General features: G+C 36.2%; 24 protein-coding genes. 4 read left to right on the top strand and 20 right to left on the bottom strand.

Features of this window, described 5'->3' with window-relative positions; translation table 11 throughout:
• The 9 genes from BM088_RS18295 to BM088_RS18335 form a co-directional block, all read right to left on the bottom strand.
• Positions 1 to 6,587 (bottom strand): non-ribosomal peptide synthetase (locus BM088_RS18295; RefSeq protein WP_091987978.1); only part of this gene is annotated, 6,587 nt, incomplete at its 3' end.
• A gap of 664 nt (positions 6,588 to 7,251) precedes the next feature.
• A complete protein-coding gene (locus BM088_RS18300; RefSeq protein ID WP_177208098.1) occupies positions 7,252 to 8,070 on the bottom strand; it encodes a phytanoyl-CoA dioxygenase family protein in 819 nt (272 codons plus the stop codon).
• Positions 8,070 to 20,669: a non-ribosomal peptide synthetase gene (locus BM088_RS18305; protein ID WP_091987984.1), complete on the bottom strand. Its 12,600-nt coding sequence runs from the start codon at positions 20,667 to 20,669 to the stop codon at positions 8,070 to 8,072. The genes BM088_RS18300 and BM088_RS18305 overlap by 1 nt, the downstream gene beginning before the upstream one ends.
• The gene (locus tag BM088_RS18310) at positions 20,666 to 27,082 is read right to left on the bottom strand and encodes a non-ribosomal peptide synthetase (RefSeq protein WP_177208099.1); all 6,417 of its coding nucleotides are present in this window, start codon (positions 27,080 to 27,082) and stop codon (positions 20,666 to 20,668) included. Before BM088_RS18310 ends, BM088_RS18305 begins: the two co-directional genes overlap by 4 nt.
• A gap of 149 nt (positions 27,083 to 27,231) precedes the next feature.
• Positions 27,232 to 28,959, bottom strand: coding sequence for a cyclic peptide export ABC transporter (locus BM088_RS18315; protein WP_091987992.1), 1,728 nt, complete (start codon positions 28,957 to 28,959; stop codon positions 27,232 to 27,234).
• Between the two features lie 158 nt (positions 28,960 to 29,117).
• On the bottom strand, positions 29,118 to 30,059 hold the full coding sequence (locus tag BM088_RS18320; protein ID WP_091987996.1) for a TauD/TfdA family dioxygenase: 942 nt from the start codon (positions 30,057 to 30,059) through the stop codon (positions 29,118 to 29,120).
• 154 nt (positions 30,060 to 30,213) lie between these two features.
• Positions 30,214 to 31,500 carry a diaminobutyrate--2-oxoglutarate transaminase gene (gene ectB / locus BM088_RS18325; RefSeq protein WP_245763863.1) on the bottom strand — a complete coding sequence of 429 codons (1,287 nt, stop codon included), beginning with the start codon at positions 31,498 to 31,500 and terminating at the stop codon, positions 30,214 to 30,216.
• Positions 31,501 to 31,901: 401 nt separating this feature from the next.
• A complete protein-coding gene (locus BM088_RS18330) occupies positions 31,902 to 33,161 on the bottom strand; it encodes an amino acid kinase family protein (protein WP_177208100.1) in 1,260 nt (419 codons plus the stop codon).
• A gap of 605 nt (positions 33,162 to 33,766) precedes the next feature.
• Positions 33,767 to 33,964 (bottom strand): hypothetical protein, encoded by a 198-nt coding sequence (locus BM088_RS18335; protein WP_091988006.1) that lies wholly within the window; start codon positions 33,962 to 33,964, stop codon positions 33,767 to 33,769.
• Between the two features lie 243 nt (positions 33,965 to 34,207).
• Here BM088_RS18335 and BM088_RS18340 point away from each other — a divergent pair, with 243 nt between their 5' ends.
• From BM088_RS18340 to BM088_RS18350, 3 genes are all read left to right on the top strand, one after another.
• Positions 34,208 to 35,284, top strand: coding sequence for a hypothetical protein (locus BM088_RS18340; RefSeq protein WP_091988011.1), 1,077 nt, complete (start codon positions 34,208 to 34,210; stop codon positions 35,282 to 35,284).
• Between the two features lie 124 nt (positions 35,285 to 35,408).
• Positions 35,409 to 36,167, top strand: a complete 759-nt coding sequence (locus BM088_RS18345; RefSeq protein ID WP_091988014.1) for a thioesterase II family protein — start codon at positions 35,409 to 35,411, stop codon at positions 36,165 to 36,167.
• 13 nt (positions 36,168 to 36,180) lie between these two features.
• Entirely contained in the window at positions 36,181 to 36,912 is a 732-nt protein-coding gene (locus BM088_RS18350) for a 4'-phosphopantetheinyl transferase family protein (RefSeq protein WP_091988017.1), read from the top strand.
• A 364-nt stretch (positions 36,913 to 37,276) separates the two neighbouring features.
• On the opposite strand, the gene BM088_RS18355 is transcribed toward BM088_RS18350, so the two are convergent.
• The 11 genes from BM088_RS18355 to BM088_RS18405 all read right to left on the bottom strand — a co-directional run bounded on the left by BM088_RS18355 (position 37,277) and on the right by BM088_RS18405 (position 55,353).
• Positions 37,277 to 37,636, bottom strand: coding sequence for a DUF2306 domain-containing protein (locus tag BM088_RS18355; protein WP_091988020.1), 360 nt, complete (start codon positions 37,634 to 37,636; stop codon positions 37,277 to 37,279).
• 31 nt (positions 37,637 to 37,667) lie between these two features.
• Positions 37,668 to 38,870, bottom strand: coding sequence for an ABC transporter permease (locus BM088_RS18360; protein ID WP_091988023.1), 1,203 nt, complete (start codon positions 38,868 to 38,870; stop codon positions 37,668 to 37,670).
• Positions 38,867 to 40,027: an ABC transporter permease gene (locus BM088_RS18365; RefSeq protein WP_091988030.1), complete on the bottom strand. Its 1,161-nt coding sequence runs from the start codon at positions 40,025 to 40,027 to the stop codon at positions 38,867 to 38,869. The genes BM088_RS18360 and BM088_RS18365 overlap by 4 nt, the downstream gene beginning before the upstream one ends.
• Complete coding sequence (locus BM088_RS18370; protein WP_218156540.1) at positions 40,024 to 40,743, bottom strand: ABC transporter ATP-binding protein; 720 nt, start codon at positions 40,741 to 40,743, stop codon at positions 40,024 to 40,026. Before BM088_RS18370 ends, BM088_RS18365 begins: the two co-directional genes overlap by 4 nt.
• Positions 40,744 to 40,751: 8 nt before the next feature.
• Positions 40,752 to 41,801 (bottom strand): efflux RND transporter periplasmic adaptor subunit, encoded by a 1,050-nt coding sequence (locus tag BM088_RS18375; protein WP_091988036.1) that lies wholly within the window; start codon positions 41,799 to 41,801, stop codon positions 40,752 to 40,754.
• A 149-nt stretch (positions 41,802 to 41,950) separates the two neighbouring features.
• Complete coding sequence (locus tag BM088_RS18380) at positions 41,951 to 51,112, bottom strand: Ig-like domain-containing protein (protein ID WP_091988038.1); 9,162 nt, start codon at positions 51,110 to 51,112, stop codon at positions 41,951 to 41,953.
• A gap of 72 nt (positions 51,113 to 51,184) precedes the next feature.
• Positions 51,185 to 52,480, bottom strand: coding sequence for a TIGR03032 family protein (locus BM088_RS18385; RefSeq protein WP_091988041.1), 1,296 nt, complete (start codon positions 52,478 to 52,480; stop codon positions 51,185 to 51,187).
• Positions 52,480 to 53,667, bottom strand: coding sequence for a S8 family peptidase (locus BM088_RS18390; protein ID WP_091988046.1), 1,188 nt, complete (start codon positions 53,665 to 53,667; stop codon positions 52,480 to 52,482). Before BM088_RS18390 ends, BM088_RS18385 begins: the two co-directional genes overlap by 1 nt.
• A 141-nt stretch (positions 53,668 to 53,808) precedes the next feature.
• Positions 53,809 to 54,330, bottom strand: a complete 522-nt coding sequence (locus BM088_RS18395) for a methylated-DNA--[protein]-cysteine S-methyltransferase (protein ID WP_091988049.1) — start codon at positions 54,328 to 54,330, stop codon at positions 53,809 to 53,811.
• 37 nt (positions 54,331 to 54,367) lie between these two features.
• Positions 54,368 to 54,865, bottom strand: coding sequence for a DUF4124 domain-containing protein (locus BM088_RS18400; protein ID WP_091988052.1), 498 nt, complete (start codon positions 54,863 to 54,865; stop codon positions 54,368 to 54,370).
• 35 nt (positions 54,866 to 54,900) lie between these two features.
• Positions 54,901 to 55,353, bottom strand: a complete 453-nt coding sequence (locus BM088_RS18405; protein ID WP_091988055.1) for a hypothetical protein — start codon at positions 55,351 to 55,353, stop codon at positions 54,901 to 54,903.
• A gap of 151 nt (positions 55,354 to 55,504) precedes the next feature.
• On the opposite strand from BM088_RS18405, the gene BM088_RS18410 reads away from it, so the two are divergent.
• Positions 55,505 to 55,766, top strand: a 262-nt coding sequence (locus BM088_RS18410; RefSeq protein ID WP_177208070.1) for a transposase, incomplete at its 3' end; no start/stop codon positions are given.

Consider the following 55,766-nt stretch of genomic DNA (forward strand, 5'->3'; position numbering starts at 1 on the left):
CCCAATTCAAAAAAGTTAGCTGTCGTGCTGATTTTATCCGCTTCAAGATTCAGTAACCCTGACCAAATATTGACTAATGCTTTTTCCGTATCCGTTTGTGGCCCTACATACTCTCCTTGTAATAAACTGTCATCTGCTTGCGGTAATGATTTCCTATCTACTTTTCCATTTGCCGTTAATGGCCATTCTTCTATTTTTACAAATGCACTCGGCACCATATAATCTGGCATACGAGTAAGCAAACTCCCTTTTATTTCTGCCAACTGTGCTAACACTGCCTTTTCAACATCCGCTGTCTCATGCATGAGTGATAATTTAACATAGCCAATCAGCTGCTTGCCTCCTGAACTTGTCTCTTTTGCTACAACTAAAGCCGAATCAACCCGCTCATCTTGGTTTATCTGATATTCTATTTCACCCAGCTCAACCCTGAACCCTCTGATTTTTATTTGTGCATCAATACGCCCTATAAACTCTATATTGCTATCCTTAAGGTATCTTACTAAATCTCCTGTTTTATATAAGCGTCTACTACTATTTGGTTTACTCTCATCATAATATGGATTATCAATAAACCGCTCTGCCGTTAATTCTGGGCTATTTAAATACCCTCTTGCCAGCCCATCGCCACCAACACATAACTCGCCAGTCGCGCCCATTGGTAACAAATTACCCTCATCTGACATGATAACAACTTGGTCTCCTGATAACGGACGACCTATTGCGATTGGACTGTCTCCTTCTAAGACTTTTGGTATTTGATAACAACATGTAAACGTTGTATTTTCTGTTGGACCATAACCATTTATCAAAGTAACCTGTGGCAACATCTTTTGCACTCGCATCACAGCATCAGGATTCAGAACATCACCCCCTGCTAATACCCATTTTAATGTCGTCGCTTTATCGCTTACTCGGCTCCACTCACTAAATAATCCCGCCGTTAACCAAAGTGCATTTACCTGTTCACTTACAATAATCTCATTTAATCTATTAATATCGAGATATCTTTCTGGATAAAGGATACATTTACCGCCATTGAGTAACCCCCCCCAAATCTCAAGCGTTGCTGCATCAAAAGCAATATTCGCACTTTGTAAGAAGACCGTATCCTGATCCAATGGCATAAAGTTCGGATTAATTACCAATCTACTCACTGCAATATGAGGTGTTAATACACCTTTAGGGTTTCCTGTCGAGCCTGACGTGTAAATCACATACGCCAAATGACTTGAATTAAGCCCAAGCTCCCTCGTCTCTAGGTTATCTATCGCAAAATCATCAAATACGCTCTGTATGTGTGGCGCTTTTTGCCCTAAACCATCGAGACATAACGCGTGTGCATTTCCAAAAGACACTTCCTTTTGTACATGCGACAAAGTTAATACAACATTTAACCCTGCATCTTCCAACATATAATCTAAACGCGCTTTAGGATAATCAGGGTCCATTGGTACATAAGCACCCCCTGCTTTGAGTATCCCTAGCATACCTATCATCATTTCTATTGAGCGCGTAATGCACAAACCAATAAGCGTATCCGCTTTTACTTGATGATGTGCAACTAAATAATGTGCTAGTTGGTTTGCTTTTTCATTCAGCTCTTTATAGGTCAATTTTTTATCTTTAAAGACAACTGCAGTCGCATTAGGTGTATTTTTTGCCTGCTGCTCAAAAAGTTCATGAATACATTTATTTTTAGGGTGATCCTCCTGAGTTTCATTTAACGTATTTAAAAGGTAGTTTTCCTCTCCCTGTGACAACATAGGTAAGCGATGAAGGACTGACTGCCCTTTCATTTGACTTAACCCTTCCAATAAACAGCACAAATGCGTGTTCAACTGACTGATATACTGCTCAGAGAATAAATGAGTATCATAGGTCCAATTTAAACCCACACCTTGCTCACTGATACTTAAGTCAATGTTCAAATCAAATTTTGCCTGGATAAAATCGGACTGATACGGCTGAATGCCGACACCGGGCAATTGCAATGACGCAATATTATGGTTGTCATTAACGCCATAATCCGTGGTGGTGGTCATCATAATTTGGAACAACGGCGTATGCGCAGTGCTTCTGGGCGTCTTTAATCGCTCTACCAGCTGCTCAAAGGGCACATCCTGATTTGACTGAGCATCTAAATGAACTTGTCTTATATGTGTAAAATAATCAGATAAAGTTTCTTTTTTGGTATCAACTCGTAATACTAAGGTATTAACAAAGAAACCAATTAAAGACTCAAGTTCAGGTTTTAACCTATTTGCCATAGGTGTACCAATAACAATGTCAGAGCGGTTACTGTGGCGAGATAAAAGTAATGACAACGCACCATGTAATAACATAAATGGTGTTATCTCATGTTCTTTAGTTAACACATCTAACTGCTTAGAAATGATGGCTGGCAACTGCCCTGTGATAATTGCACCTGTATTTTTTTTAACTTGTGGGCGAATTTTACATAAAGGTAGAGAGTGTATCGCAGGTAATTCATCTAATTGCTTTTCCCAGAAACTTAATTGCGACTCTAATACCTCACCTTCTAAAAACTCTCTTTGCCAATGGGCATAATCGACATATTGAATATCAAGTTCAGGTAATGGGCTTTGGAGACCTTCACTATAAGCATGATATAAAGCAATAAATTCTTTAGTTAATATTTCCATTGACCAGCCATCGGAGGCAATGTGGTGAATATTAAAAATCAACACCCCTGCATCGGCTGTTTTTTTAACATAGCTAACTCTTAGCATTAAATCTGTACTTAAATCAAATACCGCTGTGATATTTGACTCAACAATATTCTTAACTGCTGATATTAACGTCTCACCCGTGAGATGAGTTAAATCTTCGACTGTAATATCAAAATCAACATCTGACATGTTGCGAATATACTGAAGCGTTTCCCCTGATTTCTCTTTATATAAGGTACGTAAGACCTCATGTCGTTCAATAATGGTATTAAATACTTTGGTGACCAAAGTAATATTCAGCTCACCTGACACATTAAATGCTATGGGCATATTATACTCAGATGAACCTCCTTGTAGGCTATCAATAAACCATAATCGCTGTTGAGCAAATGAAACTTGTGCTTTATCACTATTTCTAACTTGCGCAATAATTGGGGGGCGGGCTAGGTGATCTGAACTTTGTTTTATGATATTTGCCAGTGCCTTCAATTGGGCATTCTCAAAAATATTCATGATCGATACTTCAACTTCAAAACGTTTACTAATTTCAGATATTAAGCGGATGGTCAATAATGAATGCCCACCTAAATGAAAGAAATTTGCTGTAATGCCAATGGACCCCACATTAATATTTAATAACTGCGCCCAAATATCTGCAAGAATTAACTCTATTTCAGTACTTGGTGCTATATATTCACTTTGTAAAGCACTGCCATCGGGCGCGGGTAACGCATTTCTGTCAATTTTACCATTTGGTGTTAATGGCCACTCGCTAACAACCATAAGAATATTCGGTATCATGTACTCTGGTAGTTGTTGTTCTAAAGACACTTTAGTCTGAGCAACATAACTTGTTAGTTCTTTTTCACCGAAGGAAGTGACTGGTTTTATATAACCTACCAATTGCTGACTACCAGCAAGTTCTTTAGTTATTACTAAGGCCGAATCTACTAACTCAAGTTGTGACAACTGAGCTTCAAGTTCACCTAACTCAATTCTAAAACCGCGTATTTTTACTTGATTATCTGCTCTCCCTATAAATTCAAGATCACCCTCAGGTAAATAGCGAACTAGGTCCCCTGTGCAATACAAATATTTTGAGCTGTTTGGTATTACTTCATCATAAAAAGGGTTCTCTATAAAACGTTCTTCTGTGAGCTCTGAACGATTTAAATATCCTCGAGTTAAGCCATCACCACCTAAATATAATTCACCTGATGAACCCAAAGGCACCAGTTTCTGGTTGTCATCCAATATCAAACCTTGGCTATTTGAAATCACTTTACCAATATGTGGCGGTGTCTCTACAATATCTTCGTAACGTGCATATGTTGAATATGTTGTATCTTCTGAAGGACCATATAAATTGCAAACCACCACATCAGGATAACTTGCCAAGATGCCATTGACCAAAGCACCTCTAAGCGCCTCACCAGCTAAATTAATGACCTTAACATTACTTGGAACCGCCTTCATTTTAAGAAGCGCATCCATTGCCGACGGAACTGTATTTAATAATGTTATATCGCTTACAAAATTTCCAGTAGCAACATCTAATATATTCTTTACTATTCGTAGTTTAGTGCCTGCGCTTAAGGGTAAAAACAATTCATATATTGATAAATCAAAGTTCAATGACGTTGATGCCAATACAACATTAAGCTCTTCCTTAGAGTAAGTATCTAACGCCCAATATAACATAGAAACAGTGTTACGATGTTCAACCATGACCCCTTTAGGCTGACCCGTAGAACCAGACGTATAAATAACATAAGCTAAGCTAGAAACTGTTGTCTCGATCTGTGAGAGGGCTAGATTTTCAGCAGAGAATTGCGTATATGAATAGGTTACATTATCTGCTTTAACTGCATCCAATCCATCTAGAGCTAAAATAAAGCCATTAAAGTCAACTAAAACATCTTGCACTTGAGTTTGACTTATCACCACATTCAGCGATGCATCTTTAAGCATATAATTAATACGCTCTTGCGGATAACTTGGATCAAGTGGGACATAAGCCCCACCAGACTTCAAGATCCCAAGAATACCTATCACCATTTCCAATGAACGTTCAACACACAAACCCACGAGTGTATCAGGTGTAATATGATGATTTTCCCTTAAGTAATGTGCTAATTGATTTGATTTTTCATTCAGTTCTTTATAAGTCAGTTGTTTATCTTCAAAGACAACAGCAATATCATTTGGTTTATCTTTTGCTTGTTGCTCAAAAAGTTCATGAATACATTTATCCTTAGGATAGTCTATTGTTCGATCATTTAATTTATGCACTAAATAATCGACTTCCTTTTCTGAAAGCATAGATAAATCATCAAGGAAAGGCCTTGATGATTTTTGCATTTTGCTTAATCCTTCAAGTAAACGACAAAGATGATCATTCAACTGTTTTATATGTTGCTCTTTGAATAAATTGACATCATAAATCCAGCGAGTTATAAGGCCTTCATCACTGATTTTCATATCAATATTTAAATCAAAAGCAGCAGTTACTGATTCTGATTGTAATGGACTCAAACTGATCCCTGGTAAGTTGAATGACTCACTTTCTTGTAAATTATTAAGGCCATAATCAGTATTGGTTGTTAGCATAATTTGAAATAATGGGTTGTGAGCAGATGTTCTAGGTATATTTAACCGCTCAACCAATTTTTCAAATGGCACTTCTTGATTTGACTGTGCATCTAGGTGCACCTGACGTACATGTGCTAAATAGTCATCTAAATATAAATGTTGGGTATCAAGCCTTAATACTAAGGTATTTACAAAAAAACCAATCAAGGGCTTAAGTTCTGCCTGCATCCGATTTGCAACAGGTGTACCAATCACAATATCACAGCTATTGCTATGGCGAGACAAAACTAAAGCAAGTGCGCTATGCAATAACATAAATGGCGTTAAGTGATACTGCTTTGCAAGTGTCAATAGATTTACCGCAATCTCTTTTGGCAACTGAGTTGAAATCATGCCCCCTTCATCATTTTTTGTTTCAGATCTTGGATTATCTAATGGTATAGAATGCAGTAGCGGCAACTCTGCCAATTGTTTTTCCCAATAGCGAATTTGTGCTTTCTGCGCTTCTCCTTTGAATAATTTATTTTGCCATTGTGCATAATCTGCATACTGTATTTCAAGCACCGGTAATGGATTTTCTATGCCTGTTGCAAAAGCCTGGTACAAAGTAAAAAACTCTTTACTTAATACTTCCATCGACCAGCCATCAGAGGCTATATGATGCATGTTAAATAATAAAACACCTTGCTGTATCTGCTCAAGCTTTTCGTTTTCATTCGTAAGTAAAATATAGCTTACTCTGATCATCAAATCTGATTGCAAGTTAAATGGCGTTTGTACATCTGAATCAATCAGAGATTTTAGCGTAACCTTACGTGCTTCGTCTGTAAGCCCTGTTAAATCATGATGTGATAAACTAAAATTAAAATTACTTTTAATATGTTGTAAGCCTGCATTATCACCTTTTATATATACCGTACGTAGTATTTCATGACGTTGTATTATTTCACTGATCACAGACTCTACCAGTTGAGTATCAAGTTTCCCCTCAACTTTAAAAGCCACAGGTATATTATATTCAGGTGAACCAGATTGTAATTTATCGATAAACCACAATCGCTGCTGAGCAAAAGAAAGTTCGCTTTTGTTATTTAAGTGAGAAACGCTTGTGATTTGATTATTAGAAAGGTTTTCAACATTTTTTCTATCTTTAATAAATTCGATTACAGCTATTTTATTTTGTTTTAAAAAAGTCTTATCTGCTGCTTCAAGTGACTTTAAATTTCCTTTTACCTGTAGTTTATTATCTGCAAGGCTAAGCGTAACCCCTTTCTTAAGTAAAGAAAGAATGTAATTTTTCATATTAATTTCTACTCAATTATAAAAATAATTTTCCTATTAATTCCATCTAACATTTCAAAAAACGGAACTAAACTCATTATTTACCTATCACAAGTGCACCTGAGATACGATAAAACCCCAATGGGAATATAAAACTGTTTTCAAAAAAATAACCTAGAGGCAGTAACTTTGATGATTAAAGTTACAAACAAAGATAGTATCCTTCACCTTTTATTTTTTCATCAGCTACGACACCGATAAAACCTTTTAACCGCAAAAAACTTTTAGTAGGAGCGCTATAAAACTATGCTTTCACGAAATTTATCTTGATATTAAAGCCTTTTTATTAAATAAATATGAAATAAAAATAGACTTCAATCATTTCTAACCCAGATTAGTTTTATATTCAGAAGCACATTATAACTACGTCTTTAAAAAGACCTAGAAATCACACAAATACATTTTTGTCGCTAAAAAGAAAAAACTTACGAATTGGGAACAGTATAGCCTAAGCTCTTCACTTATAGCAAGATCTCAAAAATTCAGAGCGAACTCTCATTTCCTTAAATAATAAAACTGCTAATTTATTTACATATTAATTAGCAGTTTTATATAAAGCTTTTAACTCTTAAATTAACTCAATCTAATACTTTCATCGATAAATTAAGAATGTTTGAATAAATGGTTACACCTGATCAACTTCCTTTTCTTTCAAATATTCTGCAGATTTAGATGCCATTAAAGGCTCACTATTCCGATTACATAAAAAATCAGGTCGAATATTGTGATAGCCTGTTGGAGGTGCATTACTAACTGCATTAAAAGTAATAATCAAAAAGGTTCTATTACTAGAAGATAAATTATCAGACGAACTATGTACTATCATAGGATCAAACATTAACACATCACCCGACTTTCCAGTCATATATTCTAAGCCATGCTCTTCAACCAAAACATTCACTGTTTCGGGACTGACCTGATAAGTTAAATCTTTTGACAAGGAATCAAGCCAGCTATTAGTTTCATGTGTAAGATCAGTCAATTCACCTTTTAGATGGCTTCCTGGGAGCATTTTCAACGGCCCATTTTCCATTGTCACATCATCAATAAGCAAACCAATATTAACTAATTTATGCTCTGTTATTCCATCATCTTGCTGCCAGTAAATAAAATCCTGGTGCCAAGGCCAAGCTTGACCATTTGTGTTTCGCTTAACATTTACCTTAAATTGATGCACATAGCATGGCTCTTTAAGAAAATCAAAAGCGAGATCTCTAAACCTTGGATCCGAAGATAATTCATGAAAAAAATCATCAAACAAGTGTAGTCCATGCAGCCCTCTTGCCGTTTGATTATCATGTTCCATAACGGTTCCCGGATGCTTTTGTTTACTGTAACTTGCAAGTCGATTTTTTATTATCGCCATTTCCTTTGATGAAAATACATTTTTTATCAATGAAAATCCTTGATTTTTCAGCTCTGATATTACCTTATTTTTATCCATTATATTTCCCATACCTCATCACAAGTTTCGTCATCTTCTTGTATCAGCCCTTGATTCAGAGCCACTTCGTCATCAATTAACAAACAAATATCTGAGATATTTGTTTGTTCAAATAAAGTTTTTACCGCAATATCAACTGACCATTCAGCACGGATTTCTGCAATTAATCGCATCACCAATAATGAGTGACCACCAATATCAAAAAAGTTATCTTTAATACCAACCTTTTCTCGATTAACTAATCCTTGAACAATGTCACACATGCGCTGTTCTGTATCATTTGATGGTGCAATGTAAACACCAGACAGCTGAGCATGTTCGTTAACCTCTGGCAGAGATTTTTTATTTATTTTGCCATTGGCTGTTAATGGCAGCGATTCTAATCGGATAAATGCTGAAGGTACCATATAATCAGGCAATTTAGATTTAAGCTCATCTTTTACTTTATAAATCAAATCACCATCATTTGTATTCTCTTGTGCAACTAAATAAGCAACTATCTGTTTGTGACCATAAGCATCATCTTTCACAACAACCACAGAAGAAGAAATCCCTTCTAATGCAGAAAGTTGCTGCTCAATTTCACCCAATTCAATTCGGAACCCTCTGATTTTCACTTGCTCATCTGAACGTCCTAAATATTCCAATTCACGACCAAAACGTAAGCGAGCAAGATCACCTGTTTTATAAAGACGTTGTGATTGTTCAAAAGGACTCATGATAAAACGTTCCGCTGTCAGTTGTGGTTGATTGAGATATCCTCGCGAGACACCACCGCCACCAACATAAATTTCACCTACAGCGCCTTCAGGAACAGGCCTTAAACCTTCGTCCAGCAAATATAGCGATAAATCAGATAACGCCCAGCCAATTAAGCTACCAGAACCTTCATATATATTTTCTTTAAACAGACGTTTGTAAGTCACATGGACCGTAGTTTCTGTAATACCATACATATTAATCAATTGGGGTTTAGCATCACCATGACGATCAACCCAGCCTTTTAATTCTGCTAAATTCAAAGCCTCACCACCAAAAATAACTAAACGTAACGCCAGATCAGCATCTGGTTCATCGACCATGCACAACTGAGAGAAGGCAGAAGGCGTTTGATTCAGTACTGTTACACGCTGAGAGGTTAAAAGCTGATAAAAATCTCGGCTTGAACGTGCTACCTCATGTGGTACTACAACAAGTTTACCGCCATGAGCTAATGCCCCCCAAATCTCCCAAACAGAAAAATCAAACGCATAAGAATGAAATAGGGTCCAAACATCTTTCTCATTAAAATTAAAGTCTGTTTTATTCGCATCAAAAAGGCGACAAACATTTTTGTGTTCGACCATCACACCTTTTGGCCGTCCTGTTGAACCTGAGGTGTAGATGATATAAGCCAGATCCGATGATGATTGCATCTGTATTTTAGGTAAGTTGCTGTTGGGGTAAGTATTGAGTAAATCAGACAAATCAGGTGCATCTAATTCAATCACTGTCAACGACATATCCACAAAACGTTCACTCAGAGATGACTCAGTCAACAATAATGATACCTTACTATCACTAATCATATAGTCTAATCTATCTTGTGGATAATTAGGATCAAGGGGAACATAAGCACCACCGGCTTTAAGTATCGCCAGTAAAGCAATTATCATATCAAGAGAGCGATTAACACTAAGTCCAACCAATACGTCAGAAGTCACTCCTTTATTACGTAAATGATTTGCCAATCGGTTTGCCCGAATATTTAACTCATGGTAGCTCAGCACCTCATCATTATATACCAGCGCTTCAGCGTCAGGAAAACGCTGTACCTGCAGCTCAAATAATTCATGGATCCTACCTTCATCTGAGTAATAGTCCTGCGCAGCGTTTAATTCATTTACTAGATGATGATGTTCACTCTCAGTTAACATGGGTAGCTGACCTACCTGAGTAATTTTTGCATCCACAAACCCATTAATAATGGTACCTAGATGAGTCAACATTATATTTATAATGCTTTCTCCAAAACGGCTAGCACAATAACGTAACTTCAGACCTAAAGTATCACCTGTTTCAACAACCAGCGTTAGTCCGTAATTCGTTTGTTCATCCGAGATAACGTCATCTATAATCAAATCATTTTCACTACGAGCTTCATTAGCAAGTGCTTCACCAACAGGTAGGTTCTCAAATACGATAAGCGTATCAAACAGATCTGTTCCAGCCGGAAAACCCGCCAATTGCTGGATTTCGGCAAGTGACAAGAAACCATTCTCTGTTCTATCTATTGAAGCTTGGTGCAACTCCTGTAAAAAATCATAAATTTCTTGCTCAGGCATAACATTGATACAAACCGGTAAACTGTTAATAAACAATCCGATCATTTGTTCAACACCTGGCAGTTCAGCTGGTCGGCCAGAAACAGTCTCACCAAATACAACGTTTGCTTCACCGCTGTAACGTTGTAATAAACAAGCCCATGCGCCTTGTATCACAGTATTTAAAGTCGTTTGTGTACGCTGAGCTAACCTGCGTAATTTATCAGTCAGAGCAATATCCAAAACTAACTCTTGTTCGCACGGTTTTTCATCAGCAATGCCATCAGGCGACAACTCAAGTTGCATTGGAGCTATTACATCGGCAAGCGTCTCAGTCCAGTATCGTCTTGCTGACTCATGATCTTGTTCTTGTATCCACTGAATATAACCTGAGTACGGTGGTAATGATGCAAGTTGAGCAGTTCTACCAGCCATTATTGCATAGTAACAGCTGAGTACTTCATCAAAAATCACAGGCATTGACCAACCATCAAGTAATGCATGATGATTTGTCCAGACAAATTGGTGATGCTCTGCATCATTTTTAATCAAAGCTAAGCGCATAAGTGGCGCCTGATTTATGCTGAACCCTAATTGTTTGTCTTCTTGGCGAAGTTTACTCATATGCTCAACTTGCTGTTGTTCAGATAAGTCACTCCAATCTTCAAACAAATAAGGGATAGCTACATGTGATAAAACTAATTGCTGTAATAACTTACCAGTAAAGGCTGTTCTAAATATCGCATGTCGAGCACATACTTGCTGCCAGGCAGTTTCAAACGCTTTTTCTTGCATAGGCCCTTTTATTGACATAACCAATTGTGAACAGTAAGCAGATCTATCTAATTGGCTGTGGAATAACATACCTTGTTGCATAGGTGTAGAAGGATATAAATCTTGTAATGCAGGGTAGTCATCTTGTAACTGCTCTAACTCTGCCTTGCTAACAGACGCCAACGGAAAATCACTCACAGTATAGTGTCTATTTTCATTATATTGGCAATGACTTATGATCTCATTTATTGCCTGCTCGATTAATCCAGTAAATGCCTTTATATTGTCTTCTTCATATCTCAGTCCGTTATAATGTATAGATAGCTCCAAACTATCATTTTTTACCATGCCACTAATACTAAAAGGATATTCACGTTGACGATTAAGGCTAACATCATTACCGGTAAATTCTGATGCCAGATAAAAATCACTTTGCTCACTAAAGGACTGATCTACTTGTCCCAAATAATTATATGAAAAATCACTTTTCGTATTTTTAGCTACTGCAGCTAGCTCAGGATCTTGAATCATATCCACTAACAAACCATAACCTACACCTTTGCCAGGTATTGCCCTAAGCTGTTCTTTTATATCTCTTATAATTTGTGATATGGATGCCTCTGGCTCTATTGACATGGCTACCGGATATACACTGGTAAACCAACCTAAAGTCTCACTTATATCCAGCTCATCTGACAACATTTCACGACCATGACCTTCCATGTCTATGCGTAAATTATTATTACCACTCCAAGCGTGCAAGCCAATCATAACCGCACTCAGCAACAAGTCATCGATGCGAGTATTATAAACACTATGACACTTGTTCAGCAGAGCCTGAGTTTGTTCAGCTGGAATTGTCAATGAAACTAATTTATTAGAAGTTAAACGATTATCCATTACATCTGGATAGTCAACAGGCAACGGACTGATCGGAAGCGTTAGTTGTGATAACCAATAATCTCTTTCACCACGGATAGCATCACTGGTCGCATACGTTCGCAAGAAATTAGCCCATTCTTTAAAAGATGATGTTTTATCTGATAATTTCACAGGTTGATTACCAGATAGCTGCCCAAAGCCTTGCTGTAAGTCCTCAAGCAAAATACGCCATGATACACCATCAACGACCAGGTGATGTATTACTAACAATAACCTGCATTTGTGTGGCTCATCACTGCTAAATAAAACCGCTTTAAATAATTTCCCCTCAGACAAAGATAAACTAGCTTGGATCTCCTCACTTTGTTTTGCCAGTGTTTGCTGATAGTCCAGATCATTCAAACCGCTAACATCTATTTGGGTTACAGCCTGATTGGTCAAATTACCATTGAACTGTTGATAATTAGCATTCAGCTCATCAAAAGCTAAACGTAATACGTCATGGCGTTGATACAAAGCACCAACTAATGTTGTTAGTTTTTCCAAATCTAAAGCTGCTGGTACTTGCAGTAAAATACTTTGATTATAGTGATGCTTATCAACACCTTCATCATCCAAAAACATTTTCTGAATAGGTAATAATTGCTGTACACCCTCCACTGCATCTTGTGGTGCGCTGATCTGCCCACCTGTTCCAACCTGTAATGCCAGCGCCCTTATCGTGGGATATTCGAATAATTGCCTAGCCGTGATCTTGATCCCTGCTTTATTAGCCCTAGAAACAAGTTGAATAGAAAGAATCGAATCACCACCACAAGTAAAAAAGTTATCAGTGACACCCACTCGCTCTAGGTTTAATAAATTTTGCCAGATATTACATAAAGACTGTTCAATATCATTTGACGCTGCTTCATAATCCGTTTCGGACTGAAAGCTTGGCTCAGGTAATGCCTTACGATCTATTTTATCTGCAGCGTTAAGCGGCATTTTATCCATTATAGTAAAACTTGTCGGGATCATATGCTCAGGCAGTTTAACTTTAAGTGCTTCACGCAGCTCTTGTGTTACAAGGTTTTGATCTGCTTTTGCGACACAATAGGCTGCCAACGCATTATTATCATTATGATCTTTATGTACCAGTACCGCCACATCACTCATTTCAGGCAAACTAGCCAAAGCTGCTTCAACCTCACCAAGTTCAATACGAAAACCACGTACTTTAACCTGATTATCTAGCCGTCCCATAAATTCCAAATTTCCGTCAGGTAACCAACGTCCAAGATCACCTGTACGATAAATTCGATCTCCTTGAACTAACTTGTATCCTTCATCTATAAATGGATTAGCAACAAAACTTTCGTCTGTTTTCTCGGCATTTTTCCAATAACCAGGCCCAACAGCAACGCCAGATATACACAATTCTCCAGGTACCCCCGGCGGTGTCAATCGCAACTCTTTATCTAATACATACATGGTCAAGTTAGGTAAAGGTTTTCCGATAGGAACTGAGCTAATCTCACCAGATAATGGCTCACGCATGATATACCAAGTTATATCATCAGATGCCTCTGTAGGGCCATAGCCATTCATGATAGGAATATTAGGGTACAGATCCAGCCAGGTATTGATCAAGGATACAGGGGCCGCTTCAGCTATGGTCATCATCCATTTTAAATCAAGCAAGGCTCGCGATTCATCATCCAATGACTGTAAATAAGTCACTAATACTTGCAATACCACAGGCGCTGCCTGCATAAGATGAACTTTATGCTGCTGCAATAAACCTACCAAGCCAGGAATATCCAACATATCATCTAAAATAACTGTTTTACCACCACACACTACCGGAGCCAAAAATTGCCAAACTGAAACATCTGATGATGATGCTGCACTTTGCAGGAAGTTATGAGGCTCCAACTCTCTCTGTGAAGACATGAAACCTAAGACATCAAATTCTGCGTCTATATGATTCATAGCACCACTATGATGCACCAAGGCTCCTTTAGGTGTCCCGGTAGAGCCTGAAGTATACAACATATAAGCAAAGTCATTACCATCAGACTGAAAGCCAGGATTATCAAAACGATAGTTCGCCAGATCTTCAGAAATTAAATCCAGACAGCATACAGTACGTTCATTGTCATCATTGAAATCCTCTACATGTGCACTTTCAGTCAGAATGACAGAAATTTCTGAATCAGCCAACATAGCGTCAATACGCTGCTTAGGATTATTAGGATCTAGCGGCACATAAGCCCCTCCGGCTTTCATAATCGCCAGTATCGCTATCAAGAACCTTGGAGATCTGCGAGCGTAAATACCCACAAGAGAATTACGCTCAATACCTTTTTCAATCAGATAATGCGCCAATTTATTCGACTGGCAGTTTAATTGATCATAGGTTAACTCCTGATCATGATGAACAACCGCAATATGATCAGGTCTACGTACAACTTGCTCTTCAAATCTATGGTGTATACAAGGTGAACCCGCATATTCGACAATAGGACTATTGAAATCAGACAATAATAATGACTTTTCTTGGGTCGTTAATAAAGGAAGTTGATGAACCTGATGACAATCAACATCAGCTAATCCTTCAATAATAACTCCTAAATGAGATATCAAACGTTCAATAATTTCTTTTGGATAATTTTGTGCTAAATACTCTAAACGCAGCGACAATTTTTCACCTGGCGTAACACACAGTGTTAAGTCATAATTAGTTTGTTCATCGGCTACCACTTGTGCGACATTTAGCAAACTATTAGATTCGGCTTCATTCTTGCTGTCTGCAGAGTTATTTTCAAAAACAATTAAAGTAGAGAATAACGCAGAACCACTGGCTACCCCACTGAGCTCCTGAATTTCTCCTAATGGATGGAAACCGTATTCATGGCGCTCCACACTCGTTTTGTGCAGACTCTGTAACCAGTTTTCTATGTTAAGGTCTTGTTCAAAGTTCACCACAACAGGTAGGCTATTAATAAACAATCCTATAATATCTTCAACTCCCGGCAAAGTTGCTGGACGTCCAGATATGGTTTCACCAAAAACAACCCTATTTTCACCACTATAACGGTGTAATAAATAAGCCCATGCACCTTGGATCACAGTACTTAAAGTGGTATTTGTACGTCGAACTAACTGCTCTAATTGAGCCAATTTCAACCCACTAAATGTCAAACTTTCTACCTGAGGTCCACTTAGTTCAGGGTCTACCGGTAGGTTTTCGATACCCATACGTGTTGATGATTCAATTGAACTCAACATATTTTGCCAGTAATCTTTTGCTGCTTGATGATCTTGTTCTTGCAACCAAGTAATATAATCACGATATTTTTTTGGTGCAGGCAGATTAACGTCACTCCCAAGTATACGACTGTGATAAGCTTGGATCACTTCATTAAAAATCAAAGGAGAAGACCAGCCATCGCTTAACGCATGGTGGTGACTCCAAAGTAACTGATAACGCCCATTGCCCAGTGTCCATAAACGAATTCGCATTAATGGCGCATTGATCAAAGAAAAGCCATCCTGCTTATCATCTTGTCGGTATGATTCAATCGTATTTAATTGTTCGGCTTCATCAAGATGACTGAGATCACTGTGCGACCAAGGCAGTTCGGCACAAGGCAGAACCAACTGTTGCATAGCACCGTTATCTTCACCGACAAAAATAGTACGGAAAATATCATGACGATTTACCACACTTTGCCAAGCTTCTTTTAATATAACTTGGTCCAAATCTGCTTCCAGAGTCAACTGTAACTGCGAAACATAAGCACTGGTGTCAAGCAAACTATGAAAGATTAAACCTTGTTGCATTGCGGTCGCAGGATAAATGTCTATGATGTTGTAATTTTTCTGCCATAAAGATAATTGTGTTTGAGTCAGCTCAGACAAAGGAAAATCTGACGGTGTCAGACGGGCAGAATCAGGTTCAAGACAATGATTAATCACTGTATGCAAAGCATCTTTAATATGCTGCGATAGTGACAATATGGAATCAGCTTTATGTTTATTCACATCATATTGTAGCGTAAATGTCAGTGCACCATTATTAACCATGCCACTGAGGTTAAGTTCATATGCAGGACGACGGTTAGGACTTATCATATTACCTGATGCTTCACTAGCCTGACTGAAGACATTATCATCCTGTAGTTGCTGATCAAACTGTCCAAGGTAATTAAAACAAATCTGAGACTTAGGGGCTTGACGTAAAATTTCATCCTGTTGTAATTCGCTCAACAAACCATAGCCAATCCCATTTCCTGGTATGGCTCGACATTGTTCTTTAACTGTACAAATCAGATCTGAGATACAGGTTTCATCTGTTCCAATAATTAACGGGAAAACACTGGTAAACCACCCTACAGTCTGACTAAGATCTAAATCCGCAGACAAATCTTCGCGACCATGACCTTCAAGGTCAATACGAATGCGCTCATTCTCACACCATTGACGTACTCCAAGAAATAGTGCCGATAATAATAATTCGTTAATACGAGTTTTATACGCTAAGCCAGCCTTTTGTAAAAGATCAGTCGTTTTACTTTTTTCTAGAGAAAATTGAACCTGCTCTACAAGTGATCCAGCAATGCCTTCAGACGCAACAACATCTGATGGCAAGAGTGGAATTTTTTCCGTTACAGTATCATACCAATACTCTCGTTCAGCCTCTAACGCACTACCAGCAGCATAGTCCGATAAGAACTGAGCCCATTTCTGATACGATGATGTTTTAGCTATATTTTTATACTCTTGTGAACCACCTGCAACTAAATGCTTGCACATCCGCTCAGCATCTTCGAGCAGAATTCGCCACGATACCCCATCCACGACTAAGTGATGGAAAACCAGTAACAAACGTCTTTCACCATTATCGAGCGTAAATAATACAGCTTTAAATAAAAGCCCTTTCTCTAATGATAAACTACTTTGAACTTCATTAGCCTTATCGTTCAATTCACTAAAATCAGTTCCTGCTAAGCGAATTATTTCAAGGCTTTGTTCAACCATTATTTGAGAAAAATCACGATAATTTGCTTGCCACTTTTTGTTCTTATAACTAAAAGCGAGACGTAATACATCATGACGTTGATATAGGTTAGTCACTATCTGAGTTAACCACGAAGCATCAAAATCTGCATTTATATTTATTAAAAGTGACTGATTATAATAATGCTTATCTACTTGCTCATTGTTTAAAAAAGCAGCTTGGATCGGTAGCAATAACTGAGATCCTGACACCTCGTGATATTTTTCCTTAACCTCGGTTTTAGGTTCAGGCAAATGTTTTGCCAATTCACTAATAGTCTGGTGAGCAAGTAAGTGTTTAGGTTTTATTTTTAAGCCTAACTTTACCGCACGAGATACCATCATAATAGATAAAATAGAGTCTCCACCTAAAGCAAAAAAGTTGGCATTGATACTCAATGTATCTGGATTTAAGTTCAATACTTGAGCCCAGATAGAAACTAAAGTTTTTTCTGTTTCACTTTGTGCTGCAACATAATCATTTTCTGCTGACGTGTGATCCGGTGACGGTAACGCTTTTTTATCAATTTTGCCATTACCTAACATAGGCCAATCATCCATGATCACAAAATGATCTGGGATCATATATTCAGGTAATGTTTTACTGATCCGGGATGTAAGTGTTTGTATTAAATCAGCAGGCGTATTGTCATCTTTAGTGATCAAATATGCGACTATCTTTTTTTGTTCTGGCTCATCTTCTCTAACTAATATTACAACGGATCTAACTTCAGGTTCTTGAGATAATAAATGCTCAATTTCGCCCGGCTCAATACGGTAACCACGTATCTTGACTTGATCATCCACCCGTCCGATAAATATCAGCTGACCGTCAGGGTTATAGCGCATCAAATCACCCGTTTTATATAGTCGATCCGCACCATTATTAAATGGATTTTTGATAAAGCGTTCCGCAGTTAAAGCTTCATGGTTCAAATAACCCCGAGCAATGCTTTTTCCTGCGATGTATAATTCTCCACTTGTTCCTAAAGGAACAGGTTGACCATAATTATTAACCAGATAACTACTACTGTTCTGTAAAGGCCGTCCAACAGGTAAGGCTTCAGTGCCTGGATGATCTGTTATTTCATAAGTCAGACAACCAATTGTTGCTTCACTAGGTCCATAATGATTGATCACTTTACAACCTTGACTGCTCAGCGCAACAAGCTTATCTAGCACCTCTCCCGTACTAGGTTCACCACCAACAAATACCCAACGGCCAGGGAAATTCGTTTGCAAATACTCAGAGCTAAATAAAGCATTAAAATGACTCGGTGTCATTTTAAATACATCAACAGGGTAAGCTAACAAACGTTGAGAAAAACCGTGTGCATCTTTGATAATATCTTCATCAAACAGGTGGATTTCTCCGCCTGAAATCAAACTGAGATAAAGCGCTGTATTACCAAGATCCGTCGCTACTGTCGTTAAAACACCATAACTCAGCTCTTGTGGTATTTCATAACGTTTCAAAATACCAGCAAGGTAATTATTCAAATTGCCATGCTCAACCAGTACACCTTTTGGTTGACCTGTAGAGCCTGAAGTATAGATAACGTACGCAAGTGCTGATGCACTGAAGTTATCAACACACTTAAGGTTCTCATTTGGCAATTCATCTAACTCGGGCATATTATCCAATTCAATACAAGATATTGATGATGGTATATTAAACCCTTCTCCACTTAACGCAGTCTCAGTAACAAGCCATTTTATTGATGAATCCTTCATCATGAAGCTTAATCGTTCTTGAGGATAGTTTGGATCTAGCGGAACATATGCACCGCCAGCTTTAAGAATTCCCAGCAACCCGACAATCAGATCAGAGCTGCGCTTCATATAAAGACCAACCAAAGAATCAGCTGTTACACCATGTTCTCGTAAATAAAACGCCAACTGATTTGCTCGTTGATTTAATACACGATAACTCATCGTGTCAGCACCACAGTTAACAGCGACTTTCTCAGGGATCCGAGCAGCATGCTGTTCAAATAATTCATGTACGCATAATTGTGTAACAGGCTCCTGACAATCATAACTTAGAGCATTAAGTTCATTCTTTTCTTGTTGTGTCAAAATTGGATATGACTGAATCAGTGCCTGAGGGTTAGCAACGATATCACCTAATAAGGCAATAAATTGGTCACTGAGCTTCTGAATTTTTTCAACACTAAACAAGTCAGATTTATAAGCCAAATCAAACTCCAGACCTTCGTCTGTCTCTGTAGCATATAAAATAATTTCGAAACGGATTGCCAACTGTTCAGATACTACAGGCGTCATAGACAGATCATTAAACTTAATGATTTCTTGCTCATCTGTATCTTTCATACTGAGCATAATTTGAAATAACGGTGAATAACTTGCATTACGTTCAGGTTTCAAAGTTTCAACCACATGCTCAAATGAGACATCCTGATTAGCTTGCGCGCCTAAGTTTACCTGTTTAATATGTGCTAAGAAGTCTGTAAATTTTGGATTGTCAGAGCAATTCGCACGTAAAACCAGCGTATTAACAAAAAAACCAATCAAAGGCTCAAGTTCTTTTTTTCTTCGATTTGCCACAGGGGTACCAATCACAATATCGTCTTGATTCCCATTACGAGATAATAAAAGAGAAAAAGCGGCATGCAATACCATAAATATTGTTGCTTTGTTATCTAGCGCCAGCTTTTTAATTTGATCAGAAAGTGTTTTATCAGCGCTAAATCCGTGATGTGTTCCCGCAAAAGTCTGTTGCTTAGGTCGTTTTTTAGCTAAAGGCAATGCATGAACATCAGGAAGTTCAGCCAATTGTTTACGCCAGTAATTCAATTGTTGTTCCAATACCTCGCCCACCAACCACTCACGTTGCCATGATGCATAATCAGCATACTGAATTGGTAAGTCCGCTAAAGGTGTAGGTTGATCAGTAATAATTGCTTCATAATGCTGCATAAACTCCTGGATCATGATACCTGTAGACCAATGATCAGATGCAATATGATGCATATTATAGAGTAAAACCCCTTTTTCATCTGACAGACGTAGAAAAGATACCCGCAACATCAAGTCTTTTCTTAAATTAAAGGGAGTTTTAGCATCAAATTCAATGGCATCAGCTACCGACTTTTCTTGTTCAATCGCATTGAGTGAACTCAAATCAACATTGTGTATCTTAAACTCAAAATCTTCAGAAATAACCTGATGAGCATTGACAGCATCACCCGTAAAAATGGTTCTAAGCGGTTCATGACGGCGAATAATACGTGAAAATGCCTGCTCAGCAACCTTCTCACAAAAGCCTTCACTCACCTCCAAAGCACCTGAGATATTATAATGTGCACTATTTTCTTCAATCTGATCAGTTAGCCACAAACGTTGCTGAGCAAAAGAAAGCGGTAACGACTGACTGCGATCCGCTTGTTCTATATTATTATTTTCTGATCCACTTGATTGAAAGTATGCTAAAAGCTCGTCTTTACACTCTTTTAATCCATTCATCAAAGTGTCAGTCATAGCCCCTTTAGGCGCATCTATTTTTAGTTTGCCATCTTCAGCATATAAACGAATATTTTTATTATGCAGTGCGGCTAGTAAGTTAAACATTTTCATAATTCAAATACTTCTCTTTCCTGAACATCTTCAGTTATATCTAAGTTAGGTAATAAAATATCAATTTGGATTGACATCATCTGCAAATTATCGGTCTCGAATATGGCTTTAACTGGTAATTCCACATCAAAAATATCTCTAACACAGGCTTGTAAGCGGATAGACAAAAGTGAGTGCCCTCCTAGCCTAAAAAAGTTATCCAAAGTACTGATTTCATTCGTAGCTAAGTTTAATAGTTGGGCCCATATTTTTACCAAAGCCTGCTCAGTATTTGTTTTTGGTTCATGATATTCAACCGATGATAATTCAGCTTTAGGCTCTGGCAGCGCTTTTCGATCAACTTTGCCATTTGCAGTTAAAGGAATCTCATCTATCAATACAAAAAATGAAGGGATCATATAATCGGGTAATTGCTTTTGTAATTGCTGACGTAATAAAATTATTAACTCAGCCTCCTGCTCTTTGGTCTTAGATTTAAATTCAGAACTCGGTACGACATAAGCAACTAATTTTTGATCCGATAATTGACCATGAGGCAATACCACAGTAGAACGTACTTGCTCCAGAGACGTCAGCTTATGCTCCGTTTCACCCGGCTCAATACGTAGCCCTCTAATTTTCACTTGAAAATCATTGCGACCTAGATATTCAATAGCGCCATCAGTTCGCCAACAAGCCAGGTCTCCAGTCTTATATAATCGATCAGCCGAATCACTTGAATAAATATCATTGATAAATCGCTCTTCGGTCAACAATTGATTGTTTAAATATCCTCGTGCAACACCTACGCCCCCGATGAAAATCTCACCAGCGACACCCACAGGTACAGGCTGTAGATGGTCATCCAAAATATAAATTTGAGTATTTGCGATAGGATATCCTATTGGTACTTGTCGATCTGATTCCGAGCAGGTCCAAGCAGTCACATCTATACTCGCTTCTGTCGGGCCATATAAATTATGAAGCTGAGCATGAGGCCATAAAGCTTTCGTCTGAATTGCTACATTCAAAGGTAGTGCTTCGCCACTACAAATCACGCGTTTTAATGATTTACAATCAGGCTGTTGCACCAAAAATGCTTCCAGCATAGAAGGAACAAAATGTAATGTCGAGACCTGCTGTTCATCTATCAACTGCGCCAAATACACAGGGTCTTTATGACCATTAGGGCGGGCTAACACCAACTTTGAACCATAACTTAAAGGCCAGAAAAATTCCCATACAGATACATCAAAACTAAATGGCGTTTTTTGCAGTACTGTTTCATCATTATCTAGTTGATAAGCTTGTTGCATCCATTCAATGCGGTTCACCAGACTCCTATGTTCAATCATCACTCCTTTGGGTAAACCTGTAGAACCAGATGTATATATCACATAAGCTAAATTAGAATTATTTAATTTCAATTCATGCGTATTCAAATTATTTTCTTGTAAATGACCCCAAATCGAGCTTTCCCATGGCATTTCATCTAATACAAATACAGGACAGGTATGCAAGTCCATCAATCCTTCAACTGCATCACATAATGCCATTTGAGTCAGACATACTTTAGGTGTACTGTCTTTCATCATATGTATTAATCGATCAACAGGATAACCTGGATCCATAGGAACATAGGCAGCACCAGCCTTAACTGTTGCCAATATGCTAACGACCATATCTAAGCTTCGCTCCAAACATAAAGCCACTCTATCATCAGGCTTCACTCCCTGATTAATCAAATGACGAGCCAACTGATTGGCTCTATTATTGAGTTGAGCATAAGTCAAAGTAAGTCCTTCAAATTCAGCGGCAATGGCCTGTGGATTTTTCTGGACTTGCTGTTCAAACAGTTCATGGATCAGTATATCTTGCGAATAGGGTGTATTTGTCTCATTGAATGTATTAATAACTTGACTACGTTCAGCAGAGCTAAGTAAGGGGATTTCATCGATCTTCTGCGCATCATCCATGGCCATTTCGCGCAACATGGTTTTTAAATAACACCAATGACGTTTTATCGTCTTTTCATCAAACAATGCTGTTGCATAATTCAAACTTCCTACAATTTTTTCTCCTGTTTCCTGTAGGTCTAAAGACAAATCAAACTGAGAAACAGATTTACGGATCACGAGTTCTTCAAGAGTCAAATCACCAAGGTTCAAATTATGTTCAGGTGTATTTTGCCAGCTGAACATCAACTGAAAGATAGGACTATGCGCCATTGAACGGACTGGATTGACTTTTTCTACCACTTGCTCAAAGGTGATGTCTTGATTATTTTGTGCCGCTAAAGCAGTGTCTTTTACTTGAAGTAATAATTCACTGACCGTAGGCTTATTAGTGAAGTTAACCTTTAATGCCTGAGTATTAACAAAAAAACCTATTAGCGGTTCCAATTCCACTCGGGCTCTATTTGCATTTGGAGACCCTATTACGACATCATCTTGAGATGCTAACCGATTTACCACAGCGGCCCACCCTGCCAGTAAGGTCATATATAAGGTGGCACCATGTTTTTGACTCAAAGTTTTAAGTTTACGGCTTAAATCCGCATCAAGAGAAATACTAATGCTATCACCATTATTCTCTTGAATTTCAGTACGTATTCTATCTGTTGGTAAATTAACCAAATCAGGCACGTCTGAGAGTTGGTTCACCCAGTAGTCCTGTTGTTTCTGTAATATAGGACCTTCCAAAAGTGAAGATTGCCACTGAGCAAAATCTGCATATTGTATTGAGAGAGGAGGCAGAGGATCAGCCAGATCTTGGCTAAATGCAGCATATAGAAGTGACAACTCTTTGGTTAAAATACCTATAGACCAACCATCTGAAATAATATGATGCATTGTTATCAACAATATATGTTCATCCTGCTTTAGAGTCAAAAGCCTTCCTCGGATCAAAGGGCCTGTGTCCAAATAAAAGGGCTCTGCGGCTTCTTGAGCACATGCAAACTCATATTCCATTTGAGATGCATTTGTTAAATCTTGATATTGTAAAAAGAAACTTGATGATGGTTCAACAACTTGTTGAGGTTGTCCATTCACCGTAATAAAGTGTGTACGCAATATTTCATGACGTTCAACAATACGATTTAATGCAGCTTCTAAAGCAACCTGATTTAATTGCCCTGTCAAACGTAAACCACCTGGCATGTGATAAGCTGAACTTGCTTGTTTATCCATTTGCTCAATAAACCATAAACGCTGCTGCGCATAGGATAAAGGCAAAGGTTCAGATCTATCTGCAAGACAAATCTCAGTCACTTCCTTATGGCCAAGCTTTTTAATTTCTATGACTAAGTCTGACAAAACAGGGTAATTAAATAAAGTATTAATCGACAACTCAATGCCCTGATGCTGACGTAATAGTGAAATTAATTGCACAGCTAAAAGTGAATGCCCACCTAATTCAAAAAAACTATCCAAACGCCCTACTTTTTTAACACCAAGCAATTTAGACCAATATTGAGCTAAATTTTCTTCAAGATCCCCTTTAGGCGCTTCATAGATTTTTTGTATATGGGATTCTCCTTCGGGAATAGGAAGCGCTTTTCTATCCAACTTACCATTTGCGGTAAGAGGAAGAAATGCCATGTGAACATATATTGCGGGAACCATATGTGCAGGTAGATTAACGCTTAAATCTTCTCGTATTTTTTCAGGCTCCGGTTTATTATCCGATTGTTCTGCCACAATATAAGCGACCAGTTGCTTATCACCTGACACATCATCACGAGCAAGAACCACTGACTCACGTATACCATCTATATCACATAGTTGTGCCTCTATCTCCCCCAATTCAATTCGAAACCCTCTGATTTTCACTTGAAAATCATTGCGGCCCAAATATTCAATCGCACCATCACAGTTCCAACGTGCCAAATCACCTGTTTTATACAACCGGGCGCCCTGAACTTCAGAAAATGGGTCTGCTATGAATTTTTCTTCGGTCAATTCAGCTTTATTTAAATACCCTCTGGCAACACCGACTCCCCCGATATGAATTTCACCAGTTACCCCAACTGGCACAGGTTGTAAATTATCATCCAAAATATATATTTGAGTATTCGCTATTGGATAACCTATTGGGATTTGATTATCAGTTACCGAACAACGCCAAGCAGTAACATCAATACAAGCTTCCGTTGGACCATATAAATTATAGAGCTCTGAATGTGGCCATAATTTTTTAGCTTGAACCGCTAAATTCAAAGGTAAAGCTTCACCACTACAAATCACACGTTTAAAAGTTTTACACTCAGGTTGTTCAACCAAAAATGCTTGCAGCATAGAGGGCACAAAATGCAATGTTGATATATTTTGTTCTCTAATCAATTGCGCTAGGTAAAGAGGATCTTTATGACCATCAGGACGAGCGAGTACCAATTTCGCACCACATGTTAAAGGCCAAAAAAACTCCCAAACTGATACATCAAAACTAAAAGGCGTTTTTTGTAAAACAGCTTCATTGTTATCCAAATTATAAGCTTGTTGCATCCACTCTATTCGATTAACTAAGCTTTCGTGTTCAACCATTACTCCTTTAGGTAATCCCGTAGAACCTGAGGTATAAATGACATAAGCTAAGTTAAAGCTTTTCAACCCGATATCTTGACGATTTATATTATCTGTAGAATATTCATTAAATTTTGATTGCTGCCAAGGGACTTCATCTAAGAACACCACTGAAGTGCCATCTGAGGCATTTAAATGCTGAGCCAATGCTGTTTGAGTTAATAAGACAACAGGATTACTATCTTTCATCATATGTGCCATACGATCTTTTGGATAGTCCGGATCTATAGGTACATAAGCACCACCCGCTTTAATTGTTGCAAGTATCGAGACAACCATTTCTAGGCTGCGTTGCATACATAACGCTACTCTAGTATCTGGTTTCACTCCTAATTCAAGTAAGTGATACGCTAATTGATTTGCTCGTTCATTCAACTGAGAATAAGTTAACGTCTCGTTTTCAAATACCAGAGCCTGTTCATTGGCTCTTTGTTCAACCTGATATTCAAACTGTTCGTGGATCAACGTATTTTCAGAATACGTCGCCCGAGTATCATTAAAATTCTGAACGACTTTTCTTCGTTCATTTTCATCCATTAAGGTCATTTCAGATACTAAAACTTGGGGGTGATCTATGGTCTGTAAAATCAACCTTTCAATGCGCTGTTGATGTAACCTCATATCAGCATCACTGAAAAAGTTTAAATCGAAATTAAACTCAGCTAATACATCAGCATTTTCTTCAAGACTTCGAATGTAAATTCCCATAGGTTGAGACTCATAACCATTATGTAAAGGCCTCATGGATGAAGACATATCATCAAAACCTAAATCTGAGGAGAAATCTTCAACAGATAAAGCAATATCATACAATCTAAGCCTATCATCCGGACCAGATCGTACCTGTCGAATAATTTCAGACATTGGAAAACGTTGATGCCGATAGACACGCTTTAGCTCATTGCTAAGCGAAATCATAGTTTCTTGAAAAGTATTTGAGGAAGAAATCGGAATCGCAACTGGAATGACAGAAGAAAACATGCCAAAAGTTTTCTTCTGCTCTGCATTACTACGATTATAAACTGGCATTCCAAATACAATTTCTTCTCTGTTATTATTTATTTTTGAGAAATAAACAGCCATAATCACCGAAAAAAAATGTGATGTCGAACAGCCTATTGCAGTTGAAAGTTCTGATATCTGAGTAAAAATACTGCGATTAATACCCCAAATTAATTGTCCGAATGCTTGATTATCGTAAGTATTTTTAGTTTTTAAAAGTAAAGGTTCTGGTAGTTTTTGAAAACGTTCTAACCAAAACGCCTTATCTTTTTCAAATTTATTAGATGATAGATAACTCTGGTCTTTTTGTATAAAATTAAGGTAACTAGGCACCTTTTCATCATTTTCATACAATACACCTTCTGTTCCTAAGCGGTTATAAATCTCAGGAATAGCACTCCCCACTAACCCTATAGTAAAACCATCCGCAATTAAATGATGACAACAAACAAACCAATATCCTTCATTTTCACTCGTTTTCAACCATTCCATAGTCCACAATCGACTATTATAAAGTGAAAATGGTTGGCTAAATTTTTCATCTATATAAGCCAAAGCGCGATCTTTTGCATCAGGAAACTCTGAAAAATCAACTTCCGTTAGCTGAAATTCCATTTCTTCTTGAAACAACTGCTGTGCAGATGCTGGGGTTTCTATCATTGTTAAACGAAAAACATCACTTTGAGACACCATATGTTTAATTGCGATGTTTAAGCGCTCTAAATCTACCTTTCCTTTTAGCAACACCACACCGCCAATATTGTAACAAGGGAGATCGGGTGTAAAGATTTGATCAAGCCACACCACTTCTTGCGTTGAGCTAAGAGGGTAGGTTTTGCTGTTGTTCATTTTTAATTCCTTAAACTTCATTGTTCTTAGGGAAAACAAATATTATTTTTCTGAAGCGTGTGACAGAAAACTCCAATTCGAACTCATTACAAGATATCGCTTCGCATGTTTAAGGGAGCATGCGCTCCAACTAAAATTATTTTAAAATATTAAGACGATACTTTCTCATCTTGAGAACTCGACTGAAGAAATTTATCTTTCACTTTTTCAGATACAGCAACAAATACTTTTTCCGGTAAATGATCTGTTATCTCTATCATTTTCCCTTTATCAAACTTAAGTACTCGGTCTGCTAAATCGAAATATTGCTCATCATGGCTTATCACCAAAACAGTTTTTTGTTTTGCTTTTAGCTCTGGTAATAATTCGGTATAGAAAAAATTTCTGAAATAAGGGTCCTGATCTGCGGCCCATTCATCAAAAATATAGATAGGGGTATCTTCTAAATAAGCTAAAAGTAAAGCAAGACGTTTCTTTTGTCCATGAGAAAGGCTAGTCGTTGATAGTATCCCTTTATCCACAGAAACTTTATCGGCTAATCTTAACTTTTCAAGGTAGGCCACTATTTGTCTATCATCTGCCAAACATCCAGATGCATTTAATACTTGGTCAAACAAATAAAAATCAGAGAAAATAGTACTAAAATGACAACGATACCAATCACGATTTCCAGCATCACTCGCACTAACATCGTCAATACTTATATCACCTGAGCTTGCTGTATAAAGTCCACAAAGCAATTTTGCAAAGGTAGATTTTCCACTCCCATTACCACCAATTAAAAAAATGAGATCGCCGCGTTTTAATGATACATCTATAGGTCCAACACCAAAGACATATTGGTCATTTTCCTGTGGCTCATATTCATAATAAAGATCACTAACTTTTAGAGACATCCAATCATGCGAAGCTTGTATTGCAACTTTATCTTGATGTTCAAGTGCCTTTTCAGTTTCAGACAATTTCAAACTACTAATTTTTTTATTTGCCACAAATCCCATGGCAATTGTGGAATAGCTATCTATCAAAACAGTCAGAGGCCCTATCATATAAATTACGACCAGAACAAATCCCACAATGATTTCTGTCGTCATACCAGTGAAAAGAAGTTGAGAGGCAAAAACAATTGAACCTAAAGATATAAACAACATTAAACTAGCCCAATTAGACAGAATAACAAAAATGATATTTGCACCAATAGATGATTGTCTCAGTTTATTAATATCCGGATGAACGACTTGATGATAAAAAAAGTGTTTTCGGTTAACGTTTATATTAAGTTCTTTACCGCCATCAATAAGCGCCTTAAAATTTTTAAACAAGCCATCATCAAGCTCCCTAAGGTCTTCAAACAGTTTCATTCCTTTATTCATTAATAACTGAGCGACCACCACTGCAATACCTAAAAACAAAAAAACACATAAGAATAATTGCCAAGATGTATATGCCATATAGCTAAGACAAAAAATCACAGTCGCCAAGTTATATACTATATGAGGTAAAACACCTAAGGTCGTAGAAATAGCGTTAATATCCCCCGTCAGAGTTGCATAAACTTTATGCCCACCAAGTTTTTCAATTTGTTCATAATTTGTAGATAAAATACGTTGAACCATTTTATCTCTTAAACTAGCGGTAACTGTGGCGCTCAGTCTAATTAAAATATATTGCGATATTAAACCAAAAACAAATAGGGCTCCTAAAGATAAACAAAAAATAATAATACCTTTTATAATATCTGATTGCCCCTTACCTAGCATTTCAATTTCTTGATTTATTAATGACAAAATGCCGATCCCAGATACCGCGCTGATTATGCTCAGCACCGTAGCCAGTAATAATAACCAGCGGTGACGATAAATAAATTCATACACCATAATAATTCACCTTTAAAGTATAGTGAGTATGGTCAATAAAGACCTAAGTTCTAATTCATATGCTTCACAGTCCATATTGAACTCGCTAAAGCAAAACTTCTTAAATTAAAATCTGATGATATCTTACACTTACCAACAGACTAACTTGTTATGGAACATTAAGTCATAACAACATATACCTTTCGCTCACCTTCAAAACTTTTTCGACCATGGGCTGCTAATATATTATCTACAATGACAAAGTCACCTTTTTGCCAAGGAGAACTGACTTCAACTTCGTCATACACAGCACGAATGATATCCAAGTCACTTGATTTTATGGGAGAACCATCACCATAATAAGCATTACGAGGTAGTTCTGATTCCTCTATGATAGACAAAAGATTAGTACGTACTTTCTCAGCTAACGCTGAAACATGAAATAAATGAGCTTGATTGAACCAAGACTTTTCACCACTAACAGGATGACTTGTTATAGCCTGACAAATTTGTTTGGTTCTGAGTTCATCATCTTCTTTCCACTCAAATTCTATATTCTGATCTGTACAATATTGTTCAACAACAGATTTATCATCTGTATTAAAAACTTCTTGCCAAGGAAGATCTAACCCGCCACCATAATTTCGGACATACATAATCCCTTTTTCAATAAAACGATTTCGAATATCTTCAGGTATTTTTTGATAAACCAGACGACTATCAGCCAAAGGGGTTTCACCGCCTTTAGTTGCTGCCACATCACAAAAAAGCCATAAATGATCTGCCCACTGATTTGTATATGACTGTTCATTATGTAAAGGGATAGTCATATGTGGCGGATATTCAGTTGTTGTATAAATACCTTTAGCGACTTTTGAACGAGGCGTCGACGCAAAGTCATAATTTTTAGACTCTCCTGTACAGTGTTCCGATAACTCTTTAAAATCTGTGATTGTTAATTCAGTGCAACCTCGAACAAGTATCGCGCCGTATTGTAATAATTGTTCATTAATTAATTTTTTCGTATATTCTTTCAACTTATTTAGAGACATCGTTTCAGTAACTGTGACCATAAACGGAAAGCTGTCAGTACTATTTACTGAACTAAATTGTGTATTCATTAAAATATATTTTCCTTGTAAATAAGTTAGTTTAGCTAAGGTGTTATTTATACACATAGAACTGCGATTTTATTATTAAAATCGCAGTTCTACATAAATTATGGCAATTATCAAAATACTTACCTTTTAAATGCCGTTCAGCGCTAACGGGTCATCATGGTAACGACACATCAGATTTTTCTAATTTAGCTCCAAGTTCCCCTATTTCAGCTTCTTTTGGCAGGGTTGCAATAACCTGATGCAAAATAGTAATTACTTTTTGTATTGTGCTTTCAGTGACAATCAAAGGAGGCATTAATTTAACAACTTCGCTATATGGTCCACAGCTTTCTACTATGATCCCCTGTTCAAAAGCTGCTTTTGTTATGAGTTGTGCATGGTGTTGATGCTTTAAACGGATCCCTTGAGCTAAACCTATGCCAACTGTATCTGTAATAAGGTCTGGATAATCTGATTTTAAAGAAGCTAAACCAAAGGCCATTTCTTCACTCAATACCTTAATTTCAGTTTCAAATTTATCATCACTCCAATATAGTTTCAAAGCAGCTTCACCCGCTACAAACGCGAGATTATTTCCTCTAAAAGTGCCATTGTGCTCACCAGGAGCCCAGATATCCAATTCAGGCTTTAATAATACGAGCGCCATTGGCATTCCCATGCCCCCAATGGATTTAGCTAAGCAAACAATATCAGGTTTGATACCAGCACGTTCAAAACTAAAAAAAGGACCTGTGCGCCCACAGCCCACTTGGATATCGTCAACGATCAGCAATATCCCATGCCTCTGAGCAATATCAGAAAGCTGTCTTAGCCATGAGTTACTGGCAACATTTAAACCACCTTCACATTGAAGTGTTTCTAAAATGAAGGCTGCAGGTTTAGCTATTCCGCCAGGGTGGACGATCAGTTTCTCTAAAGTATCTAGATTTACATCCGGTGAGAATCCTTCAAAAGGAAACCGAGTGACTTCCATACCAGCCACGAGACCATCTGCTGATTCTTTTGCTGATACAGACATGGCACCCAATGTCATTCCATGAAAAGCACCTGTAAATGCGACAACTCGGGTTCTTCCTGTTACCTTACGCGCCAGCTTCAGTGCTGCTTCAACAGCATTAGCACCTGTTGGACCAGTAAACTGCAGCTTATAATCCAACTCACGCGGCTCAAGTATGATTTTTTGAAAAGAAGCGATGAAATCTTCTTTTGCCTCAGTATGCAAATCTAGAGAATGAACAATACCATCTCGTTTTAAATAATCTATAACAGCATTTTTTATAAGAGGGTTATTATGACCATAATTAAGAGTTCCAGCTCCAGCAAGAAAGTCTAAATAAGACTTTCCTTCAATATCACAGATGTATTCTTTCTCTGCAGTGCTAAAGACCGAAGGAAAAGAACGACAATAACTTCGAACGTTAGATTCATATTTCTCAAACACAAAAATTTCCTTTTATGATATAACTTTAAAATTAACTCAACCCTAATATTGCTGTGAGGATCAAATTCAACTACTTATTTTTTAGGCATAGTTTCAGTTGATAATCTCAGCCAAAACCATCAGTCAGACATCTCAGGCATGAGATGTTTCTATTAACGATAAAAATAAAGTAAAAATTGTGAATCTAATATATTTACTTCCAATTTCATTAATACATTAAAAATTTGAATCTTAGAAAAATCAATATAAATATACTATTCATACAATTACATCCTAAAGGATGAATATGAAATAAATATTGCTATTAAATTAATATTTCAAAAGACAGGCACTAAAATCAGTACCTAAATTAACTCCTGAATAATATCATAGGAATTATTTTTGTATACAATAAATTTAATTTAGGCATGTTCAAGGTCTATATATGAAGCATTTGACTCTAAGCACATCACATCATGAAATACTTCGTATAACTCATCTGTTACTTTATCTTCAGTTATCAAAAAACGATAATGTTCATCGAAACTATGTATATGAAATACATTAATATCTAAAGATGAAAGTAAGTCATTAAACTTTCTCTCACAACCAAAACTTAATATTAAATCTACAGGTTTGAAATTATACTTATGTTTATCATATTGGGCTAAATATTCATTTTTAATCAAAATGTTTTTTCCCACGTTTGTTGTAAATTTAAATGCAACCTGATTAGTATCGACCTCATGTTCCCAACTGGCACAAAGTAAACCAAAACCACTCCCTTTAGAAACCAAAGGTGTATAAATAGGAGCGTGTTTTACGACTTTAGTCCCTCTCGCTTTAGGAAAGTGACTATTTTTAATCTGTATTTCACAGTCACTGTCGTTTAGTGTTTCCACTGTATTAGCATGCAATACTGGGTTACCTGACTGGGCTAAAATATTAGCAACATTCCAGTTTAACTTATCAAAAGCAATCGCATTTTTCACAATATTCGGATCGGCACTGTAAACACCAGACACATCAGTCCAAAAAACCACTTTCTTAGCATTGCTCAAATAAGCAAATAAACTTGCAGAATAATCACTTCCATTGCGACCAAGTATTTGTGTGATATTATCTGAATCAGAAGCAATAAATCCTGTTGCTATTTTAATTAATGTATTTTCTAACGCACCAGAATTATCAAGTTGTTGAGCACTGCAGATCAAATCTACCTTTTCTCCCTGCATACGTAAAATATTTCGTGCATCAATAGCGATTGCTCTTTGACTTTTTTCATTAAGTAGCGCAGCCAACAAACGAGATGACCATAACTCACCAAAACATAGCCACTCAGGTATAAATAAATTTTCTAAACTAGCCTTACTAATATAAGATGATAGCAATGCTATATCTTGGTTTATTGATTGTCTTAACTCAGCTGTTTTTTCTTGAGTTAAACTTGGAATAAGTGAAAGTTGAAAGGTTTGAAGCGCCTCTAATTTTTCATAGGCAAAATGTTTCTCGCTCACAGCTAAGTTCGCAATTTCAAGTAATCTATTTGTTGTTTTTCCTGCAGCAGAAACAACAACCCAATCTCCCATTAAACAATTTTCATCTATAATATTGATAACTCTTAAAAAAGATGCTTTACAACCAAGACTCGAACCACCAAATTTATGAACACTTATATTCATATTTATGTGCCTGTCGCGCTTTATTTCCATTATTCCTGACATCTCAAAACAACCTTACCGTATCTGATAATACATATCAAAAATGCCTAAAAGCTCTATACTTTAAGTAAAATATAATTAATAGACTCTATCACCTTACAAAACCTTATCTGCACTAACTCTTTTTTATGTCGTTCAGGAAAAACCCTTGCACAGTGAAATAAGTATAGATTAAGCTTTCGTTTAATAATCAGACAAAATATAATTTTAATTAGTACAAAGCATTAACTAAGCTTACTATTAAATATTTATTTTGACTTGCCCCTCGAAAGACATTCATCTCCTTAGGTCGTTAAAAGTTGTCATTAAATTTGTAATCATTACCCCATATAATTAACAACCAATGTTTATCATTTTTAATCAAAATTAAGTTTTATTGCTAAAATTAAGCCTTTATAAAATAAAGGCCAACACACTAAAAATCTGTATTTACAATTGAAATGTCTAAATTAAGTAGTCTTTTCAGGTCAAACTAACTCTCTAACTTGGATTCACTCATGGTAAGTCCCTCACAAGTTATTAAATTGACTGATATTAAGCACCTCACGCATGAGATAATCACAAAATTAGCCCAAAGATTTAAAACATCCAGTTTTATTTTCCTCCGGCACAATATTTAATAACTCTTTTAAAAAATTTTGTTCTATCTCACGATAATTAATATGAATCCCTTCTTTAATATCTGATGTAGCTAATAGATAACCTTTTCGAAAAGCCCATTTTAATTCTTCTACCTTTTTATCAACCTTATTAGAGCTAAGCATAACCTAATACATCCTTACTTAAGTTTCACAACAAATTTTAGAGATGAATTTACCTCATATAGGTAACCATTACAATAGAAACAAGTCATATTATACCAATTATGTACTAAAAAACGCCTTAGCAAACAAGTACCTATAAAGGGTACCAAGTAGTTAACAAAACCTTTGTAGTATGGTACATTAGCTTTAATACAGAAATATTACGTTACAGTTAGTAATAAATCCTTGCGAGAAATGATATACATGAGTGAACTAAAATACGATCAACTACTCCTTAGTAGTATTAATAACCAAGAAGAAATACATACTGCATTATTCACTTATCAATCTTTATTCTTATCATCAATTGAACCTGATACTACCAATGCTCGCTTCTTGCCAGCGGTGTTAATTGAAGACGCTGATGCAAAACTTTTTGTAAGCAGGAAATTAACTAAAAAACAATTACTTAACAAATACCATGGTGAGAATCACGTTATCATTGGTAAATCATGCATGATAAATTGTTTAAAATATGCTTCTGAGGACTGGAAAAAAGCAAACCAAACAATAAAAACAATTATGGATCTTGGTGATAATATATCTGTTTCTGAGTTAATCCAAGCACCTACACTTTACCCACTAGAAAACGGTAGGTACCGAGTATTAACTGGTCACAGACGCTTTTTTGCCTTAATTTACGCCAATGGATATGGATCAGCGGCTCAATTTAAAGTCTATGATTCAAAACCTCTTTTAACCAAAGTAAAGCAATTTCAAGAAAATGCAAGCAGAGAAGATTTACCGCAATACGGAAAACTACAAGCATTTCAAAGTGCTTTGATGGAAATAGACACTTTAAATAACGCTAGGCTAAAAAATGGTCTGAAAAAGTTAACAGTAAAAGAAACAGCTACCAACTTAGGAATTTCAATGGGAGCCTTCGATAACTATAATGTTTTAACGCGTTATGCTTGTGTTATTTCGGCATATGAATCAGGTTTAAGCCTTCCTTTTGTAAAAGTAAAAAAAGTCGTTCTTGAAACAGAATCTGAATACAAAAGTAAATATGATAAATCTGTTTTAAATATTACAGACAAAACCAATATCAGTGATGAAATTAAAGATAGGCTTTTTAACAAAAAGCCGACTGAAAAAGTTGAGAAAACGTTTAAAGTGAAGCCGATAAAATCATCTAGTACCATTAAAACCTTATTAACAACCAATGTGATGATGCTAGATACTGGAATAGACTGGGACAATGTTAACTGGGAAGACCACCTAGATGTGTCAGATACAATGGAAAAAGTAATTACGTTTTTAGAAAATACACAGCTTTAATCAATCTAAAAAGTAAGGAAGACGATGTTCCTTACTTTATTTTACCAAAATTTCAATTTATTAATGTCTTATTGATGATAGTATTTAGCACAAATCACTGAAATCTAGTAAAAAGAAGTAAAACATGCAAAGTAAATGGTTTGTTATTCCAAAACACAACCCACAAGCAGATATAAGATTAATATGCTTTCCTTATGCGGGAGGCAGCTCTTCAATTTATACGTCATGGGTAAATAGTCTTCCAGAAAATGTAGAATTAATAATAATGCAAGCACCTGGACGATCAAACCGAATGTTTGAAACTCCCATCGATAAAATGGATATATTAGCTGATAATTTATTAGCTGAAATACCCACATTATTAAATAAACCTTATGTATTATTTGGACATAGTTTAGGCAGTCGAGTTTGTTTTGAATTAATTCTCCGCCTCAATAAACTAGGACTCCAACTTCCACTACATTTTATTGCCTCAGGTAGTAGTGGACCTCAAAAAGAAAGGCATAATATAAGCTATAATTTACCTGAAAGTGAGTTTATTTCTAAATTAAGAACAATGAATGGAACACCCGAAGAATTATTAAAAAATAAAGAGCTCATGTCGTTATTATTACCTATGTTAAGAGCTGATTTTGAAATAGCTGAAACTTTTCAATATACTGGCAATGCACTGTTTAACATTTCACTGAGTATATTTGGAGGTGAAGATGATACTGATGTTACAAATGATGACCTATATTTATGGCAACAATTTTTTAAACCAAAAGCAAAAACAACTAAATTTCCAGGAGGACACTTTTTTATAAATAGTCATAAGGAATTAGTGTTAGAAAAAGTAAACAAGGTGTTGTCTATGTATATAAATAAAACAATACCTTGTTGAGATATTCTCTAATATGAATTTTATCAGTAACCAAATCGAAAATAATTTAAGTGCACCATTTATTCTCAGTGAAAATAGCATAAGAATACCGCATTTAAATAAGCTGCATTTGTTTAAATGTACTTATGATAAAAACAATTTTCATCAAAGTTTATTTAAACAGTTTAATATCGAACTTACCAGCTCACTATTAAACTCACTTGATAAACGCAAATCTGAATATTTAGCAGGCCGTTATTGTGCGAATAAAGCACTAAGCCAATTAAATATTCATAATGCTAATATTACACCGGGAATGCATAGAGCACCAATTTGGCCAAAAGGAGTTTTAGGGTCTATATCGCATACTAAAAGTCATGCATTTTGTGCTGTTGCCAGTAATTCACACTACACATATCTAGGAATAGATTATGAAGAGCTCATGACAGAAAAAATAGCAAACGAAATTAAGTCAACTATTATCAACGATGCTGAATATTCTTTATTATTAAATACTCAGCTGAGTTTTGAACACGCCTTAACATTAGCCTTCAGCGCAAAAGAAAGTTTATTTAAAGCACTTTATCCCTATGTGGGTAAATATTTTGATTTTACCGCCGCAGAATTAACTTATTATTCATCAAAAAACAATCACTTTGAATTAATCTTACAAGAGTCTCTTACTAAGAAATTAATCAAAGGGATGTCCTTTAAAGGTTGGTTTAAAAAAACGAGTACTCATATTTTCACAATTATCGCAGAGTAATCTGAATTGAGAGGTTAGCTGCTTTACAATATAAAAAATTGTGACTGATTTCAGTGATTCTCTTTTGTCTAATTTAATCGATTGATTTTGCACATATTTACGAATTTTAGCTTTTGTTGCATTTCCTCAGCCCAGAAGTAATGGTTTTTTAATACCTAGGTATAGGTTTTAATTCTTTCTAATTGAAATGCTTATGATCACCAACCTGATCTGACTGGGCACTATTTTTTGATTCGCTTCTTATATCATATGAATACGTTCTTTTAGTTTTTCGAATTCACCTATATCTATATAGTGAACTACCCTTTGCGATATATAGGCTCTGAAAATTACAGACTCAGCTAGCCCTTGATTTAAACTAATTTCAGTTCAATATAATCTGATTTAAAAACCTTCCAGGAGTTACAATGGCAACAATCGCTGAAATAAATAGCCCGATATAAACACCAATCATACAAGCAATATGCTGTTTAATATTTTTATCAGCAGCAATGAAACCCAATATGCAAATAACAATCACCACAAAAGAGAATAAGTGCAGCCAAGTAAGGTGGCCCATTGGCATAATAAAAAATGAGCTCATCGCAATACCTAAATTTAAAATAATCCAACCTTTACCTAATAACTTATGTATTTTTGTACCTTTTGTCAGAGTAAAAGTGATTAAGCCTAACAACAAAGCTGCAATTGCTAAAGTGACATGTACAAAAATTGAAACGCCCATTTCGTTAACCCTTCGTTATATTTATCGTTATTTAGTTATCTCTTAAAGCTAAAGTCACAGGCAACCTCATTGCTTTAATTGCAGGTAAAACCCCTCCGATTAAACCTATTGAAACCGACAACAACATAGCCTGTGCCATTAGAAATGGCGTTATTTTAAAATTGAACATCATCTGACTTAGGCTATTGGCGTTTTGTGTTGCTGCCGTAACATCATTTAAAAACAAATATAAAGGCAAAACACCTAATAAACCGCCGATGCACGCTAGTAACATAGCTTCGCTGAGTATTGATATAGAAATAGCAAAAGGGGTAAAACCTATGGTTTTATGGGTTGCAATTTCCTTACTACGACTGCTTATTGCAGCATACATAGTATTTAATGCTGCTATCAGAGCACCAAAAGCCATAATTAAGGCTACAGGTGATCCTATCCAACGGATCAAACGTGTTAAATCTTGTGCTTGTTGTGCAAAAAATACTTTTTCTTCAATAATGCGAACATTCAGCCTAGGATCTGCTTCAAAGACTTCATTTAACTTATTAATATTTGTACCATCATGCATTGCTAAGCGCACTGACTGCACTGTATTTCCTCTTTGGTAGTCACTTTGCACTATGCCAATATCAGCCCATAATTCAGATTCAAATACACTGTTATTATCTGAGAAAATACCACTAACTAGCCATGATGAATCACCTAATATAATGGTGCTGCCAATCTTTAATTCAGGTATTTTTCTAGCAATTGATCTACCTACTAATACCTGTCTTAATCCTGTTTTAAATTTAGCTCCTTCAATAAGCTTGAAGTTTGGACGAAACAGGTACGTATTATTATTTATGCCTCTTAATGACAAACTTTGATCATTTACGCCACTTTTTGATTTAAACTCAGCATTGACGAACATTTCTGCTGATACAATTGCCCTATCATTTTTATCTCTAATAATTTGTTGATGATTTGCCAAAATATTAACTTCCACGGGAAACATCACACTTTGCAGCTCGGATACCGCACCTGAACGCATTACTAAAAGCGTATTATCTAAGCCCGTTCTTGCCATTGTTTTTACCATGCCATCAGTTAAAGCTAAAACAGCTAGCATCACAGCAGCAACACAGGCTATGCTCAAAATACTAATAGATGAAGATGCGATTCTGTGTGGAAAGCTTTTAAAGTTAATCCAAGTTAAAGCACATCCCTGATTAAGCAGTAAAATCAGTTTTTTCATTGTTTTGCTCCTAAGGTATTACTTATCATTAAGCGTTTAATTGTAAGTGCAGGGAAGAAACTACATATAAAAGCAGCGAATAAAACTAAACAAAAAACATAAAAATAATAACTTGGGTCAATCGTAATACCAGATAAAAAGTTAGACATGAGTTTTTGAACCTGTGATAACGTTATATTTGCCAATAGACATCCTATGAAAGCACCTGAGCTTAATAAAAAAAATGATTCTAAATAAACTTGTTTAATTAAATTAAAAGATGAAAAACCCAATGCTTTCATCATAGCAATTTCATTTAAACGCTCTCGAATAGCTTGAACCATGGTATTGCATACAATGAGTAGTAAAGTAAAAAACACAGCGATTAGTACCACTTTTATGACCATAGCCATATCAGCAAACTGCTGTGCCTGCTCTTTGATAAAGACTTGTTCAGAAGTAGTCCGAGTAGCAAAACTTGAGTTATTAAATTGCGCATCTACTTGGTTTGTTATTAAATCAAGATTTGCTTCGGGTGTTATTTGAGTAGAGAACCAGCTCGCATTATTACGGCCATAAGCACGTGATTTATCAAAATAACGATGCTGAAAAAATATGCGTTTGTCATCTACAGAAGCACCCTTTGTCTGATAAATGGCCGCAACAACAAACTCCCAACTAAAAGAGCCCTGTTTATTCATCCAAATAGAAGAGCTAAGTGGTATTTTATCACCTAACTTCCAGCCAAATTCTGTTGCTACGCCTTGCCCTATCACAATACCAATACGATTCTTTTTCCAGCTATCTAAATCCGGTTGTGAAATAAGGTATTCATCAAACAATGAAAAATAACTCGTATGTTCAACTGCTGACATAGCCAATTGATTTTTCTCATTTTTAAAGTATCCACCAAACCAAGAAGCATAAGTGACCGCTTTTACCCCCTCCACTTTTGCTATTTTCTTTTGATAATTAATGGGTAAAGATTGTGTCATAGACACTTTATGGCTGGTCATCAACCTAAATTGGCTATTACCACCAATATTGCTATTTAACGCATGATCTATACCTGCCAATAAAGTGAGTAAAAAAAATGCAACGGCGACCGATAAAGCAGTTAAAGCGAAACGTATTCTTTTACGAAAGCTATTTTTAATAATCATTTCAAATAAGCTCATAGTCTAGCCTCTTGAACGTTATGCGCTTTCAAGTCATAAGTATAAGTTTCTAAATTTATGACCTTACTTGCATATTCTGCCGCCTTTAAATCATGCGTTACCATGACAATTGTTTTGCCATATTCTTTATTCAGCTTGGCCAATAAAGATAAAATTTCATCAGCTGTTTTTCTATCTAAATTACCTGTAGGTTCATCACATAATAAAATTTTAGGGTCGCTAACAATTGCTCTGGCTATCGCAACTCTTTGCTCCTGTCCACCCGATAACTCTTTAGGAAAATGTTTAGCGCGATCAGCCATACTCACTAAAGATAAAGCAGTCGCTGCATGATGCTTTCTTTGTGATTTATTTAAATGCGTTAAAGCCAGAGGTAATTCAACATTGGCTTGTGCCGTTAATACAGGTAATAAATGATGTGATTGAAAAACAAAACCAATGTTATCTGCACGCCATCGCGTTAGCTGGCTTTCATTTAAGTTATTTATTTGTTCACCGCCAATAATCACTTGCCCACTCGTCGGTTTATCTAAACCTCCAATCAAATGTAATAACGTACTTTTCCCCATACCTGACGGGCCCATTAAAGCAACAAACTCACCAGAGTTAATTTTTAAGTTAAAGTTGTCATGAACAACAACTTGATTATCAGTACTATTTTTAGACTTTTGATACGTTTTATTAATTGCCTTAAGTTCAATATTGTTATTCATCATTTTAATCCTCAAATCGATTTATCTAAAAAACTCACTTTGACACTCATATCAGGCAATATACGTTCATCAGCTTCCAATAACTTAATGCGAACTTTAATACTGGCTTTTTGCCTATCGGCTGTAGGGATCACTGCAATCACTTGACTTTTTATTTGCCACTGTGGATAAGCATCTAAAGTGGCAACGACAGCTTGCTCACTAAAAACTCGATTGATATAGCTTTCACCTACTTCAACCTCAATCTCTAAAGAGCGCATATCTACAATAGTGCCTACCCCCGTTCGAATTGATCCACCAGCGGAGGAACCTGTTGAAATAAGCTCACCAACTTGCGCATTTTTGCTGATCACGACACCATCAAAGGGGGCTACAATTTTATGGTGATTAAGCTGATACAAACTCAATTCAACTTGCTTTTGAGCACTTATCACTTTGGCTTGCTTACTTTTAATTTGTGCGGCAATTTTTTGTGCTTTAACTTGGCTATTCTCGAGAAGCTCTTCACTGATCTGGTTGTTTTTTAGTAGTTTTTTTCTGCGCTCTAGCTTTTGATTTTCGAATTTCAAACTCACATCAAGCTCTTCTAAACCTGCTTTTTGTGACATAAGTTCAGCCAAAGCCAATTGGTAAGATATTTTTGCTCTTTCGTCATCCAATTGCGCTAAAACTTGATTTTTAGTCACAGCTAACCCTTCTTCGATATATAGCTTATCTAACTTTCCCGTTACACGAGATGAAACAGTTGCAATACGTCTCGCAACAATATGACCACTGGCATCAAGTACTTTATTATTTAAAACATTTCTATTTTTTTGATTAATATCGCTTGGTAAATCTTTAATGGGTAAGGCAAAATTCGATACTTTAGTTGGGTTTTTATTTACTTTTTTAGTTTGACTAGCAGCCACAGAATATTGTGAATAACCATATAATACAGCCATAAGTATGATACTAAAACTTATCGCAATACTTGTTAGTGGCAACTTATTCGTTTGATTAGGTGAACTACGGTCTATGCTTAACGCTGACAGTTCTGATTTAAGGGTAGTAGAAGCCATTATTATTCCTAAGCTAAGTTGATAGCATCAGAATAATAGAAGCGTTATTTATGGCACAGTGCCAAAAGTCATGAAATAGTTTAATCCATATCAAAAAGCCTATTAATAAATATAATCATCTATTAATAGGCTTTATCAATGGTTAAGTTTTATTTCATTCGCACTTTTTTTCTGCGTAACATAAGTAAACTTATTAGTATTAATAAGTTGCTCATAGTACCAGACGAATTTTTACGTTTTACAGATGTTGGTTCATTAAGTTCTACCGTTACAGTTACTTTTGCGCTTACTGTTTCATTTTTTCCATCAGTCATTTTATAACTGATAGTATCTAAGCCTGCAAAACCTAATTTAGGTGTATAGGTTAAAGTCTGATCTGTATTGATAACGACATTTCCAAACTCAGCCAGTGCCTCAGTAATCGTTAAAAAATCACCATCAATATCAGTATCATTCTCTAATACAGCAATATTGATAGGCATGGTATCTTTCGTTGATGCCACATCATCATTTGCAACAGGTGCCATATTACTTACAACATTAACTTCAACAGTTGAATGTGCTGTTCCACCATTATTATCGCTAATGCTATATTGAATTGTTGCCAGTCCAAAAAAATCATTTAATGATTGATAAACTAGCTTGTTGTTTTCTACTGTAACAGTACCAAAATCAGCTGTAGCACTACTGATCTTGAGTTCATCATTATCAGTATCTGTATCGTTTACTAGTACATCTATAATAATGTTTTCATTCCAACTCATAGTGATGCTATCAGGATTTGCAGTAGGTAGGTTATTATTATCTAAAATAACAGCCACACCACCGGGGTCAACAATAGTACCATTTTTAATACCATCATCATCATTAGCACCACCATCTTCAATAACAAGTTGAACACACCAATGACCTTCAGTTAAACCTGTTGTCCAACCACTTTGACCTGGTGGAGGGCAGTATCCCGCTTCTCCCGCAGCAGAGCTAATTATATTATTTTCATCTTCGACAAAATTAACCCAAACACCATTTTTAAATTTACGGTAAATTGCACCTTGTGGAATTGGTAATACCTGAGGAAATACAATCGTATAGTTTTGACCTTGCTGAGGCAGACCTGTTGCAATAAAGTCAAATAATCCACCTATATTTTTTGATGTTTCATCCGATGGCAACTCACTTTCTAATAGCTGCACGCCACCAGTTTCATTTGAAGCAACAGTAGAACCTTTACGTAAACAAACACCTGGTTCACCTTCAACTAAGTATTGATCTGAGCTATGTAATTGCTCTTGCATTACATTACATTCACTAATGGCATCTAAATAATCAGGTATGCCATCATTATCTGAATCACTGTAACCTTCTTGGTTATCCGGTATAAGGTCGCCATCCGTATCTTCACTGCCTAACTGAGCTAACTGCTGTATCACTTCAATATAAACAGTTTCACGTGTTTCAAGTGGTATATTTGCATCATCCATTGCAGTGACTGTTATTTGATAAACAGCAGGTGCTAAACCTTGAGCATTAAAAATAAACTCACTGTCAATTGATGAAGTATTTACTATGCCTTCATGGCCACTTGTCCAAGTAATTGTATGATTATCATTTGGGTTAGCATCAGTGACACTTGCTTTAATATTAACGACTTCTTCATTATTAATGACTAATGAACGTACTTCATTCATTTGAGATACTTGTACTTCAATTACTGGAGCGACATTTTCTTCAACAATTGTCAGTATATGTGCAGCATTATTACCTAAGTTCTGATTGGTATTTAAGTTAATAACTAAAGTTTCATTACCTTCAGAAAGTCCATCTTCAAAAACATTAAACGCAATAACGCCCTCTAAACCTTGCTCAATTGTGATTTCACCACCAATTAAATCATGATCATTCAAGTCAGATGTTCCTGAAATACTATAGCTTATCGTTACGGGGTACTGAGGTGATTGACCGTTCAGATATACTGAAACCCTTTGATTAGTCCCCTCCGCTGTTTGCGCATCTTTTTCAATTGAGATAATTGGCTTAACAGTCACTTTTTGGCTTTTAACTGATGTATTATTTTCACTATCACTCGCTTGCCAATAAACAATATGTTCACCTGGTTCAAATACCGTATTATTATCAATTAATGATACAGCGATGGGATCACCATTCTTATTTGTTGCTGTTGCAACACCTAAGTCAACCTTAGTGAATAAACCTTGTGCATTGATTTCAATATCTTGTGGCACAATAATATTTGGTAATGCAGCATCATCGTTTTGTTCTATTGTGAGTGATACATTTGCGGTGCTCGTTTCTTGACTTACATCTTGAATAATATATTCAAAATTAATGTCACTTATATTGCCCTCTATCGCTTGATAAATCAGTTTATTATTTTCAACTAATACTGTACCAACACTTGCTGAGGCACCTATAATGCTTAACTCATCACCATCAATATCCGCATCATTACTCATGACATCAAGTTCATATCTCCCCTCATTATTCACAGCTAAAGTATAAACATCGTCTTGTGCAAGAGGCTTATCATTAATAGGTAAAACATGAATACTCACGGTTGAAATATTAGAGTCTAACTCGCCATCATTTACTTTAAATGTAAAGTTATCATCACCCGTAAAGTTAGCTTCAGGTGTATATGTCCAAATATTATTTAGTTGAGATACAGCACCAAAACTTGGCTGCGTCACTATAATAAAGGTCAGTTCATCTTGGTTAATATCTGATGCAATAAAATTGACGCTTTTACTCTCATCTTCATTTAGCTCAATGACACCTGTTTGTGTTATTGGCGCTTCATTTTTATTAATCACTTCAATGCTAAATGCAGCCAAAGAAGTGGATTTTTCGCCATCACTCACAGTAATAACAATATTATTTGTGCTTCCTAAATTATCAGAGTTAGGTGTGCCTGTTAACTCACCTGTAGCAACATTGAAACTTGCCCAGCTAGGTTTATTACTAATTGAAAAAGTTAAATTATCGCCATCCACATCTGATGCAGTGGGTATAAAGCGATAACTGGCATCTTGATTCACTTTTGTTATTGGAGAGCCGCTAATGACAGGCGCATCATTAATATTAACAACTTCAATACTAAACGCTGATAAAGATGTTGTTTCAATACTATCACTCACCGCAATCACTATATTGTTTGTTAAGCCTATATGGTTCTCATTTGGCGTGCCCGTTAATGCCCCTGTTAAAGTATTAAAGTTTGCCCAACTAGGTTTATTTGCAATAGAGAAAGTAAGTTTATCTTTATCTAAATCTGATGCCGCTGGTGTAAAGCGGTAACTCACATCTTGATTCACTTTAGTGATAGGTACACCCGTTATCACTGGTGCCTGATTTATTTTAATAACTTCAATATTAAACGCAGATAAAGAGGTCGTTTCAATACCATCACTCACCGAAATCACTATATTACTTGTAGTGCCAACATGTGTAATGTCAGGTGTGCCCGTTAATGACCCTGTTGAAGTATCAAAACTTGCCCAACTTGGTTTATTTGCAATGGAGAAAGTCAGTTTATCTTTATCTACATCTGATGCTGTGGGTGTAAAACTATAAGCAGTATCCTGATTTACTTTTGTTATTGCAGAGCCACTGATCACAGGTGCATCATTCACATTAACAACTTCAATATTAAACGCAGATAAAGAGATCGTTTCGATACCATCACTCACCGAAATCACTATATTAGTTGTGGCTCCAATATGTGTATTGTCAGGTGTGCCCGTTAATGACCCTGTTGAAGCATCAAAACTTGCCCAACTAGGTTTATTTGCAATGGAGAAAGTCAGTTTATCTTTATCTACATCTGATGCCGTAGGTGTAAAACTATAAGCACTATCTTGATTTACTTTTGTTATTGCAGAGCCATTAATTACAGGTGCATCATTCACGTTTACAATTGGACCAAAACTACTTGATGTCACTGTTTCTACAGAGCCTTTCCCATCTGTATAACTTGCAATAACAGTCATTAAGCTACCGATATCGTCACTGGTTAATATGTAGCTGTTAGCTGTAGATACAGAGATATTTCCACGTTTCCACGTATAACTAATAGTACCCAAGCCTTCTTTATCAACTAAAGTATTGCTGGCTGTTAGTGTTGATTTTTCTTTTGCTTCGCCCAAAATCAAAACTGCACCTGTTGGCAAATCATTCACGGCTATCACAGTTACATTCACTATAATGCTATCGGTACCACCATTTGCATCATTTACTTGAATAACAAAACTGTCTGTGCCGCTAAAATCTGATTTTGGAACATAACTAACATTACTACTTGTGCCTGAACCACTTACATTTGCAACACCATTTGAAGCAGCATTTGAAACAGACCAAGTTAAAGCATCACCATTACCATCACTTGCACTTAAAGAAAGAGAAAATGCAGTAGGTGAATTATCTTCTGACATATTAACTGTCACACTTGAGCCTTGTGTAATAACAGGTGCGACATTCGGTGGAATTATATTTTTAATCGTGGTATCTGAAACCGCATTCCCTGCATTTGAAGCTAAATCAGTTAAAGTCACACTTAATGTCAAGGTGCCATCATTTAAGCTTGATACATCTATATTAGAGATTTTATCCGTCGCAGTTGAAATAGTGCCCGTACCAGTGATAGTGCCCCCACCAGCAGAACTCGTAATAGTGTAATTGTAAGTTGTTCCAACTTCAGCTCCTGCAAAAGTAAATGCCAATGCTGATGCATTACTCGCGGTAATATTGCTCTGTATTGTTGCGCTATAACCTGTAGGTGCAGTTGAGTCTTCTGTTATCGTTGGTACATTAATATGCGCCGATTCATTTGCATTACTAAAATCTGCAATCACCACATAATTAAATACAGTATCATCAACTAAAGAAGCGCTCATAGACCAGTTACCGCCTGCAACATTATCTGTTGCAAGCGCCGCACCGCCATCTGAAATTCCATCGTTATTAGCATCAAGGTATAAACCTATGCTGATACCGTTAGTGCTATAGGTTCCACTAATTATTTGGTTTGCAGCATTAATTTGTAGCGCACTATTTGGAGTTGTTACTTTAGGTGCAACTTTATTCACTGTGATGCTTGCAGTACTATCGCTAGTATTACCTTGTGTTATTGCCGTTAAAAAGTTATCAGCGACAGATAAGTTATAATTAATAGCATCAACAGATGAAGTACCATTTTTATTTAAAATAGCCTTTATATTTGTAATATCAGCAGTACTTAAAGTTAAACTAAAACTTGTGGCATTTGTAATATTAACATCACTGGTATCCGTTAAAGTATAAGTCGCATTAGCTTGACCAGTAAAAGTTAATTTTGAAGCATCAATATCAAAGCCTCCACCATTTACTGAAAAATTCTCCCCTGTTACAACCAATACACCTGATTTTTCATCATAAGTAGATGAGGTTATATTTGGCACTGGCCAGCCATTTACAGTGACCGTATTCGTGGTATCAACAATATTAACAGCAGGATCAGCCCCCGTATTCCAGTCATCTGCTGCCGCTAAATTATAACTTGTGCTGTCATCTGACTGTGCGCCGTTGATATGCAATAACAAATCAACTTGCGTTTTATCTGATCCGGATAATGTTGCACTAAAGCTTGTAGCATTAGTAAGATCAACATCTGTTGCGGTTGTAAGCGTATATGTTCCCCCAGCTTCCCCAGTCAAAGTCAAAGTAGACAAGTCGATGTCATTTATTGCTCCTGACTTTTGTAGTAGATTAATGCCTGTAACTGAGAGTGCACCGGTATTGCTATTATATGTAGCAGAAGTGATTGAAGGGCTCACAATATTGCTCACATTCATTGCATTGGTGGCATCAACAACATTGACAGAAGCGCCAGCCCCTTTAGCCCAATCCTCTGCGGCGGCAATATTATAAGTTGTGCCACTGGTTGAGCTTGTACCATTTTTATTAATTAGTTTTTGTACAGCCGCTTTATCAGTGGCATCTAATGTTAATGAGAAACTAATATCAGAGGTACGCTCTACATCTGGTGTACCAACTAATGTGTATGTTGTGGCCCCTTCACCTGTAAATGTAAATTTTGATGCATCAATATCATTTGCACTGCCTGTTACATTTGAAATATTAGCACCAGTAATAACTAATACACCCGTTGTCGCATTATAAGCTGTTGAAGAAATAATAGGCGCAGCAACATTGCTTACAATTATGCCATTACCACTTGCATCTGATGTATCTCCTATCGTAACTCCTGACATAAAGTTATCGGCAAAAGAAATATTATAATTCGCTCCGCCCGTTAAGCTTGTTCCATTATTGTTAAGTAATGCGTTTATAGCTGCTTTATCTGTCGCACTAAGCGTAATGGTAAACTGGGATGAACTGTCTATATTAACGTCGGATGTATCAGTTAATGTATAAGTTACGCCATCTTCTCCAGTGAAAGTAATAGTAGATGCATCAACATCAAAACCACTACCATTAGCAGAAAAATCAATGCCTGTAACAACCAAAACACCTGTGTTAGCATCATATGTTGTTGACGAAACAGAAGGTTGCGGCCAGCCACTTACCATTAACGCATTTATTGTATCAGCTGTATTACCATCGGTATTTGCGGCATTAAAATCATCTGCAACACTTAAATTATATGTTGTATTATCGTTTGCTTTACTCCCATTTACATTTAGCAAGGCTTCAACATTTGCGACATCAGTGCCACCGATTGTTACTGTGAATGATGTAACACTTGTAATATCAACATTTGCACTTTGCCCAGTTAAAGTAAAAGTACTACCTGCTTGACCAGTAAAAGTAAACTTTCTTACATCAATATCGTTGTTCGCTCCCCCTAATGCAGCAAAGTTTACACCTGTGATGACTAAAGCTTTTGTATCTTCATTATATGTTGCCGAAGTTACAGCGGGAACAGGTACATTACTCACAATAACGCCATTGTTTGAACTATCGACAACATTAACAGCTGCATCAGCACCTAGAGCCCAATCTTCTGCGCCAGCCAAATTATAAGTAACACCTCCTGTAGTACTGGCTCCTGCTTTATTGATTAACTTTTGTACTTGCGCCTTATCAGTTGCATCTAATGTCAGCGAGAAGCTGGTGGGTGATGTGCGTTCAACATCACTTGTTCCTACTAAGGTATAAGTATTTGCGTCTTCACCTGTGAAGGTGAACTTTGATGCGTCAATATCATTTGTTGCACCACTTATATTTGGAATATTAGTTCCGGTTACAACAAAAATGCCCGCAGAGCCATCATATGTTGTTGATACGATAGTTGGAATTGCAACATTACTCACAGTAATGGCATTACTATTATCAGCTGTATTTCCTAAAGTAACAGCTGAGATAAAGTTATCACTGGCTGCAATATTATAGGTTGTACCACCTGTTGAAGTTGAGCCCTCTTTATTTACTATGGCGTTTACAGCAGCTTTATCTGTTGCACTTAGCGTAAAAGTAAACTGTGTTGCACTATCACGTTCTACATCAGCTGTATTAGTTAAGGTATAAGTTACACCACCTTCACCTGTAAAAGTAAAATGTGCAGCCGTTACATCATTAGCCGCACCATTGGCAGAAAAATCAATACCTGTGACAACCAAAATACCGGTATTAGTATCATAAGTTGTTGATGTAATGCTAGGTTGTGGCCATCCATTTACAGTTATAGCGTTGGTGATATCTGCTGTATCAGCGTCTGTATAAGCACTAATGAAATCATCAGCTGCATTAAGGTTATAAGTAGTACTATCGTCAGCAGTTGTACCATTTGAATTTAACAACGCTTCAACGCTTGAGACATCTGTCCCGCCGACAATTACAGTGAATGAGGTTGCACTGGTTATTTCAACATTTGCGCTTTGATTAGTGAGTGTAAAGCTTGAGTTTCCTTCACCAGTTAGAGTCAATTTTGTAACATCTACATCGTTACTTACCCCTGATTTAGTGATGAAATTAATACCCGTAACCACTAAGGACTTTGTATCTTCACTATATGTTGCGGAAGTAATTTGAGGTGCTGGAATATCAACATTAACGCTACCAAGCGCAATGTCTGCGCCACCGCCTGTGCCAACATTTCCGCCATCGTTAATTTTAACAGTAACTGTTGCAGCATTATTACCGTTAGCATCAGCGGCACTGGTATATTGAATATTACTTGTTGTATTAATATACGTATCAATATTGGTTATTGAGCCTGTTAAGGTCAAAGTGGACGTACCCGAACCACTTATTATTACACCACCACTATCAGATGCAGCTAAAATACCTGCACTTGCTGTAAATGTCATAACTAGGTTATTTGAAGCTGAATCAATATCAGCTAACGATAAGCCTGAAAAATCTAAATTACTTGAGACATTGCCAGCTACAGTAATATCTGTTGGAAAAGTCCCCGTTTGTGTTGGATCATCATTAACAGCAACAATATCAAACTGTAATGTATCGTCATCAGCTCCCCCTTTGCCATCATTAAGTTGCATTCGGATTGCACCAGCACTCGTACCAGCTAAGTTTGCTGTAGGCGTGAAAGTTAAAGTATCTAAAGCTGTATTAATACTGGCTATTGAACCACTAAAGGACATGCTTGTATCATCAGTGCCATCTCCAGCACCAAAAGATAACCCTGTTGTAATAGAGCCTGTACCACCGGTAAATGTTAAAGTGATTGTTTGGCTATCACCATTGCTATCACTGATATTAATATTATCGGCTACTGCAACATTAGTATCATCTTCATTGACCGTAGGTGCTGACGGTAGTGTATTAACCGGTGCATTATTAGGGTTAGTCCAAGTACCACCGTTACCTTCACATATCGCTTGCGTTGCATAACTGGGCATACTACAAGATAAGAAAAACTTCTGACCTATATCACCACTTAGTGTTGCTTTATTAATTGATTTAGTAAGCAAGGTGCTATCAGATATTATTTTTAATAGTTCATCACTATATTTATCATTTATGGATATATTGCTATTTTTCTTTGCTGAATGCTTATTCGAAAAAGCAGAAAATACACTGCGTTTGATTGTTGCAGGGTTATTATCACTTGAAATGATGGTTTGAGTTGGTTTTTTTGAAGACGATATGTCAAAAGTTGATAAGTTTTTATTTTTAGCCACAACAACAGCTTTATTCGCTTTTCTTATTGAACTAAAGTGTCGATTTGATGCATTTCCTTGCGGCGCTGCAATAGCTATAAAAGGGACTAAGGCTTTAAATACATTTGTTACTGTATTTTTATTCGCTGTTACTTTTTTATTGTCATGACTCATAAATTATTACTCTAAAACTCATTTAAACTTCAAAAAATTATTATTGAAAACTTATTTATACACTTTTAATCATTACTCATTTTGAATAGGTTGTAACTCACTATGGCTGAAGTGGTTTCTCATTCTTGGGTGGTTTGGGTCTATTAATTCTGGAAAATGACTATCCGTTATAACCGCAATATCATAAACCTGATCAACATTGCCAGTGAATTTAATAAAACCTATTATTTGCTTTTCATTGTCAGTTTCGTCAAGGTTTATTAACCAAACGCCTGAAAAAGTTTCATCATAAAGCTCTTTCAAAGGAGCTGGTTTAGTGACATCACTGGCCCTCACTTTAGATAAACCAACCATCATGATAGGACCAAAAAAGTCGATACCCCGAGTAAACCCCTGAAGCTGTGTAATTGTTTCTGTTTGTTTTGTTATAGGGTCATAACAACACACTAACCCATGGCCTGAATTACAAAAATACACTTTATTATTATACCAACGAGGCGAATGAGGCATTGCCAGCCCATCAAGTAAAATAGTATTTGTTTCAACATCCATTAAAGTACCATCAAACTTATTACCCTTGCGCCACATGGCAGGAGAGTCATATTTTGAAAAAGTAGTTACATATGCCGGCTTGCCATTTTTTAAAGCCATTCCATTTAAATGACATCGGTCTTCAGGCTTTAGTTCAGAAATAAAATAAGGTTGCCATCGTGGTACAAAACTATAATCAGGGTCTAATGTACAAAGACAAGAAAAGCTAGAATTTACAGCCCACAAGCCTTCTTCTCCCCATTGAATATCATGAATATTTATCATGCCTGTATAATGCGTAGCGCGTGTAATAAAACATGCGTCGGTTCGATAATCAACTGGGATCATTTTATTTGCTTGTTCTTGCTTAAATTCAAGCATATTGATATCAAGTTGCGCTTTTTGAGTTTCTGATAAATTAATACCCGCAAGTACTTGTTCTATTTTTATTTCTTCTTCTGAAATATCGCTTTTTGTGAGCTGTTTTTTTCCATGCTGTTTTATTCGTGGCGCTGTGATGTCATCTTCAATAGGTGTTAATGGCTGCTTTATTTGCACTAACATGTCATCTTCACGTTGAAAGTTAATTACTTGAGTGTAAGTCCCTAAGGTAATCCCTCCCTCATACGCAGTTAAACCCATAGGTCGAAGAAAGCTTTTATAATTGACATCAAGTTCATTTCCATCCGAGCGCACTAGCATCAAACGACCCGCTTGATAAGATGTAAAAGCAATTGAAATGTTCAGTTGTTTGAATAGACTCGGTATGTTACTGGTATATTCACAGTTAAAGTCCATTTCAGTAACGTCTTCGCCCGCAAGTTGCTTTATATTCATTAATGAGCCCCGAGTGTATTGGATATTTGTTTAAGTGTTAAATCTGCATTTTCAGACAGCATTAATGCAATATAGCCACTGGTGATTGCAGCAGCGCGAGAAGTCGCTCCAAACAAGGTATTAGGTTTTAATTTGATGACATTAACTGCCCATCCGGGTGCATATAAATCAACACTTCCACCATAATTGCTTAATGGTAACTTTTGATTGTTTTTATTTATCGCACCAACAATTATGGCTTTCTTTAGTGATGACTCTAAGCGATTAGGTTCAATTTTTTGACCACTATTACCCGCCGAAAAAACAACTGGAATTCCCTTAGCATCACGTCCATTTATTGCCAAATAATTTACGATATCTTTTATAGGCTCTAACAATATTCTAGAATTCCAACTGGCATTAATTATGTCGGCTCCTGCCGCTTGCGCCATATAAAAGCTGAGTAAGGTTGTTGATGTCCAAGTATCAAGTTGACGAATTGAAATAAGTTGTGCTCTTGGTGCTATACCCATATTTTTCTGTAAAGTTGAAAAAATAGTACTCGCAACCTGAGTACCATGATGACCAAACTGTAAGTTTTCGTCTTTATTGTTCGCATTAAAATCATAATTAAATATCTGTTCCACTCTTTGTAGTTCAGGTATTGAGGTATCAATGCCATCATCAATAATGGCAACCTTTACATTTTCACCTTGGTTATTTTCCTTCATTTTTTTTATATCGTTTAAGGTGATGAAATGGGTTAAGTTTTCTGGTTTAAACTTACTCACATTCTCTTTTATTAATGACTTAGGAGAAGTTAAATTTAGCTGTAATAAATCTGGTTGAACCAAGCTTATTTGAGGATGGACCTGTAATAAAGTAAGCGCCGAAAGTGCACTATCAGTTGTTTCAAATTCTAATAAATAATAAGCTTGTGTACTTAGTTTAAATAAGGTAATTTGACGACTTAATTGTGGCGCTAAGTGCGTTATTTCCTCTGAAGTTAAGAAATGTTTACTCTTAATAATTAAACGATTTGAAATGCGTATGTTTAGGTTTTTAGCGTCTACTTGATAAGTAGAATGAGCAATTTTATTGAGCTTTATTTGTTCATTTAAATTTAAAAAAGTGAATGATTCAGCAAAACAATTAGTTGAAGCAATAAAACAAATAAAAAATATAGCTCCCACTAACTTAGTAGACATAACATACCCCGAAGAAATTACGTATTATTGCTGCGAAATTATCAAAAGGGACATGTTAAACTTTTTTACTACTTTGTAAAGAAATGTACCTTATTCACATATTTATTCTTAGTCTAAGTACAAGTCAATATTGATAGAGGTTTAAAATAAGCTTTGCTCTAAATTTAACAGTTTTAATTTAAGATTTGTCCCGCCACCGTAACCAACGAGTTCATCATTACTTCCTAGAATACGATGACATGGAATAATAAGAGCGATGCAATTGGCGCCATTAGCAGAAGCAACCATTTTTTCTGTTATATTAAGGTTTGCTTCTCTATTTATACTATTTGATAAATCTTGATAAGTCGTTGTTTGTCCATATTGTAGTTGCATTAATAAACGCCAAACATTTTTTTCTAGTTCAGATCCTTGCATTAATATAGGTAAATCAAACTGTTTACGTTCCCCCATTATATATTCATTTATTTGATTACGTGTTTCTTTTAATAGTGGCGTATCTTGCTCAATAAAATCAGCTTTTAAATGAACTTTAAGTTTTTGATCTAATATATGGCGCATTTTTCGATATCTAAAATCAAGTAAACATAACTGGTTATTAAAAGATCCTAAAATAAACTCGGCATACTGAGTCTTATAAAATTGGATATTAATTTGAGGCATGGGTATTTCTACTTAGTATTTATTAAAAAAACATTCGCTATAAATTTTCCGATACTTTCTTTTCTCTTTGATCGACTAATTGCTGAATATTTTTAGCATCCGTCATCAATTTTAAAGCTTTATTTGGTGAAATTGTCATAGGACTAGGTAACTCTGTTTTTTTCTCTTCAACTTGCTTTTCAGTCACTTGAGCTTTAACTGGCTTTATAGCTGGTAGAACTGTGATATCTTTAGGGTCTAACCATACTTGCTCGCTTTTAGTTGCAGCAGAAGCTTTATCAGAGAAATGCCATACGCCCTTATCATCTTGCCAACGGTATATTTCAACTTTCTCTTGGCTATCAGTGTTGAACGTCGTTTTAATATTTTTAATAAAATTTTGTTTTACTTTATCAACTTCATTACCTACTGAAACTAAGTCAGGTTTTACTGTATCTATCGTTAACCAAGTTTGGCCATCAGGGCGCTTTAAAACAAAAAGTGCAACGATGCTCAAAACTAATACTAAAACCAATAAATAAACACATTTTTTCATTTTAAATTCCCACTATTGAAATAAGTAATATAACCTTAACACTGAGTTTCTCGTTGTTTAAACTGGAAATAATTAACAGCATAAACAATTAACAAAGATAGAAATGCAAGCACTAAAACAACCAGTGAAGAAACACTGTTTTTAAATGAAAAAAGCAATAATGTTACAGGATAAAGTGCCATCAAATATAATGGGTAATTCACCACTTTTTTAAGCTTTATATAAATAGGAATGCACAGTAAAAAAACAAAGGTAATACTCCACATGTTGGTGGCAAAATAACTTAACCCTTGCGTACTAACAAAACTTAAATTGAGCGTACTGATAATCTGGTTAGCAAATACAGATGTTAAGGTTGTTAAAATATAAAATACAACTTGAATTGAAAAAATGTTGATTAACAAAACTTTTAATGAGCTTTGAATATCCCAAAACTGAGTATCTTCTTCAATTTCTTCAATGGGTGCAATATGACTATATTTTTGCACTATTTAATCCTTTAACTTTCGTTTTATTATTATAAAAATAAAGATTAATTATGTTTTTCAACTAGGGGCTGTTGATCTTTGTTTGAATTTTGTGCGTAAGTGACAATCTCGTATAATTCACTTCGCCAAAACCAAACTAAACGAGATTGTCATGCCCCGATTAATGCTCACTGATGAGCTGTGGTCGAAACTAAAAGCTATATTGCTTGAAGATAGAGTTTATAACAAGCTTGAACATCGACAAACACTAGAAGGAATACTTTATCGCTTACGTGTTGGCTGTCCGTGGCGTGATTTACCTGAATGTTTTGGGTTGTGGAATACCATTTATCGTCGTTTTCTTCTTTGGTCAAGAAAAGGCATATTAATGAGACTGTTCAAAACTTTAGCAAAAAATAGTGATACAGAATGGG

The organism is Pseudoalteromonas denitrificans DSM 6059 (assembly GCF_900112265.1).
Lineage (GTDB): Bacteria > Pseudomonadota > Gammaproteobacteria > Enterobacterales > Alteromonadaceae > Pseudoalteromonas > Pseudoalteromonas denitrificans.

Excerpts from the sequence above, each read along its gene's own strand:
- BM088_RS18300 (WP_177208098.1), bottom strand. The coding sequence starts at position 8,070 with ATGGATAAAAATAAGGTAATATCAGAGCTGAAAAATCAAGGATTTTCA.
- BM088_RS18305 (WP_091987984.1), bottom strand. The coding sequence starts at position 20,669 with ATGAAAATGTTTAACTTACTAGCCGCACTGCATAATAAAAATATTCGT.
- BM088_RS18310 (WP_177208099.1), bottom strand. The coding sequence starts at position 27,082 with ATGAACAACAGCAAAACCTACCCTCTTAGCTCAACGCAAGAAGTGGTG.
- BM088_RS18315 (WP_091987992.1), bottom strand. The coding sequence starts at position 28,959 with ATGGTGTATGAATTTATTTATCGTCACCGCTGGTTATTATTACTGGCT.
- BM088_RS18320 (WP_091987996.1), bottom strand. The coding sequence starts at position 30,059 with ATGAATACACAATTTAGTTCAGTAAATAGTACTGACAGCTTTCCGTTT.
- BM088_RS18330 (WP_177208100.1), bottom strand. The coding sequence starts at position 33,161 with ATGAATATAAGTGTTCATAAATTTGGTGGTTCGAGTCTTGGTTGTAAA.
- BM088_RS18335 (WP_091988006.1), bottom strand. The coding sequence starts at position 33,964 with ATGCTTAGCTCTAATAAGGTTGATAAAAAGGTAGAAGAATTAAAATGG.
- BM088_RS18340 (WP_091988011.1), top strand. The coding sequence starts at position 34,208 with ATGAGTGAACTAAAATACGATCAACTACTCCTTAGTAGTATTAATAAC.
- BM088_RS18345 (WP_091988014.1), top strand. The coding sequence starts at position 35,409 with ATGCAAAGTAAATGGTTTGTTATTCCAAAACACAACCCACAAGCAGAT.
- BM088_RS18350 (WP_091988017.1), top strand. The coding sequence starts at position 36,181 with ATGAATTTTATCAGTAACCAAATCGAAAATAATTTAAGTGCACCATTT.
- BM088_RS18355 (WP_091988020.1), bottom strand. The coding sequence starts at position 37,636 with ATGGGCGTTTCAATTTTTGTACATGTCACTTTAGCAATTGCAGCTTTG.
- BM088_RS18360 (WP_091988023.1), bottom strand. The coding sequence starts at position 38,870 with ATGAAAAAACTGATTTTACTGCTTAATCAGGGATGTGCTTTAACTTGG.
- BM088_RS18365 (WP_091988030.1), bottom strand. The coding sequence starts at position 40,027 with ATGAGCTTATTTGAAATGATTATTAAAAATAGCTTTCGTAAAAGAATA.
- BM088_RS18370 (WP_218156540.1), bottom strand. The coding sequence starts at position 40,743 with ATGATGAATAACAATATTGAACTTAAGGCAATTAATAAAACGTATCAA.
- BM088_RS18375 (WP_091988036.1), bottom strand. The coding sequence starts at position 41,801 with ATGGCTTCTACTACCCTTAAATCAGAACTGTCAGCGTTAAGCATAGAC.
- BM088_RS18380 (WP_091988038.1), bottom strand. The coding sequence starts at position 51,112 with ATGAGTCATGACAATAAAAAAGTAACAGCGAATAAAAATACAGTAACA.
- BM088_RS18385 (WP_091988041.1), bottom strand. The coding sequence starts at position 52,480 with ATGAATATAAAGCAACTTGCGGGCGAAGACGTTACTGAAATGGACTTT.
- BM088_RS18390 (WP_091988046.1), bottom strand. The coding sequence starts at position 53,667 with ATGTCTACTAAGTTAGTGGGAGCTATATTTTTTATTTGTTTTATTGCT.
- BM088_RS18395 (WP_091988049.1), bottom strand. The coding sequence starts at position 54,330 with ATGCCTCAAATTAATATCCAATTTTATAAGACTCAGTATGCCGAGTTT.
- BM088_RS18400 (WP_091988052.1), bottom strand. The coding sequence starts at position 54,865 with ATGAAAAAATGTGTTTATTTATTGGTTTTAGTATTAGTTTTGAGCATC.